General features: G+C 36.6%; 60 protein-coding genes, 8 tRNA genes and 2 rRNA genes (2 of these 70 cut by a window edge). 26 read left to right on the top strand and 44 right to left on the bottom strand.

What is annotated here, in order from left to right; genetic code table 11:
- The 4 genes from C6H17_RS00860 to C6H17_RS00845 form a co-directional block, all read right to left on the bottom strand.
- Window positions 1-72, bottom strand: a 23S ribosomal RNA gene (locus C6H17_RS00860); it reaches 2,811 nt to the left of the window's first position.
- Between the two features lie 364 nt (window positions 73-436).
- A tRNA-Ala gene (locus tag C6H17_RS00855) sits at window positions 437-512 on the bottom strand.
- Window positions 513-601: 89 nt separating this feature from the next.
- Window positions 602-678, bottom strand: a tRNA-Ile gene (locus C6H17_RS00850).
- A gap of 242 nt (window positions 679-920) precedes the next feature.
- Window positions 921-2,419: ribosomal RNA gene (locus C6H17_RS00845) — 16S ribosomal RNA — on the bottom strand.
- Together the 16S and 23S rRNA genes with 2 tRNA genes alongside form the textbook arrangement of a ribosomal RNA operon.
- Before the next feature lie 968 nt (window positions 2,420-3,387).
- On the opposite strand from C6H17_RS00845, the gene C6H17_RS00840 reads away from it, so the two are divergent.
- From C6H17_RS00840 to C6H17_RS00755, 19 genes are all read left to right on the top strand, one after another.
- On the top strand, window positions 3,388-5,523 hold the full coding sequence (locus C6H17_RS00840; protein WP_005216483.1) for an ATP-dependent helicase: 2,136 nt from the start codon (window positions 3,388-3,390) through the stop codon (window positions 5,521-5,523).
- A gap of 407 nt (window positions 5,524-5,930) precedes the next feature.
- Complete coding sequence (locus C6H17_RS00835; protein ID WP_005216486.1) at window positions 5,931-6,356, top strand: hypothetical protein; 426 nt, start codon at window positions 5,931-5,933, stop codon at window positions 6,354-6,356.
- Window positions 6,357-6,379: 23 nt separating this feature from the next.
- The gene (locus C6H17_RS00830; RefSeq protein WP_020995409.1) at window positions 6,380-6,910 is read left to right on the top strand and encodes a hypothetical protein; all 531 of its coding nucleotides are present in this window, start codon (window positions 6,380-6,382) and stop codon (window positions 6,908-6,910) included.
- Complete coding sequence (locus C6H17_RS00825) at window positions 6,911-7,450, top strand: F0F1 ATP synthase subunit delta (RefSeq protein ID WP_005216489.1); 540 nt, start codon at window positions 6,911-6,913, stop codon at window positions 7,448-7,450. It abuts the gene before it with no gap.
- Between the two features lie 13 nt (window positions 7,451-7,463).
- A complete protein-coding gene (gene atpA, locus C6H17_RS00820) occupies window positions 7,464-8,981 on the top strand; it encodes a F0F1 ATP synthase subunit alpha (protein ID WP_005216490.1) in 1,518 nt (505 codons plus the stop codon).
- 12 nt (window positions 8,982-8,993) lie between these two features.
- On the top strand, window positions 8,994-9,899 hold the full coding sequence (gene atpG, locus C6H17_RS00815) for an ATP synthase F1 subunit gamma (protein ID WP_005216491.1): 906 nt from the start codon (window positions 8,994-8,996) through the stop codon (window positions 9,897-9,899).
- A gap of 22 nt (window positions 9,900-9,921) precedes the next feature.
- On the top strand, window positions 9,922-11,331 hold the full coding sequence (gene atpD / locus C6H17_RS00810; protein ID WP_005216492.1) for a F0F1 ATP synthase subunit beta: 1,410 nt from the start codon (window positions 9,922-9,924) through the stop codon (window positions 11,329-11,331).
- Between the two features lie 12 nt (window positions 11,332-11,343).
- Complete coding sequence (gene atpC, locus C6H17_RS00805; RefSeq protein ID WP_005216493.1) at window positions 11,344-11,718, top strand: ATP synthase F1 subunit epsilon; 375 nt, start codon at window positions 11,344-11,346, stop codon at window positions 11,716-11,718.
- Window positions 11,719-12,011: 293 nt separating this feature from the next.
- Entirely contained in the window at window positions 12,012-12,311 is a 300-nt protein-coding gene (locus C6H17_RS00800) for a hypothetical protein (protein ID WP_104731308.1), read from the top strand.
- 85 nt (window positions 12,312-12,396) lie between these two features.
- On the top strand, window positions 12,397-14,109 hold the full coding sequence (locus tag C6H17_RS00795; RefSeq protein WP_040462593.1) for an LTA synthase family protein: 1,713 nt from the start codon (window positions 12,397-12,399) through the stop codon (window positions 14,107-14,109).
- A 317-nt stretch (window positions 14,110-14,426) separates the two neighbouring features.
- The gene (locus tag C6H17_RS12680) at window positions 14,427-15,194 is read left to right on the top strand and encodes a toxin-antitoxin system YwqK family antitoxin (protein WP_005216495.1); all 768 of its coding nucleotides are present in this window, start codon (window positions 14,427-14,429) and stop codon (window positions 15,192-15,194) included.
- A complete protein-coding gene (locus C6H17_RS12670) occupies window positions 15,187-15,342 on the top strand; it encodes a hypothetical protein (protein ID WP_223808310.1) in 156 nt (51 codons plus the stop codon). Before C6H17_RS12680 ends, C6H17_RS12670 begins: the two co-directional genes overlap by 8 nt.
- Before the next feature lie 119 nt (window positions 15,343-15,461).
- Window positions 15,462-16,334 (top strand): toxin-antitoxin system YwqK family antitoxin, encoded by an 873-nt coding sequence (locus tag C6H17_RS00785; RefSeq protein WP_020995410.1) that lies wholly within the window; start codon window positions 15,462-15,464, stop codon window positions 16,332-16,334.
- 116 nt (window positions 16,335-16,450) lie between these two features.
- Window positions 16,451-17,323 (top strand): toxin-antitoxin system YwqK family antitoxin, encoded by an 873-nt coding sequence (locus tag C6H17_RS00780; protein ID WP_005216498.1) that lies wholly within the window; start codon window positions 16,451-16,453, stop codon window positions 17,321-17,323.
- Window positions 17,324-17,441: 118 nt separating this feature from the next.
- Window positions 17,442-17,879 carry a toxin-antitoxin system YwqK family antitoxin gene (locus C6H17_RS00775; RefSeq protein WP_020995411.1) on the top strand — a complete coding sequence of 146 codons (438 nt, stop codon included), beginning with the start codon at window positions 17,442-17,444 and terminating at the stop codon, window positions 17,877-17,879.
- 117 nt (window positions 17,880-17,996) lie between these two features.
- Complete coding sequence (locus tag C6H17_RS00770; protein ID WP_020995412.1) at window positions 17,997-18,713, top strand: toxin-antitoxin system YwqK family antitoxin; 717 nt, start codon at window positions 17,997-17,999, stop codon at window positions 18,711-18,713.
- 56 nt (window positions 18,714-18,769) lie between these two features.
- Window positions 18,770-20,113: a bifunctional UDP-N-acetylglucosamine diphosphorylase/glucosamine-1-phosphate N-acetyltransferase GlmU gene (gene glmU / locus C6H17_RS00765; RefSeq protein WP_005216500.1), complete on the top strand. Its 1,344-nt coding sequence runs from the start codon at window positions 18,770-18,772 to the stop codon at window positions 20,111-20,113.
- A gap of 8 nt (window positions 20,114-20,121) precedes the next feature.
- Window positions 20,122-22,776: a motility associated factor glycosyltransferase family protein gene (locus C6H17_RS00760; RefSeq protein WP_020995413.1), complete on the top strand. Its 2,655-nt coding sequence runs from the start codon at window positions 20,122-20,124 to the stop codon at window positions 22,774-22,776.
- A 341-nt stretch (window positions 22,777-23,117) separates the two neighbouring features.
- A tRNA-Glu gene (locus C6H17_RS00755) sits at window positions 23,118-23,193 on the top strand.
- Between the two features lie 861 nt (window positions 23,194-24,054).
- On the opposite strand, the gene fusA is transcribed toward C6H17_RS00755, so the two are convergent.
- The 40 genes from fusA to rpsJ form a co-directional block, all read right to left on the bottom strand.
- The gene (gene fusA / locus C6H17_RS00750; RefSeq protein ID WP_004086491.1) at window positions 24,055-26,133 is read right to left on the bottom strand and encodes an elongation factor G; all 2,079 of its coding nucleotides are present in this window, start codon (window positions 26,131-26,133) and stop codon (window positions 24,055-24,057) included.
- 14 nt (window positions 26,134-26,147) lie between these two features.
- A complete protein-coding gene (rpsG, locus tag C6H17_RS00745) occupies window positions 26,148-26,615 on the bottom strand; it encodes a 30S ribosomal protein S7 (RefSeq protein ID WP_004086489.1) in 468 nt (155 codons plus the stop codon).
- Window positions 26,616-26,639: 24 nt separating this feature from the next.
- Window positions 26,640-27,023, bottom strand: coding sequence for a 30S ribosomal protein S12 (rpsL, locus tag C6H17_RS00740; RefSeq protein WP_004086488.1), 384 nt, complete (start codon window positions 27,021-27,023; stop codon window positions 26,640-26,642).
- 68 nt (window positions 27,024-27,091) lie between these two features.
- A complete protein-coding gene (locus C6H17_RS00735; protein ID WP_005216504.1) occupies window positions 27,092-35,743 on the bottom strand; it encodes a DNA-directed RNA polymerase subunit beta/beta' in 8,652 nt (2,883 codons plus the stop codon).
- 193 nt (window positions 35,744-35,936) lie between these two features.
- Window positions 35,937-36,314, bottom strand: coding sequence for a 50S ribosomal protein L7/L12 (gene rplL, locus C6H17_RS00730; protein ID WP_004086486.1), 378 nt, complete (start codon window positions 36,312-36,314; stop codon window positions 35,937-35,939).
- Between the two features lies 1 nt (window position 36,315).
- Window positions 36,316-36,804 (bottom strand): 50S ribosomal protein L10, encoded by a 489-nt coding sequence (gene rplJ / locus C6H17_RS00725; RefSeq protein ID WP_004086485.1) that lies wholly within the window; start codon window positions 36,802-36,804, stop codon window positions 36,316-36,318.
- Between the two features lie 116 nt (window positions 36,805-36,920).
- A complete protein-coding gene (gene rplA / locus C6H17_RS00720) occupies window positions 36,921-37,625 on the bottom strand; it encodes a 50S ribosomal protein L1 (RefSeq protein WP_005216506.1) in 705 nt (234 codons plus the stop codon).
- 16 nt (window positions 37,626-37,641) lie between these two features.
- Complete coding sequence (gene rplK / locus C6H17_RS00715) at window positions 37,642-38,067, bottom strand: 50S ribosomal protein L11 (protein WP_004086482.1); 426 nt, start codon at window positions 38,065-38,067, stop codon at window positions 37,642-37,644.
- A gap of 23 nt (window positions 38,068-38,090) precedes the next feature.
- A complete protein-coding gene (gene nusG / locus C6H17_RS00710) occupies window positions 38,091-38,621 on the bottom strand; it encodes a transcription termination/antitermination protein NusG (protein WP_005216508.1) in 531 nt (176 codons plus the stop codon).
- Between the two features lie 28 nt (window positions 38,622-38,649).
- Complete coding sequence (secE, locus tag C6H17_RS00705; RefSeq protein WP_027338298.1) at window positions 38,650-38,832, bottom strand: preprotein translocase subunit SecE; 183 nt, start codon at window positions 38,830-38,832, stop codon at window positions 38,650-38,652.
- A 25-nt stretch (window positions 38,833-38,857) separates the two neighbouring features.
- Window positions 38,858-38,934: transfer RNA gene (locus tag C6H17_RS00700), tRNA-Trp, on the bottom strand.
- Between the two features lie 81 nt (window positions 38,935-39,015).
- Window positions 39,016-39,189, bottom strand: coding sequence for a 50S ribosomal protein L33 (gene rpmG / locus C6H17_RS00695; RefSeq protein ID WP_004086479.1), 174 nt, complete (start codon window positions 39,187-39,189; stop codon window positions 39,016-39,018).
- Window positions 39,190-39,197: 8 nt separating this feature from the next.
- Window positions 39,198-40,397: an elongation factor Tu gene (gene tuf / locus C6H17_RS00690; protein ID WP_004086477.1), complete on the bottom strand. Its 1,200-nt coding sequence runs from the start codon at window positions 40,395-40,397 to the stop codon at window positions 39,198-39,200.
- A 63-nt stretch (window positions 40,398-40,460) separates the two neighbouring features.
- A tRNA-Thr gene (locus C6H17_RS00685) sits at window positions 40,461-40,535 on the bottom strand.
- A gap of 141 nt (window positions 40,536-40,676) precedes the next feature.
- Window positions 40,677-40,753: transfer RNA gene (locus C6H17_RS00680), tRNA-Gly, on the bottom strand.
- A gap of 13 nt (window positions 40,754-40,766) precedes the next feature.
- Window positions 40,767-40,851 (bottom strand) — tRNA-Tyr (locus tag C6H17_RS00675).
- An 87-nt stretch (window positions 40,852-40,938) separates the two neighbouring features.
- Window positions 40,939-41,014, bottom strand: a tRNA-Thr gene (locus tag C6H17_RS00670).
- Between the two features lie 243 nt (window positions 41,015-41,257).
- Complete coding sequence (gene infA / locus C6H17_RS00665; RefSeq protein WP_004086475.1) at window positions 41,258-41,482, bottom strand: translation initiation factor IF-1; 225 nt, start codon at window positions 41,480-41,482, stop codon at window positions 41,258-41,260.
- The gene (gene map / locus C6H17_RS00660; protein WP_005216512.1) at window positions 41,483-42,241 is read right to left on the bottom strand and encodes a type I methionyl aminopeptidase; all 759 of its coding nucleotides are present in this window, start codon (window positions 42,239-42,241) and stop codon (window positions 41,483-41,485) included.
- A gap of 7 nt (window positions 42,242-42,248) precedes the next feature.
- Complete coding sequence (secY, locus tag C6H17_RS00655) at window positions 42,249-43,538, bottom strand: preprotein translocase subunit SecY (RefSeq protein ID WP_005216514.1); 1,290 nt, start codon at window positions 43,536-43,538, stop codon at window positions 42,249-42,251.
- Window positions 43,538-43,936 carry a 50S ribosomal protein L15 gene (gene rplO / locus C6H17_RS00650; RefSeq protein ID WP_005216516.1) on the bottom strand — a complete coding sequence of 133 codons (399 nt, stop codon included), beginning with the start codon at window positions 43,934-43,936 and terminating at the stop codon, window positions 43,538-43,540. Before rplO ends, secY begins: the two co-directional genes overlap by 1 nt.
- Window positions 43,937-43,945: 9 nt before the next feature.
- Complete coding sequence (gene rpsE / locus C6H17_RS00645; protein WP_005216518.1) at window positions 43,946-44,386, bottom strand: 30S ribosomal protein S5; 441 nt, start codon at window positions 44,384-44,386, stop codon at window positions 43,946-43,948.
- Between the two features lie 10 nt (window positions 44,387-44,396).
- Window positions 44,397-44,753: a 50S ribosomal protein L18 gene (gene rplR / locus C6H17_RS00640; protein WP_005216520.1), complete on the bottom strand. Its 357-nt coding sequence runs from the start codon at window positions 44,751-44,753 to the stop codon at window positions 44,397-44,399.
- 12 nt (window positions 44,754-44,765) lie between these two features.
- Window positions 44,766-45,302, bottom strand: a complete 537-nt coding sequence (gene rplF, locus C6H17_RS00635; RefSeq protein ID WP_005216522.1) for a 50S ribosomal protein L6 — start codon at window positions 45,300-45,302, stop codon at window positions 44,766-44,768.
- Window positions 45,303-45,310: 8 nt separating this feature from the next.
- Window positions 45,311-45,706 carry a 30S ribosomal protein S8 gene (gene rpsH / locus C6H17_RS00630; protein ID WP_004086457.1) on the bottom strand — a complete coding sequence of 132 codons (396 nt, stop codon included), beginning with the start codon at window positions 45,704-45,706 and terminating at the stop codon, window positions 45,311-45,313.
- A gap of 10 nt (window positions 45,707-45,716) precedes the next feature.
- Entirely contained in the window at window positions 45,717-45,902 is a 186-nt protein-coding gene (locus C6H17_RS00625; RefSeq protein WP_004086455.1) for a type Z 30S ribosomal protein S14, read from the bottom strand.
- Between the two features lie 3 nt (window positions 45,903-45,905).
- Window positions 45,906-46,451, bottom strand: a complete 546-nt coding sequence (gene rplE / locus C6H17_RS00620; RefSeq protein WP_004086452.1) for a 50S ribosomal protein L5 — start codon at window positions 46,449-46,451, stop codon at window positions 45,906-45,908.
- A gap of 9 nt (window positions 46,452-46,460) precedes the next feature.
- Window positions 46,461-46,685, bottom strand: coding sequence for a 50S ribosomal protein L24 (gene rplX, locus C6H17_RS00615; RefSeq protein ID WP_005216527.1), 225 nt, complete (start codon window positions 46,683-46,685; stop codon window positions 46,461-46,463).
- Window positions 46,685-47,053, bottom strand: coding sequence for a 50S ribosomal protein L14 (rplN, locus tag C6H17_RS00610; protein ID WP_004086448.1), 369 nt, complete (start codon window positions 47,051-47,053; stop codon window positions 46,685-46,687). Before rplN ends, rplX begins: the two co-directional genes overlap by 1 nt.
- Window positions 47,050-47,316: a 30S ribosomal protein S17 gene (gene rpsQ / locus C6H17_RS00605; protein ID WP_005216529.1), complete on the bottom strand. Its 267-nt coding sequence runs from the start codon at window positions 47,314-47,316 to the stop codon at window positions 47,050-47,052. The genes rplN and rpsQ overlap by 4 nt, the downstream gene beginning before the upstream one ends.
- A gap of 10 nt (window positions 47,317-47,326) precedes the next feature.
- The gene (rpmC, locus tag C6H17_RS00600; protein WP_004086444.1) at window positions 47,327-47,530 is read right to left on the bottom strand and encodes a 50S ribosomal protein L29; all 204 of its coding nucleotides are present in this window, start codon (window positions 47,528-47,530) and stop codon (window positions 47,327-47,329) included.
- Entirely contained in the window at window positions 47,517-47,942 is a 426-nt protein-coding gene (rplP, locus tag C6H17_RS00595) for a 50S ribosomal protein L16 (RefSeq protein ID WP_004086442.1), read from the bottom strand. The genes rpmC and rplP overlap by 14 nt, the downstream gene beginning before the upstream one ends.
- A gap of 3 nt (window positions 47,943-47,945) precedes the next feature.
- Window positions 47,946-48,635, bottom strand: coding sequence for a 30S ribosomal protein S3 (gene rpsC / locus C6H17_RS00590; RefSeq protein ID WP_004086440.1), 690 nt, complete (start codon window positions 48,633-48,635; stop codon window positions 47,946-47,948).
- The gene (gene rplV / locus C6H17_RS00585) at window positions 48,636-49,034 is read right to left on the bottom strand and encodes a 50S ribosomal protein L22 (protein ID WP_004086438.1); all 399 of its coding nucleotides are present in this window, start codon (window positions 49,032-49,034) and stop codon (window positions 48,636-48,638) included. It abuts the gene before it with no gap.
- A 12-nt stretch (window positions 49,035-49,046) separates the two neighbouring features.
- Window positions 49,047-49,328 (bottom strand): 30S ribosomal protein S19, encoded by a 282-nt coding sequence (gene rpsS / locus C6H17_RS00580; protein WP_004086437.1) that lies wholly within the window; start codon window positions 49,326-49,328, stop codon window positions 49,047-49,049.
- A 9-nt stretch (window positions 49,329-49,337) separates the two neighbouring features.
- Window positions 49,338-50,165, bottom strand: coding sequence for a 50S ribosomal protein L2 (rplB, locus tag C6H17_RS00575; protein WP_004086435.1), 828 nt, complete (start codon window positions 50,163-50,165; stop codon window positions 49,338-49,340).
- A 13-nt stretch (window positions 50,166-50,178) separates the two neighbouring features.
- Window positions 50,179-50,460 carry a 50S ribosomal protein L23 gene (locus tag C6H17_RS00570; RefSeq protein ID WP_004086433.1) on the bottom strand — a complete coding sequence of 94 codons (282 nt, stop codon included), beginning with the start codon at window positions 50,458-50,460 and terminating at the stop codon, window positions 50,179-50,181.
- A gap of 1 nt (window position 50,461) precedes the next feature.
- The gene (rplD, locus tag C6H17_RS00565) at window positions 50,462-51,076 is read right to left on the bottom strand and encodes a 50S ribosomal protein L4 (protein ID WP_005216532.1); all 615 of its coding nucleotides are present in this window, start codon (window positions 51,074-51,076) and stop codon (window positions 50,462-50,464) included.
- Window positions 51,076-51,669, bottom strand: coding sequence for a 50S ribosomal protein L3 (rplC, locus tag C6H17_RS00560; protein WP_005216533.1), 594 nt, complete (start codon window positions 51,667-51,669; stop codon window positions 51,076-51,078). The genes rplD and rplC overlap by 1 nt, the downstream gene beginning before the upstream one ends.
- Before the next feature lie 29 nt (window positions 51,670-51,698).
- Window positions 51,699-52,010, bottom strand: a complete 312-nt coding sequence (gene rpsJ / locus C6H17_RS00555; protein ID WP_004086428.1) for a 30S ribosomal protein S10 — start codon at window positions 52,008-52,010, stop codon at window positions 51,699-51,701.
- 637 nt (window positions 52,011-52,647) lie between these two features.
- Here rpsJ and flgB point away from each other — a divergent pair.
- On the top strand, window positions 52,648-53,106 hold the full coding sequence (flgB, locus tag C6H17_RS00550; RefSeq protein ID WP_020995414.1) for a flagellar basal body rod protein FlgB: 459 nt from the start codon (window positions 52,648-52,650) through the stop codon (window positions 53,104-53,106).
- 37 nt (window positions 53,107-53,143) lie between these two features.
- Window positions 53,144-53,635: a flagellar basal body rod protein FlgC gene (gene flgC, locus C6H17_RS00545; protein WP_005216538.1), complete on the top strand. Its 492-nt coding sequence runs from the start codon at window positions 53,144-53,146 to the stop codon at window positions 53,633-53,635.
- Between the two features lie 21 nt (window positions 53,636-53,656).
- The gene (fliE, locus tag C6H17_RS00540) at window positions 53,657-53,959 is read left to right on the top strand and encodes a flagellar hook-basal body complex protein FliE (RefSeq protein ID WP_004086421.1); all 303 of its coding nucleotides are present in this window, start codon (window positions 53,657-53,659) and stop codon (window positions 53,957-53,959) included.
- Window positions 53,960-53,996: 37 nt separating this feature from the next.
- The gene (locus C6H17_RS00535; RefSeq protein WP_020995415.1) at window positions 53,997-56,570 is read left to right on the top strand and encodes a peptidoglycan D,D-transpeptidase FtsI family protein; all 2,574 of its coding nucleotides are present in this window, start codon (window positions 53,997-53,999) and stop codon (window positions 56,568-56,570) included.
- A gap of 310 nt (window positions 56,571-56,880) precedes the next feature.
- Window positions 56,881-57,114, top strand: coding sequence for a hypothetical protein (locus C6H17_RS00530; protein ID WP_005216548.1), 234 nt, complete (start codon window positions 56,881-56,883; stop codon window positions 57,112-57,114).
- Window positions 57,115-57,233: 119 nt separating this feature from the next.
- Window positions 57,234-57,671 (top strand): hypothetical protein, encoded by a 438-nt coding sequence (locus C6H17_RS00525; RefSeq protein WP_005216553.1) that lies wholly within the window; start codon window positions 57,234-57,236, stop codon window positions 57,669-57,671.
- Window position 57,671 carries a 1-nt sliver of a glycosyltransferase gene (locus tag C6H17_RS00520; protein WP_005216554.1) on the top strand. The gene runs 1,205 nt beyond the window's last position, so just 1 of its 1,206 coding nucleotides falls inside the window; its start codon straddles the right edge of the window (only 1 of its three bases is visible, at window position 57,671); its stop codon lies off the right edge, out of view. Before C6H17_RS00525 ends, C6H17_RS00520 begins: the two co-directional genes overlap by 1 nt.

Here is a 57,671-nt window from a genome sequence, read left to right as displayed (position 1 = left end):
ATCGCAGCTTAGTACGTCCTTCATCGCCTCTATCACCCAAGGCATCCACCATCTGCCCTTAAAAGCTTTTTACTTCTAAGGATACTGCCTTATTGAATGCAAGAGTTTTTTTATCAAACTCTGCCCCAATAAGACAAGTATGTCGCGTAATTGTAGTTAATTACTATTTAGGCTATTAACAATAAAATTTCAAATAACATTTAGACTAAAGTCTAATGCAAAGTTTTCTCCAGATAAAGAAAGACTAAAACCTTGCATTAGACTTCACATACCTCTTACACATATCTATAAGCTTCACGTAATTAAAACCTATGCTATGTGTATTCAACATATCAAATCATTTTTTATATTATTTATAATAAACTTATATACTCTCTTTTAAATCATATTATTGCATTACCCATCTACATAGCATACCTAGAGACTATTCTCAAAATGGTGGAGAATAGCGGGATCGAACCGCTGACCTCCTGCGTGCAAAGCAGGCGCTCTCCCAGCTGAGCTAATTCCCCCTAACGATGATAGTAAAACTAGATCTAGTTTCCATATTCAACTTTAGTTATTTTCTAACACTCTACAAAGCATTAAAAAGAATAATTTATGGTGGGCTTAGGAGGACTTGAACCTCCGACCTCACCCTTATCAGGGGTGCGCTCTAACCACCTGAGCTATAAGCCCTTTACTAAAGAGAAAGCTAGTTAAAAGCAATAGCAAAATACGACATAAATTCGATTTCAATATTTAATATTTATAAAATACGCAAATAATCTCTGAAAACTAAGCAAGATGCAATATCATAGCTAAACTATTACACATATACAACACTCGATTACAAAAACTTATAATTCATGTCATATAGCAACTATATCTAAACAACTTCATAATGATTAAGATAAACAAATATCTTAACATATCTCTAGAAAGGAGGTGATCCAACCGCAGGTTCACCTACGGTTACCTTGTTACGACTTCACCCCAGTCGCTGCATCCGCCGTGGGCGGTAACCAATTTAGTATCCCGACTTAAGGCGAATACAACTCCCATGGTGTGACGGGCGGTGAGTACAAGACCCGGGAACGTATTCACCGTGACATGGCTGATTCACGATTACTAGCGATTCCAGCTTCATGTAGTCGAGTTGCAGACTACAATCCGAACTGAGAGACATTTTAGAGATTTGCTCCACCTCGCGGTATTGCATCTTTTTGTATGTCCCATTGTAGCACGTGTGTAGCCCTAGGCGTAAGGGCCATGATGACTTGACGTCGTCCTCACCTTCCTCCTCCTTACGAAGGCAGTCTCCTTAGAGTGCTCAGCCGAGCTGCTAGCAACTAAGGACGAGGGTTGCGCTCGTTGCGGGACTTAACCCAACATCTCACGACACGAGCTGACGACAGCCGTGCAGCACCTGTTTTCAAGCTCTGGCAAGCCAGCACTCCACTATCTCTAGCGGATTCTATCAATGTCAAGCCTAGGTAAGGTTCTTCGCGTAGCTTCGAATTAAACCACATGCTCCACCGCTTGTGCGGGTCCCCGTCTATTCCTTTGAGTTTTAATCTTGCGACCGTACTCCCCAGGCGGAATGCTTAATGCGTTAGCTGCATTACTGCCCTGACAAGCAGGGCAACAACTAGCATTCATCGTTTAGGGCGTGGACTACCAGGGTATCTAATCCTGTTTGCTCCCCACGCTTTCGCGCATCAGCGTCAGTAATGTTCCAGCAGGTCGCCTTCGCAATGAGTATTCCTCTTGATCTCTACGGATTTTACCCCTACACCAAGAATTCCACCTACCTCTCCCATACTCTAGATGGTCAGTTTCAAATGCAGTTCTGTAGTTAAGCTACAGGATTTCACATCTGACTTGACCACCCGCCTACGCGCTCTTTACGCCCAGTGATTCCGAGTAACGCTTGCACCCTCCGTATTACCGCGGCTGCTGGCACGGAGTTAGCCGGTGCTTATTCGTTAGATACCGTCATAATCTTCTCTAACAAAAGGAGTTTACAATCCTAAAACCTTCATCCTCCACGCGGCGTTGCTGCTTCAGGGTTTCCCCCATTGAGCAATATTCCCTACTGCTGCCTCCCGTAGGAGTCTGGACCGTGTCTCAGTTCCAGTGTGTCCGATCACCCTCTCAGGCCGGATACCCGTCATAGCCTTGGTGAGCCATTACCTCACCAACAAGCTGATAGGACATAGGCTGATCCTTTAGCGAAAAACCTTTCCCCCGTAGGGAGTATCCAGTATTAATCACCGTTTCCAGTGGCTATCCCAGACTAAAGGGCACATAACCTATGCATTACTCACCCGTGCGCCACTAATCCACTTCTAGCAAGCTAGAAGCTTCATCGTTCGACTTGCATGTATTAGGCACGCCGCCAGCGTTCACTCTGAGCCAGGATCAAACTCTCCATAAATATTAAATATGGAAGTTTGAATCAAAAATAAATAATGATTGCAAACTCTCCATAATAATGAAAACCCAACAAAATACACAATAAACATATAGCTTAAAATATATCAGTTAGAATCTTCACAAATAATCTCAATATCAAACAACATTTCATATTTAACATAAGTTACATACAAAATGCCATAACATTAAAGATTATTATTTAAAGAATTTGTCCTAATCTCTAAAATGTTTCACAAAGACTAAAACTTACTATGCCCTGCACTACTCTCTTACAAAGACTAAAGCAAAACATAATAAATCAGTTATAGTCGAGTTGTATAGATTAACAATTTAAAGACTTGGTTGTTAAAATAAAATTGAAGCATTTAAAACATAGTAAAAAGCAATATTCAAATTTCACAATAATTTTACAAAACTAAGATATTAACTTTAAACAATCTAGCTACAATATCACAATCAAATCTTGCTTAGTTGTCAAAGATCATTGCTTTAAAAATATCAAAATTTCCAAAGTCAAATAACGCAAGTATTAACAAAAACACAAAAAAGTGAAACAAAATATAAAAACTCTAAAATCTAAAAGGACAAAAAGAGTTTGATAAAAATATTACTGATTTTAATGAAAAAATGCTATAATATTCGGTATATTTACATCTTGTAAATCTTTAATTTGCTTTCTGCAAACTTGAGAAACAGAATTATATGCTAATAAAGCTTAAATAAAGCTTAAATTTAAAAAAGTTTTTGATTTTTTTAGAGTTTGTTTTTTAGGGGGGATTTTTTAAGGCAATTCTAATGACTATCATGTAAATTAAAATTACATTGTATTAGATATAGGTGATAGCAACAACATGCTTTTACACAAACAAAAAGCAATACAGCAAAACAATATCCCTAACACTTATAATATAGTCTATAATTACATTCAGAATCATGCAAACACAAATCAAATAAAAATAAGGAATAATTATGGATATTTTAGAATCACTCAATGCCGCACAGAAAGAAGCCGCCATCCATGTAGATAATGCCTTGCTTATACTTGCTGGGGCTGGAAGCGGCAAAACCAAAACGCTAACAACAAGACTTGCCTATCTCTTAAGTATAGGTATCCCCGCACAAAACACATTAACATTAACATTCACAAATAAAGCCGCAAGAGAAATGCGAGAGAGAGCATTAAAGCTTATAGAATCAATGAGTATTCCTATGATAAATACCCCCTTGCTTTGCACCTTTCATAAATTTGGATTGCTTTTCTTACAACGCTACATTCATTTACTTTCACGTAATTCTATGTTTAATGTCATAGATGAAGATGATAAGCGAAAGATAATACGAAATATAAAGAAAAATAGCAAAAATATCGCAAAGGAATTAACCCCTGCAACACTCTCAAGTGCTATATCTGATTATAAAAATAATGCGATATTGCCAGATATTGCAAAGCAAAGTCCAAGCATGATAGATGCACAAGTCGCAATGATTTATCAAAAATATGAAGACTATCTTTACGCAAATAACCTTGTAGATTTTGATGACTTATTACTCTTACCTTATAGAATCTTATATGAAAATGAAACTTTACGCACACAAATAAGCAATAAATATCAATATATCATGGTAGATGAATATCAAGATACAAACAACCTGCAAGCAAGTCTTTTAAAACTTCTATGTGCCACACATGAGAATCTTTGTGTAGTAGGCGATGATGACCAAAGTATTTATAGTTGGCGTGGTGCAAATATCGAAAATATCCTAGACTTTGATGCCCAATTTGAAAATACGAAGATAGTAAAGCTAGAGCAAAACTATCGCAGCACAGAAGAGATTCTAACAATCGCAAATAATCTTATATCACACAACACAACACGATATGATAAGATTCTAAAAGCAACAAGGCATAATGGCAAAAAAGTCCAATATATAAAAAGCCATGATGACAAAGCCGAGATGAAACAGATTATAGAATCTATACAGACACTCATAGCACAAGGCGAGAGCTATAATGACATTGCGATATTATTCCGCTTAAACACATTTGCAAGACATGTAGAAGAATGCTTTAATCGCACTAAGATATCATTCAAAATGGTAGGCGTTATACGATTTTATGATAGACAAGAGATTAAAGATGTGCTTGCTTATTTGCGTTTAGCCCTAAACCTTGATGATAACTTTTCACTTGAGCGAATTATCAATCAACCAAAGAGAAGTATCGGCGAAAAGACATTTGGAGACATAGTAGCCGCAAGTATGCACTACACAAGCATATATGCCGCATGGAAACAAGGGGGATTATCTTCACTTAAATGCCATGCAAAGCTAAGCGAGTTTTTTACATTAATAGAATCTTTAAGAGAATGCTTACAACTTAATCCAAGCGAAATACCGCATTTTTTTAAAACCAAAATAAAACTCTATGCAGATGATATACCAACAAAAGATTCTGAAAGCAATGAAGATCGCAGGAAAAATATGGACGAGTTATTTGCGACTTTGCTAGATTTTATAGAATGTGAGAGGGGCGGGGATTACGCTAGTAATGAAGAGATAATACAAGCATTTCTCAATGATATAGCATTAAGCTCTAGTAGCGATATAGAAGATTCTAATCATGTGCTTTGCATGAGTGTGCATAATAGTAAAGGATTAGAATTTAAACATGTATTTGTTATCGGTATGGAGCAAGGCTTATTTCCATTAATGAACTTTTATGAAATGAGTATAGATTCTGTTGATAAAAACACACAGAATCTCGATGAAGAACGACGACTTGCCTATGTGGCTTTTACCCGCGCAAAAGATACGCTTACACTAAGCTATGCAAAAAAGAGAATGCATCATGGCAGATATAGAGAGTTTGAGCCATCACAATTTTTAGTAGAATCTGGTGTGGTATCAAAGCAAAATGCAAGATTAAGAGATGAAGAAAGTGATAAATGTGTAGCGGGGCTAAAACGCGGCGATTGTGTCCAGCATAAAATCTTTGGCTTTGGCAGGATAGAATCTGTAAGGGGGCTAGGCGATAACTCAACTGCTATGGTAAATTTTGGCGGCACAAAGAGAAATATCGTTATATCTTTTCTCACAAAAGCATAAAGCATGTTTGTTTGAAGCGATTGAGCGATTGCTAGTAATTTGGAGCCTAGATTTCAGTAATTATATAATGCTAGGCATAGTAGCATAGCAAAACTTTTAGCAGAGACTTAAAAAAGGTTTTTATTTAGCCCTCAACATAATAAGATTCTAATATTACAAGCATGGCTTAATACATGCGATTCCAGATTCCATAAGATATTATTCGCACTTCTTTATGGATTCCATATAAGTATAAATTTTGTTTATTTTATACCCTAAACTTACAATTTTTTGCAATTTTATTTTCAAATTATGCGTTTTTTAAGCTTTTAGTATTGTAACTTAGCTAGAAATTTGCTACAATAGCGACTTAGTTTTTTAAAATATAATCGCAAAGTTGCCAAGCAAACAAGTAAAAAGGGAAAAATATGGAGATTATGCCAAATCCACAGGTCATGCTTGTCGTGTTTATAGTGTTTATGGTTACAATGTTTATGCTCAATAAGTTTGTATTCCAGCCACTTTTTGCCTATATGGACCAAAGAGAACAGAAAGTTACAAGTGATTTAGAGATTGTAACGCGTGAAGATAATGAACTTCAACGCATAGAAAACGAGATTCATGAGATTTTATCTCATGCGAAGACACAGGCTTTTACAGCTAAGGAAGAGCAAGTTGAAGAGGCGAAAAAGAGTGCAGGTGCAAAAATAGAGCGTATGCAAAATGAAAACCGAGAGAAAATGGATGCTTTCATGGCAAAATTGCAGGAAAGCAAGGATTCTATGAAAAATGAATTGCGTGCAAATATAGGTGATATAGAATCTTTACTTGCTGCAAAGATTAAACATATTTAAAGTTAGTGTATAAAGGGATAAGTATGCGATACATATATATGGCTTTCATGTGCTTTGTGCTATGTAGCATATCCTATGCAAGTGGCGAAGCTCATGTGATGGATATTTCAAAAACTGACATTCTAGAAAGATTGATAAACTTTGTTATTTTTGTGGCATTAATGTGGTATTTACTTGCAGATAGGCTTAAGTCCATGTTGCAAGAACGCACAAAAGGCATCGCAAATAAGCTTTCACAGACACAAGAAAAAGTAAATGAGATAAGAGCAAAGAAAGAAAAAGCACAACAGCGATTGAAAGAAGCAAAAGAGCAAGCGGCAGAAATAATTGCTACTGCCAAAAAAGAAGCAAATGCGTCTGTATTGCGTATTGAAGAGAAAACGAAAGAACAAATTGCAAATCTATTAAAAGCAAATGAAGAAGCAATGGAATTTCAAGAAAAAATGCTACAAAAGCAGCTTGTTGCAGAGATCTTACAGGAAGCATTTGTAAGCCAAGCCTTAAAACTTGAATCCAAAGATTATGTTGGAATCCTAGAAAAGAAGGTGGTGTAAATGCAAGAACATGTTATAGCAAAAAAATACGCCAAAGCATTAGCTAGTGTTTGCAATGCCGAAAATATTACGCAGGTATATAACACATACGCAGAGATAAATAAAATGTTTGCTATAAGCAAATTTAGAGATATTGTCATGTCGCCTATTATTGACAACACGAGTAAGCTTGCATTTCTAAAATCTCTTGTTGATATTACAGCGAACCCTTATGCTGAAAAGCTTTTAACAATTCTTGTTAAAAACGACAGAATCTATTTGCTACCTTTTGTAGCACTTGAGCTTAAAAAAATTATTGATAGTCGCCTTAATGTGTATCAAGCTACACTTTATGTGAAACAAGAATTAGGTCAAGATTCTCTGCTCAACATTCAGGATAAGCTTGGCAGGAAACTAGGCACGACACTAAAAGTTACCCAAAGCATTGATCCCACTCTAGATGGCATTAAGCTTGAGGTTACAGAGTTGGGCATTGAAGTTGCGTTCTTAAAACATAAATTCACGCAAGAATTACAAGACTTTATTTTAAAAGCAATCTAATAGAAGGAGACACATGGTTACCGCAAAATTGAAACCCGAAGAAATAAGCTCTATTATCCGCGAAAAGATTGAGCAGTTTGACCTGCAGGTTGATATTAGTCAAGTTGGCAAGGTTACGAGTTACGCTGATGGTGTTGCTAAGGTATATGGCTTAAACGATGTTATGTCGTATGAGATGGTCGAGTTTGACACAGGTGAAAAGGGACTAGCGCTTAACCTTGAAGAAGGCAGTGTTGGTGTTGTTGTGCTTGGTAATGGAAAAGGTATTAAAGAAGGTACAACTGTTAAGCGACTAAATCGCCTTATGAAGATTCCGGTTGGAGAAAGCGTGATAGGTCGCGTTGTAAATACCGTTGGTGAGCCACTTGATGGCAAAGGTGCGATAGAATCAAATGAATATCGTTTTATCGAGCAAAAAGCTCCCGGCATTATGCAGCGAAAAAGTGTGCATGAGCCACTGCAAACAGGTATTAAAGCTATTGATGCACTTGTGCCTATCGGTAGGGGACAAAGAGAACTTATCATTGGTGATAGACAAACTGGGAAAACGACCGTTGCTATCGATGCGATTATCAATCAAAAAGGGCAAGGTGTTTATTGTATCTATGTTGCCATAGGACAAAAAGAATCTACGGTGGCACAAGTTGTGCGTAAGCTTGAAGAGCATGGTGCTATGGAATACACGGTTGTAGTGAATGCTTCTGCGAGTTCAAGTGCAGCTATGCAATATCTTGCACCTTACTCTGGTGTTACAATCGGGGAGTATTTTAGAGATAATGGCAAACATGCACTTATTATCTATGATGATCTTACAAAACATGCTGTTGCTTATCGTGAAATGAGCCTTATTCTAAGAAGACCTCCGGGAAGAGAAGCTTTTCCGGGTGATGTTTTCTATATCCACTCTCGTTTGCTTGAGCGTGCGGCTAAATTGAGTGATGAGCTTGGTGCTGGATCTTTGACTGCATTGCCTATCATTGAAACACAAGCAGGCGATGTTTCAGCCTACATTCCTACAAATGTTATTTCAATTACAGATGGACAGATATTCCTTGAGACAGATTTATTTAACTCTGGTATTCGCCCTGCGATCAATGTTGGTTTATCTGTATCGCGTGTTGGTGGTGCTGCGCAGATTAAGGCAACAAAACAAGTTGCCGGGACATTACGACTTGACCTTGCACAATTTAGGGAGCTACAAGCATTCGCACAATTTGCTTCAGACCTTGATGAGTCAAGCAGAAGACAGCTTGAGAGAGGGCAAAAAATGGTGGAAGTCTTAAAGCAGGGACCATATAGCCCACTGCCAATTGAGCGACAAGTAACTATCATTTATGCCGGTGCGAAAGGATTCTTAGATGATATTCCTGCAAATAAGGTTGTTGAGTTTGAAAGACAGCTTTATCCATTTATTGAAGCAAAATATCCAAGCATTTTTGAAGATATAAGCTCTAAAAAAGCGCTAGATAAAGAGATAGAATCTTTGCTTAACAAGGCATTAAGTGAGTTTAGAACAAGTTTTGCGATTTAATAAGGCATACTTATGGCAAATGGACTAAAAGAAATTAGGAAAAAAATATCAAGCGTAAATAACACTAAGAAAACTACGCGTGCTATGAAGCTAGTCTCGACCTCAAAGCTTAAAAAAGCTGAAGAGATGGCAAGAAGGGCTAGGGCATTTGCGGATAAGTTAAATGAAGTTTTTTACGACATGATGTTGCGTATTAAACGAAGTGGTTTAACAAATATTGATAGCAAATTCTTCAACAATACAGAATCTCATGATGTAAAAATCGTAGATATTGTATTTGTAACTGCGGATAAAGGCTTGTGTGGTGGCTTTAATAGTATCACCATGAAAGAAGTTTTACACTTAAGAGATGAGTATGAAAAGAAAAAGATACGAGTAAGATTTCGCTGTGTTGGCAAAAAGGGTAATGCGTTTTTTGCATTCAACAACATTCCTTTAGAAGCTAGTGTAGCGGATTTGAGTGCTTCACCGGATTACGAAAAATCAAGTAGCTTTATTGGTGCGGTTGTCGATGATTTCTTAGCAGGTAAAACAGACGAAGTTATTATCGTGCATAATGGATTTAAGAATCTGATCTCACAAGAATTGAAAAGTGTGAAGATTCTGCCACTTGTGCCGGATAAAGACGCCTTGCAACAAGATAGCGAGATGTCTAGCGTTTTAAACATTTCGCCCGAAGATGAAGAGAATATGATTCTAGATGAGTTAGCAAAAAAGTATGTAGAATATAATATGTATTATGCGCTTGTAGATTCTCTAGCGGCAGAGCATAGTGCAAGAATGCAAGCAATGGATGCGGCGACAAATAATGCTACTGAGTTAGTAAAAACGCTGACTATTTCTTACAATAAAGCACGACAAGAAGCGATTACAACAGAATTAGTTGAGATTAATGCTGGCGTAGAAGCCATGAAGTAAATATGTGAAAGGAGCTTTAAATATGAATAAAGTAGGTAAAATCACACAAGTCATGGGACCTGTTGTTGATGTTGAGTTTGAAAATTATTTGCCAGAAATTAATGAGGCACTTGATGTAAATTACAAGTTTGATTCTGAAGAAAAGCAGCTTGTATTAGAAGTAGCGGCACACTTGGGCGATAATGTCGTAAGAACAATCGCTATGGATATGACAGAAGGGCTTACAAGAGGACAAGAAGTTAAAGCGCGTGGTGCGATGATTGAAGTCCCAGTTGGCGAAGAAGTATTAGGTAGAATCTTTAATGTTATTGGCGAAGTTGTTGATGATGGTGAGCCGGTTAAGGCAGCGGTAAAATGGCCTATCCACAGAGAATCTCCAAGCTTTGATAATCAAAGCACAAAAACAGAAATGTTTGAAACAGGTATTAAGGTTGTTGATTTGCTTGCCCCATACTCAAAAGGTGGTAAAGTTGGACTATTTGGTGGTGCTGGTGTTGGTAAAACCGTTGTTATTATGGAGCTTATACATAATGTTGCATATAAGCATAGTGGTTACTCTGTATTTGCAGGTGTTGGCGAAAGAACAAGGGAAGGAAACGACCTTTACCACGAAATGAAAGAAAGTGGTGTTTTAGACAAAGTTGCCCTTTGCTACGGACAGATGAATGAACCACCGGGCGCAAGAAATAGAATCGCTTTCACAGGTTTAACAATGGCAGAATACTTTAGAGATGAAAAAGGGCTTGATGTGTTGATGTTTATCGACAATATCTTCCGTTACGCACAATCAGGTGCGGAAATGTCAGCCCTTTTAGGCAGGATTCCATCTGCGGTTGGTTATCAGCCTACACTTGCAAGTGAAATGGGTAAATTACAAGAGCGTATCACTTCAACAAAGAATGGCTCTATTACTTCAGTGCAGGCTGTTTATGTCCCAGCAGATGACCTTACTGACCCAGCACCTGCGTCTGTTTTCTCTCATCTTGATGCTAAAACCGTTCTTAATAGAAAGATCGCTGAAAAGGGTATTTATCCAGCTGTGGATCCACTTGATTCTAGCTCTAGAATCCTTGATCCACAAGTTGTTGGCGAAGAGCATTATAAGATTGCAACAGGTATTCAGCAGGTGTTGCAAAAGTATAAAGATTTGCAAGATATTATCGCATTGCTTGGTATGGATGAGCTATCAGAAGAAGATAAACGAACTGTGGAGAGAGCAAGAAAGATTGAGAAATTCCTATCTCAACCATTCTTTGTTGCTGAAGTATTTACAGGCAGTCCGGGCAAATATGTAAGCTTACAAGAAACGCTTGAGGGCTTTAAAGGCATTTTAGAGGGCAAATACGATCATATACCAGAAAATGCGTTTTATATGGTTGGCAATATCCAAGAAGTGCTTCAAAAAGCAGAGGATATGAAACAAGCAAAATAATAAGGAGCATTCATGCAAGATTTTCAACTCGATATTGTTACTCCTTATGGTGAGATTTTTAATGGCAAGGTAAATTCTGTCTATTTGCCGGGTAAAGAGGGCGAGTTTGGCGTTCTGCCCGGACATTGCGATATGTTAGCGCTTTTACAAACAGGCGTGATTGACATTCGTTCAGAATCAGGTCATGATCTTGTAGCAATAAACTGGGGGCATGTTTCCATTAGCAATAATAAAGTAAGCGTATTAGCCGATGGTGCAGTGTGCGTTCGTGGTGGTGATAGTAAGCTATCAAAGGCACTAGAACAAGCTAAAAAACTGCTTGAAGACGCTTCAAGTGATACTTCTATGATTGCTGGGGCATTGCGTAAGCTTGAAGAGACAAAGTAAGGTAGTAGTTGGCTATCCTTTTGGCTAACCACTCTAGCCATACATTTGTGTAATCAAAAGATTATGTCTCTTATCTTTCCCTATAAATTTCTCTTAGTCTAGAGTCTTTTAGATTTTAATAAATGTTATATTGAGTGCAACATGGATTCTAATTAGAGAGATTTTACCTAACATCTCTCATAATCTACAAAGATTTTGCAGGGTTAAATTTAGTGCTTTCCGCTAAATGCCTATATCTACAAACAATAAAAAGCCTTGCAAGTCTCACGCATATTTAATTTACAAGGATTTTCATGACAAACACAACTACAAAAACACTAAGCTACACTACACTTTTTCAAACATTATTGTTTATTATAATTTTGCTTATAATTTGTTCTTCTGCTAGGGCTATTATGGTGGCACATTTTATCCCCGAAGAACTCTTTACGCATAAAGATTTTTATGCAATGTGGATTATGGGCTTTAAGCTTGATATGCGTAGTATTGGCATTGCGATGCTTGTTTTTGTTGGACTAAAACTTATTGCTTTTATTATAGAATCTATTCTTAAAATATCTGTGAAATTAAGCGGGGGGGGGGGTAACCTCTAGAGTCTTTGTAGCTTTAAACTCTTTTTTCTCTTCTTTTAGTCGCTTTTTCTTTTCATTTTACGCATTTTTACTTGGCTTTATTTTTATGGTGGCAGCCTTTGTAAATTTCTATTACTTCCAAACCTATGGCAATAAGATTGATATTTTCATTTTTGGATTAAAAGATGATGATACTTTAGCCGTTCTCTCTATTATGTGGCATGACTATCCGCTTGTGTGGGGGATCTTAATGTCTTTGCTGTGCGGGATAATCACCCTTTTTGCCTACAAGATTCCATTAAGATACAATGCAATAAAAGAAAGACTAAACACCACATTTAATGCTATCAAGCTTTTTATTTATGGGACTATTCATTTTTGCTTAATTATTCTACTTATCATCGCAGCGCGTGGGACTTTAGGGACTTTCCCTATAAAAGCAGATAATTTTCATATTTCTACATTACCTATTTTTAATCATATCGCCACAAATCCACTTATGGCATTTGAATGGGCGTTAAAAGATTATAGAAATAATGCGACCTTTGAAGAGCCAAATATCGAAAGAGGCAAGGAATTGCAAGAGAGACTTTTCCCACTTTTTCATACCACAGCAGATTCTAACTTTCTAAAAGATAACCCACCGCATGTTGTCTTAAATGTTATGGAGAGCTTTGGTATAAATGCATTAGTGCATGATAGAAAGGATACAAATGATTTGCTTGGGAGTTTAAGAAAGCATTTTGGGAGTGATTTTGTATTTTATCGCTTTTTGAGTGCTGCAGATGGCACAGCCCCATCATTTGTAGCCCTTTTCTTTGAGAGTCCAAATGAGCAAATCACGCTTGGTTCATATAAGAATATAAAGCTTCCCTACAATCCATTCTCAATATATGCAGATTCTGGATACGAAGTCTTTTATATCACTTCGGGCTATGGGCAGTGGCAGGGACTAGAAGACTACACAAAGACACAAGGGGCGCATAAAGTCTATGATGCCCTTACGCTGATGGAGAAGTATCCAGAAAGTAAGCAAGATTCTAACTCATGGGGTGTGCCTGATGAGTATGTATATAGACTTGCGTTTGAGATTCTAAGTAGTGCTACAAAGCCAACCTTTATTGCTATCCTTACCACAAGCAATCATCCGCCTCATCTATTACCGCACACTTTTTCGCCTATGCCACTTTCATTTCCTAGCGAATTGGCAGATAAACTAACACAAAAAGAGCAAGACAATCTCATATTGCCGATAAAACTATATCAATATGCTAATAATGCCTTTGGGGATTTTATGGATAGAATCAAGCAATCAAATCTCGCAAAAAATACAATTATAAGTGCAACAGGCGATCATCGCTTAAGAAATCTTGGACCAAATCCAAACACGGATAAAGCCCTAAACTTCAGTGTGCCTTTTTATATCTATATCCCACAAGCCTATCAAATAAACCTGCATTATAATCCATCTCGTGTGGGTTCGCACAAAGACATACTGCCTACACTCTATGCTTTGAGCCTATCAAATGCGACATATATGAGTGTGGGCGGACGCAATATGCTAGGCAAGGTGGATAATAAGCAATATGAGTTTGGATTCAATAGATCAGTATGGATTGATGATAATGGGATTTATCCTACACAAGCAGGGGTTGGGTATCTATGGAAAGATAAAGAGATAAACACAGATTCTAAAAAAGCCTTTGGCTTACATGCATTAGATGAAAGCTTTCTGCTGCAAGATAATAAAGACTTTGAGAATCTGTATCGAGAACTCTTTAATTACTCCATATCATGGAGAATATATAATGCTAAATGATTGGATTTTTCTTCTAAGATTCTATAAAAGCAAAAAGCTGTGTTTGTGTTATAGAAGCCCTAATTCATGAGTTAATCTATATGATATTATTAGAATCTACATTAAGATTTGGTGGTTAGTTCTACACCTTTATGGCTTTGGAACACAATAGGATTAGAATCTAATGATTATCATAATTTGATCGTATGCAAAATATCTCTCTTAGAATTTATGCTGATTTAGAAAAAGCCAGATTCTAATCTTAGAATCTTTAAGGCTTTAATCTAAAAGAGTTTTTGTAAAATACAGAATCTTTATCTTAATTTTAAAGGACAAATATGTTACTAAAAAATGCGTTTATAGCTTTGTTTTCATTTTCTATTTTACATGCAGAGACACTAAAAGAGTGTAAAAGCGAAGCGGATAAAATAAGCGGTTGTGTAGTAAAAGAGTATTATGAAAATGGGAATCTAGAGATTGAAACACCATATAAAAATGACAAACAAGAAGGTATAGAAAAATGGTATTATGAGAATGGGAAGCTTTGGATAGAAACACCATATAAAAATAACAAAAGAGAAGGTATAGAAAAATGGTATCATTATGAAAATGGAAACTTGGCGTTAGAAGCATCAGTTTTAAATGATATATTGCATGGGGATATAAAACTCTACACAGAAGATAAAAAGCTACTAGCCTTAGTTAAAGCTGAGAATGGCAGGATTACAAGCGGTAAATGCTTTAATAATAAAGCCCTAACAAATAAAGATTTAGCAGAGATGAACAAGGCTAGCTATGAAAAAGCATATAAATATCTACAAGAAATATGCCTTAAAGAGAGTGATTCTAATTCTACTTTATATGCAGATACACTAAAAGAATGCAAAACCGAAGCGGATAAAATAAGCGGTTGTGTAGAGAGAGAATATTTTTCAAATAGGAATCTTTGGATAGAAACACCATATCAAAATGGCGAAAGAGAAGGCATGGCAAAGTGGTATCATGAGAGTGGGAGTCTAGCAAGTGAAATACCACATAAAAATGATGAAGCACATGGCAATTTAAAATACTACACAGAAGATGGAAGAGCTACTTGCTTTGCTTAAAGCCGAGAATGGCAAGATTACAAGCGGTAAATGCTCTAATAATAAAGCCCCAACAAATAAAGATTTAGAAGAGATTGGTAGATTTTATAGTGCTGGCAAAGCAATTAACTATTTACAAAAAATATGCCTTAAAAGTGATTCTAAATAATCTTTGATTTTAAAGCTATTGTAACACTTGCTAGATTCTAATCTTAGAATTTTTATGGCTTTAATCTAAAAGAGTTTTTGTAAAATACAGAATCTTTATCTTAATTTAAAAGGGCAGTTATGTTGCTAAAAAGTGTGTTTATAGGTTTTCTCTCATTTCATAGTGTAGATACAACCATGTTAAAAGAATGCGAAAATCACGCAGACAAAATAAGCGGTTGTGTAGTAAAAGAGTATGATTCAAATGTGGATCTTTGGATAGAAACACCATATAAAAATGGCAAAGTAGATGGCATAGCAAAAGAGTATTATGAGAAAGGGAAGCTAGCAAGTGAAACACCATATAAGAATGACAAAAGAGAAGGTATAGAAAAGTTGTATGATGAGAATGGGAAGCTTCGGGCTGAAATACCATATAAAAATGATAAATTCGAAGGCTTAACAAAGCAATATTATGAAAATGGGAATCTAGAGTTTGAAATACCATATAAAAATAACAAAAGAGAAGGCTTAACAAAGCAATATTATGAAAATGGGAATCTAGAGAGAGAAGCACCATTTAAAAATGGTAAATACGATGGTATAGTAAAAGAGTATTATGAAAATGGGAATCTTTGGAGAGAAACGCCATATAAAAATGGTAGATTCGATGGTATAGTAAAAAGGTATTATGAAAATGGGAATCTTGCGACAGAAACACCATATAAAAATAACAAAAGAGAAGGTATAGTAAAGTGGTATTATAAGAATGGGAATCTTATGGCAGAAATACCACATTTAAACAACTTGTTTCATGGAGATATGACATACTACACAGAAGATAAAAAGCTACTAGCCTTAGTTAAAGCTGAGAATGGCAAGATTACAAGCGGTAAATGCTTTAATGATAAAGTCTTGACAGACAAAGAAATAGACGAGATTGATATTAACGACATTGAAAAAGCAATTAACTATTTACAAAAAATATGCCTTAAAGAGAGTGATTCTAAATAACCCTTGATTTTAAAGTCTTAACACTTACTAGATTCTAATCTTAGAATCTTTATGGTTTTAATCTAAAATAGTTTTTGTAAAATACAGAATCTTTATCTTAATTTAAAAGGACAAATATGTTACTAAAAAGTGTGTTTATAGGATTTTTATCACTTTCTATTTTATATGCAGATACACTAAAAGAATGTAAAAATGAAGAAGACAAAATAAGCGGTTGTGTAGAGAGGGCATATTATTCAAATGGGAATTTTAGGCGTGAGACACCATACAAAAATAATGAAGCAAATGGTATAGCAAAAACATATTATGAAAGTGGCAAACTTATGGGTGAAACACCATATCAAAATGGTAAAGTAGAAGGCATAGCCAAAGTGTATTATAAGAATGGGAATCTTTGGAGAAAAGCACCATTTAAAAATGGTGAAATAGAAGGCATAGAAAAGCGGTATGATGAAAATGGGAATCTAAAGATTGAAATACCATATAAAAATGGTGAAAAAGAAGGTATAGAAAAAGAATATTATTCAAATGGGAATCTTTGGATAGAAACGCCATATAAAAATGGTGAAAAGGACGGCATGGTAAAGTCGTATTATGAGAATGGGAATCTAGGAGTAGAAACACCATATAAAAATGGCAAAAAAGAAGGCATGGCAAAGTGGTATTATGAGAATGGGAGTCTAGCGAGTGAAACACCATATAAAAATGGCAAAATAGAGGGCATAGAAAAATGGTATTATGGGAGTGGGAATCTAGCAAGTGAAATACCACATAAAAATGATGAAGCACATGGCAATTTAAAATACTACACAGAAGATGGAGAGCTACTTGCTTTGCTTAAAGCCGAGAATGGCAAGATTATAGATGGCAAATGCTCTAATAATAAATCCCCAACAAATAAAGATTTAGAAGAGATTGGTAGATTTTATAATGCTGGCAAAGCAATTAACTATTTAAAAGAAATATGCCTTAAAAGTGATTCTAAATAATTTATGATTTTAAAACTATCTTAACACTTACTAGATTCTAATCTTAGAATCTTTTAGACTTTAATCTAAAAGAATTTTTGTAAAATACAGAATCTTTATCTTAATTTAAAGGACAATTATGTTGCTAAAAAGTGTGTTTATAGGTTTTCTCTCATTTCATAGTGTAGATACAACCATGTTAAAAGAATGCGAAAATCACGCAGACAAAATAAGCGGTTGTGCAGAGAGACAATATTATCAAAATGGGAATATTTGGGTAGAAACACCATATAAAAATGGTAAGGTAGAAGGTATAGCAAAAGGGTATGATAAAATGGGGAATTTACACATAGAGATGTCATTTTTAAACGATATGCCTCAAGGGGACACAAGATTCTATACAACAGATAAAAAACTACTAGCTTTGCTTAAAGTTGAGAATGGCGAGTTTATAAGCGGTAAATGCTTTAATGATAAAGCCCTAACAAATAAAGATTTAGCAGAGATTAGCAATACTAGCGATGAAGAAGCATATAAATATCTACAAAAAATATGCCTTAAAAGTGATTCTAAATAATTTATGATTTTAAAGTCTTAACACTTGCTAGATTCTAATCTTAGAATTTTTATGGCTTTAATCTAAAAGAGTTTTTGTAAAATACAGAATCTTTATCTTAATTTAAAAGGGGCAGTTATGTTGCTAAAAAGTGTGTTTATAGGTTTTCTCTCATTTCATAGTGTAGATACAACCATGTTAAAAGAATGTAAAACCGAAGAAGACATAATAAGAGGTTGTGTAGAAAAAAAATATGATTTAAATGGGAAACTTATAAAAGAAACACCATATAAAAATGGTGAATTCGAGGGTATGGAAAAAGAGTATTATGAAAATGGGAATCTTCATATAGAAACACCATTTAAAAATGGTGGAAGAGAAGGCATAGAAAAATGGTATTATGAGAATGGGGAACTTAAAACTGAAATACCATATAAAAATGACAAAAGAGAAGGTATAGAAAAAGAATATCATTCAAATGGGAAAATTTATTGGGAAACACCATACAAAAATGGCAAAGCAGAAGGCATAGAAAAGTGGTATTATGAAAATGGGAATCTTTGGAGAGAAATACCATACAAAAATAACAAAGCAGAAGGCATAGAAAAGTGGTATTATGAGAATGGGAAGCTTATGGCAGAAATACCATTTTTAAACAACTTGTTTCATGGGGATACGAGATTCTACACAGAAGATGGAAAACTACTAGCCTTATTTAAAGGTGAGAATGGCGAGATTATAAGTGGCAAATGCTTTGATGATAAAGTCTTAACAGACAAAGAAATAGACGATCTTAGTAGACCCAAAAGCATTGAAGAATCAATTAACTATTTAAAAGAAATATGCTCTAAATAATGTATAATTTTAGCCTTGTATGTATCAAATAGAATCTAAGCTATAAAAGGAAAAATATGGTATCAGTGGTGATTTTAGCGGCTGGGTTTGGCACACGAATGAAGTCAAATACACCAAAGGTTTTGCATAAGCTATGCGGTAAAAGCATGATTGAATATGTGATTGATACCGCATTAGAGATAAGCTCTGATGTGCATGTCGTGCTATATAATCAAAAAGAGAGAATACAAGCGTTTTTACAGGAAAAATACGCATGGCATATCGCTGATAAGATTACTTTTCACACGCAGTTGCATGATAAGTATCCGGGCACTGGGGGGGCTTTGATGAAAGAAAATAAGCAATTAATCGATATAAAAGGTGAAAAGGTGCTAATCCTTAGCGGTGATACGCCTCTAATCTCAAGCAGTGATTTAGAAATGCTAGTAAATGGGGCTGGCTCTATAAATCTTTGTGCGTTTGAGACAAAAAATCCTTATGGTTATGGCAGGATTATCAAAAAAGACAAGGATTTAAAACAAGCATTTGCCATAAAGGGCATTATCGAAGAGAAAGATTGCAATACAGAACAAAAAGAGATTAATATCGTAAATGCAGGGATTTACTGCTTTACTAAAGAGATTTTACAAGAGTATGTATCAAAGCTAGATTCTAATAACGCACAAAATGAATACTATCTCACACAGGTTATAGAACTCGCAAATAAAGATTCTAAAGACATTTTTGCCTTTATATGTTGTGAAAAAAATATGCTTGGGATAAATACAAAACTTCACCTTTCACAAGCAGAGCAGATACTCTTAACAAGGCTAAGAGAAAGGGCAATGGAACAAGGCGTTATCATGCAGATACCAGAGAGCATTTATATAGAATCTAGCGTATGCTTTGAGGGGGAATGTGTGCTTGAAAATGGCGTGAGAATAACAGGTAAAAGCTATATCAAAGATAGCCATATAAAAGCCCATAGCGTAGTGGAAGAAAGTGAGATTATAGAAAGTGATATAGGACCGCACGCACACATACGACCAAACTCACATATAAAAGATTCTCATATTGGCAACTTTGTGGAATGTAAAAATGCGAATTTAGATGGAGTGAAAGCGGGGCATTTAAGCTATCTTGGCGATTGCGTGATAGGAGATGGGAGCAATATTGGGGCAGGTGTGATTACCTGCAATTATGATGGCAAGAAAAAGCATAAAACACATATTGGTAAAAATGTCTTTGTAGGCAGTGATTGTCAGCTTGTAGCCCCGATAAATATCGCCGATAATGTGCTGATTGGTGCAGGTAGCACGATAACTAAAGATATAGAAGAGGGCAGCCTCTCTCTATCTAGGGCTAAACAGGTAAATTATGCGAATGGATTCTATAGATTTTTCAAGCCAGAAGATGAGTAAGGATACTCGTGCAAACACAAGATAATCTCAATGAAAAGCAGCTACAAATAAACTACTATAAAAACATGGAGTTTTTTAAAACTCTCAATCCAAAACTTTTTCACGCCCTAAGCAAAGCCCCAACGCTTTATAACCTACATATTGACTCGTATGGATATAATGTAATCCATATCCCAACGCAAACTATGCAATATCCGCTTATAAAAAGCACAAATGATAAAAACGCCCCTACGCATAAAACAAGTATGCAAGACACACATAAAGAACTTGCTAAAAATCCTATGAAAAATCCACAATGGGAACTCTTTAGTAATCATGTATTAACTCCAAACGCACATTTTATAAATGAAGAGAAGCTAAATATCACAGGTAAGCTTTGCAATGATTTATTAAGAGAGAGTGTAAAAATGGGAGTGGAATCTATGGCTTGTCATGTTGAGTGTAGCAAAACATCTCAAAGTTTAGAATCTACGCCACTTGAATCTAATGCGAATTTTCAGTCATATTGTAATGAAAAGCAAGATTCTATATTAAAATCTAAAATTTGCCATATCGAGCGAAGCGAAATATCCAACAAAACATTAAAACAGAATCTAGATTCTATAAAAATGCACCCTAAACCCTGCACCCACCAAGATTTGGTGGAGAATCTAGAATCTAAAACAACCACTTGTCATACTAAGCCTTTAGGCGAAGTATCTAACATGAAATCCAATAAAGATATTTCATGCTTACACACTCGCACGAGTGAAGATTTTACCCATACTTGCAAAAATGACAATACACAGAATCTAAATCTCGCAAAAGATTCTAAAACCACACAACAAGATTCGATACAAACACAAAGCAATCTCACACTCTATGAAAATCTAATAGAATCTTTTTGTAATTCTAAATTCCTGCCACAAACAAATATCTATGGGCTTATGGGCGGCATGTTTTTACAAGAATTGCTAGAGAAAGACTATCACTTTTATTCCTTAATGATTTATGAAGAACATATTGATTTATTCCGCATTTCACTCTATTTTATCGATTATGATAGGCTATTTCAGCATGTTGGAAAGAACTCTTGCTTTATCATTATAAAGGATATATCATTTGAACTTGTGAGTGCGTTTTTACATGCAAAAAAGCTAACAAATAATTTTTTAAGTTTGAGTTTAACGCATTATACAACTGATAATGTAGCCCTGCTTAAAGACTTCATTTATAAAGAGAAAAAGGCTATTATGCGTGGTTGGGGTAGCTTTGAAGATGAGCTTATAGGCTTAAAAAATGCGTGTTTGAATCTAGCGGATTCTAGGCTTTTAAGCATGCGACCAAAGCGAGTAAATGCCCCAATTTGTGTTATAGGCAATGGGGCTAGTCTTGATTTATGTATTGATTTTTTGAAAGCTTATAAAGATTCTATGATTTTGCTTAGTTGTGGGACAGCTTTAAAGGTTTTGCGACATCATGGCATACGACCTGATTTTCAGCTAGAGATTGAGCGAGTGCCTTATCTAGCAGAAGTTTTACAGGAAGCAAATTTAGGAGATATTCCGCTAATATTCGCACAGACTACGGACACAAAAGCATGTAATTTAGCAAAAGAAAAATATGGATTTTTACGCGGTGGTAGCAGTAGTGCGTATTTAGATTCTACATATATTCCGCTAGAGTTTAGCGCACCTTTTGTTGGTAATGCAGGGGTTAGTATCGCAAGTTTGCTTGGGAGTGATGTGATATTGTGCGGTATAGATTGTGGTTATATAGATGGGTATAGCAAACACGCCAAACATAGCTTTTATGGCGATGAAAATACAGAGATTCCAAAAGATTGCTTTCAAGTGGAGAATAATAAAAATTTGCGTGTATTTAGCAATGATTTATTCTATTTGAGTGCGAAAAATATCGAAGAGGCAATAAAGCTATACAAGCCAAATAGCGTGATTAATCTAGGATATGGTATGCGTTTTCAGCATACAATAGCCCTAAATGAAGATGACTTCATGCTAAAGCCTATTGATAAAGAAAGAGAACTGAAGCATTTTAAAGAGAATTTTACCCCCTATAAACTCACATTAAATACAAACGAAATGCTAGATTCACTCACTGCGTTTAGTAATGCCTTACAAGAGATTCTCACACAGGATACACACACAATACAAGATATTTTTAATCTCACACAAGATATTTTTAACCTACTTCAAACAAGCATTGATAATAAGATTATGCGTAAAAGTATCATTTTGCTTGAGGGCAGTATCATGCACTTAAGCTATACGCATTTACTCGCACAACTTTTTGCAGGAACTACGAAGAATCTAGATTCTACAACAAATTGTCATTTTGAGCGTAGCGAAAAATCTAGCATAGAAACTAAAAAAGATATTTCGTGCTTACGCACTCAATATGACAAGAATCTAGAATCTATAAATTTTGCACCCCAAAGCCCTGCATACACTCAAGTGGCAGAACACCTAGATTCTAACAACTACACAGAAAACACGCATTTAATAAAGTTAAAAACACTTTATTCACAAGGACTTTTTTCGTTGATAAGTAGTAGCAAAAAAGCAATGGAATCTGAAATAACTTGTTGTATTGGGTGTAGTAAAACATTTCATGCAGAATCTAAAAGAGATGTTTCACCTTTTTTTAAAGAGCCAACGCGATAATCTTTCATATTGCAATCTAGTTCTCGCATAGTTATTCTATCCAACAACCCTGCTTTTTATTTATTCTGCTCTTACCTATGTTTTGAATGCTTGTTTAAGTGCTAAAATTTTGATAGATGATCTTTATGCCAAATTTCAACTCTATATTGTTTTTGGAATACTTTTTGTTTGCACAAGGGCAAGACTTTATGTCTTTTCTTGTTTTGTATCTGCAACTTTTGTTGCAGATTCTTAACTCCGAAACTTCGTTAATAAAATCTTTCACAATATTTATTTCATAAGACTTTATCTTTTTGTATTAATTAGATTTTGCTACAATATCGATTCTTTTTACTTTTTATGACCCTTTCATCTAGAGGCCAAGGATACCGCCCTTTCACGGCGGTAACGAAGGTTCAAATCCTTCAAGGGTCGCCATTCTTTAGAATCTACTTTATTTTATAATTAAGATTTATTTAACAATTATCAGCGTATATTCAATTCCTGAAGTAGATTTTCATAATAATATATGAAAAATCTTTAAATTTATCAGATATTAAGCTTTTTAAAAACTAAAAAATAAGATTAAAGTGATTGTCTGTATAATAAATCATGAAAGAAACCAACTGAATGATTTTGAAGTGTATCTAAAGATTTCATAGCACAACGATAGATATAGATGCCATTTGGAAAATATCAAAACTACCACTCATGCCTAAGTTTCCCAATTAACAAAAAAAATATAAATATTTTTCAAAAAACTAAAAAACTATAGGATAAGTAAAAAATTAATATAGTCCATGCCATTATATGAAATCTAAATATGCCAATTCGACACAATACTTCAATATGCATGGATTCCATTTTAGGACTAAGCATCTTTGTGTAATCCTATATTATACATAAGCAATTCTCTATTTAGCACGATTTGCTTGTATAATACATTATCATATTCCTATACTCTCAACGCCATAACAAATCCTTTCATAAAAAATTTAGCATATAATGCTATGTGCGTATAATACAAAAAAAAAAAAACGATTTGTCAAGGGTTTTTATGTGATTCTATTGATAAATTTTCAACTTGAAAACCTTTAATTGTAGATTATCGCTTATGCAATAAGGTTTAATTGTAGCTAAATTTTCACCATTAAATTGCACATTATACGCAACAAAAAAAACAATTATGGGAAAGTCAAAATAATATAGTAATTTTGAAGTTTTGAGATTGAATCTAAACTTATGAGTTTAGATTCTATAAGTGTAATTATGATAAGCTAAATGGATAGCAAAGCGGGATTAGCTGCTGCGTTTATCCATGATTTCTTTAGCGATATTGCTAGGCACTTCTCCATAGTGATCAAATTCCATCGTATAAGTGCCTCTACCTTGTGTAGCTGAACGCAAATCGGTAGAATAGCCAAACATTTCAGCAAGTGGCACGAACGCATTAACGATTTTTAACCCCATTCTATCGTCCATAGAGTTAATCTGTCCTCTTCTGCGGTTTAAATCGCCGATAACATCGCCCATATACTCTTCTGGCACTTCAACTTCCACTTTCATCATAGGCTCTAATAATACCGCATTTGCCTTGCGACAAGCATCTTTAAACGCCATAGATCCAGCAATCTTAAATGCCATTTCGCTTGAATCTACTTCGTGGTAGCTTCCATCATAAAGCGTTACTTTACAATCTACCACTGGATAGCCTGCTAACACACCATTTTGCATTGCTTCTTGGATACCCTTATCAACGGCTGGGATATATTCTTTTGGAATCACACCACCGCTAATCTCATTTACAAATTCATAACCACTGCCTGCTTCTTTTGGCTCTAGCTTAATATGCACATGTCCGTATTGCCCACGACCACCTGACTGCTTCGCATATTTACATTCTTGTGTAACACTGCTACGGATAGTCTCCCTAAAGGCAACTTGTGGCTGTCCAACTTCTGCTTCAACGCGGAATTCTCGCTTTAGTCTATCCACAATGATTTCAAGATGCAATTCGCCCATACCGCCTATAAGTGTTTGCCCTGTTTCTTCCTGTGTGCTTACCCTAAAGCTTGGGTCTTCTTCTGCAAGCTTACCAAGCGCTACTGCCATTTTCTCTTGATCTGCTTTTGTCTTTGGCTCAACTGCGATATGTATAACAGGTTCTGGGAACTCCATACGCTCTAGAATCACGGGCTTTTTATCATCACAAAGTGTATCTCCAGTTAGTGTCTCTTTTAAACCAACAAAAGCACAAATCTCACCGGCATAGACTTCTTTAATATCTTCTCTCTTATTAGAGTGCATTTTTAAAAGTCGCCCTACCCTTTCCTTTTTGCCTTTTGTAGAGTTATACACATAGCTACCAGATTCTAACTTACCGCGATATACACGCACGAATGTAAGCTGTCCAACAAAAGGGTCTGTCATAATCTTAAATGCAAGTCCTGCAAATTCGCCATCATCGCTAGATTCTACAAGCACCTCTTCTTCTGTTTTTGGCTCAATGCCCTTAATTTCTGCAACTTCTGTTGGTGCGGGGAGATAATCAACGACTGCATCAAGCAATGTTTGCACACCTTTGTTTTTAAAGCTTGAACCACAAAGCATAGGGATAAGGCTCATATTATGGCAACCCATTTTAATGCCTTTTTTAATCTCCGCTTCACTTAGCTCTTCGCCACCTAGATATTTTTCCATTAAAGCTTCATCTTGCTCGGCTGCAGATTCCACAAGCTTTTCTCTATATTCATTTGCTTTATCCATTAAATCTGCTGGAATCTCTTCTACATCGTATTTTGCACCCATAGATTCATCATTCCACACGATAGCTTTCATTAATACTAAATCAACTACACCTTTGAAAGAATCTTCCGCACCGATAGGAATGCAGATTGGCACAGGATTAGCCTTTAGTCGCTCTTTGATTTGTGATTCTACATTATAGAAATTCGCACCGATTCTATCCATTTTATTCACAAATACCATACGAGGCACACCATATTTATTTGCTTGTCGCCACACGGTTTCACTTTGGGGCTGCACACCACCGACAGAACAAAACACAGCCACAGCACCATCAAGCACACGCATAGACCTCTCTACTTCAATTGTAAAATCGACATGTCCGGGAGTGTCGATGAGATTAATTTGATGATCTTTCCAAAAGCAAGTAGTCGCCGCAGAAGTAATAGTGATACCTCTCTCTTTTTCTTGCTCCATCCAGTCCATTGTCGCAGCACCATCATGCACTTCGCCAATCTTATGGCTTACACCTGTGTAGAATAAGATTCTCTCTGAAGTTGTCGTTTTTCCAGCATCAATATGTGCGGCAATACCGATATTGCGTATTTTATTTAAAGGGGTTTTTCTAGCCATTTATTATCCTTAAACTACCAGCGATAATGTGCAAACGCTTTGTTTGCTTCTGCCATTTTATGCACATCTTCTTTTTTCTTAAATGCCGCACCTTTATCACTTGCTGCGTCCATAAGCTCATTTGCTAAACGCTCTATCATTGTGCGTTCATTGCGTTTTCTTGTAGCTTCTAAAAGCCAACGGATAGAAAGGCTTTGTTGTCTTTCTGGTCGCACTTCTACTGGCACTTGATAGGTTGCCCCACCCACTCTTCTGCTTCTTACTTCCACAAGCGGACGGATATTTGCTAATGCTTTTTCAAAGACTTCAATGCCTTTTTCACCGCTTTTTTCTTCGATTCTATTAAAAGCTGCGTAAATAATCTTTTCTGCTACGCTTCTTTTACCATCATACATCATTTTATTGATAAACTTTGTTACAACCTTATTGCCATATATTGGATCGCCCAAAACTTCTCTAACGGGGGCTTTTCTTCTTCTCATTGAATCACTGCTCCTTATTTCAAATTATTTTTTAGCATCTTTTGCTTTTTTAGCACCATACTTACTGCGTGAAACAGATCGCTTTGCAACACCTGCAGTATCAAGCGCACCACGGATAATATGATATTTAACACCCGGTAAGTCTCTTACCCTACCACCACGCACTAACACGATAGAGTGCTCTTGTAAGTTATGACCAATACCCGGTATATAACTAATGACTTCAAACTTACTTGTAAGTCGCACTTTAGCTACTTTTCTAATCGCTGAGTTTGGCTTCTTTGGTGTAGTGGTATAAACTCTTGTGCAAACACCTCTTCTTTGAGGACACTCTACTAACGCTGGCGACTTTGTCTTTTTGACAACCTTTTTTCTTTCCTTGCGAATCAACTGATTAATCGTTGGCACACATCCATCCTTATAATAAAATTTACAAAATTTTTGGCTATTATACTTAAAAAATGTTTAGATTAAACTTAGGAATTATCCTTATTGTGTCTAATCATCACTTTTTTATTCTTATATAAGCCTGTTCCTACTGGAATCATACGACCCAAAACAACATTTTCTTTCAAGTCTTCTAAGAAATCCTTTTTCGCAGAGATACTTGCCTCTGTAAGCACTTTCGTAGTTTCTTGGAAAGAAGCTGCTGAAATGATAGAATCGCTACTGATTGCAGCACGAGTAATACCAAGCAATACAGGCTCTGCAATAGCAGGATTACCGCCCATTTTTAGCATTCTTTCATTCTCTTCTTTGAAATGCCTACGGCTAACAAGATCTCCCTCAATGAATTTCGTATCTCCGCTATCAAGCACTTTGAAATAGCGAAGCATTTGAGATAAAATAACCTCGATATGCTTATCAGCAATGCTAACACCTTGTCGGCGATAAACTTGTTGCACTTCACCTACAACATATTTATGCAACTCTTTTTCACCATTGATTCTTAAGATATCATGGCTGCTTATCGTTCCATCACTAAGCATTTCACCTGCATGCACAAATTCACCCTCACGCACTAGAATCTGCTTTGACTTATCAATGAGATATTCAGTCTGTCTGCCATCATCAGCAGTAATGACAACTCTTTCTTTACCGCGTATTGCCCTACCAAAGCTTACATGTCCATCAATCTCTGCTAATACTGCAATATCTTTTGGCTTTCTTGCTTCAAACAATTCAGAAACACGAGGCAAACCACCTGTAATATCTTTTGATTTTGCAGTTGCTTTTGGCACTTTAGCTAACACATCGGCAACTTCAACTTTTTCTCCATCATTTACAAGCAATACGCTTTTTGGCTCAAGATTATAGGTAGTCTCTTTGCCTTTAGAATCTAGCACTACAATCGCAGGTTTATAGCCTTGCGGGATATACTCTTGGACTGTGAGTGATTTAATGTGCGTTTTTTCATCTTCTTTTTCAATCACGGTTGTGCCTGCTACTACATCATTAAAGCGTATTGTTCCAGCTTGTTCTGCAATCACAAGTGTATTGTAAGCATCCCATGACGCAACAACCGCATCTTTATCATTATTTTTATTTGCAATGCGTGTCTTTTTTGTTACTTCCGCATTATCTTTAGTCTCAATCTTTGAGCCTCTTGCGATATAGTGTCTGCATGCTTCTCTATCATTAGAATCTGCAATCACTGCAAAAATGCCTTTTTCTTTCACAACCATGCCAACACTTACATCATGGTATCGCTCTAACTCATCAGATACAAGGCGATAATACTTCACAACACCATCGGCATTTGCATATATATCTTGTGAAACCGGCTCATTATCTTGTATATGCAATTCACTCGCATAAGGGATACGATTGCCTACATTCCAACCATCTTTAATAACATCTGCGATACTATCTCCAGCTTTTACTTTATAGCCTGTATCATGCGGGATATAGATTTTACCCTCAATCTCGCCAATAACACCTGCTAATTCCCTTTGGGCTGCAATATCAGCCTTACCTAACTCATAAGTCTTCTGCTCTTTTGCACCTTTTAGGACTAAGATGATTCTATCATGTGCGGTTTCAACTTGCAATTCACCATCAAAAGGTGCTTTAATCTTTGGCTCAACAAGCAATACAGAAGCATTTCTTCTATTTGCGATGATATTTTTACCCTCTCTATTTTTATGAGTTTTAATATTATAGTAGCGGATAAAGCCTTCTTTATTTGCAACAATTTGATTTTCCTCTTGACTTCTACTTGCTGTCCCACCGACATGGAATGTTCGTAGTGTAAGCTGCGTTCCGGGCTCACCAATAGATTGTGCAGCAATAACACCAACAGAATCTCCAGTGATACTCATTTTACCTTCACCAAGATTTAGTCCATAACATTTCGCACATATACCACGCGGGGCTTTACATGTGATAGGGGTGCGGATATTTACTGCACGCACACCTGCGTTTTTAATCTGTTCTGCAATCTCTTCTGTGATGAGTTTGCCCTCTTGCACTAGCACTTCTTTTGAGATTCCATCATGCACTTCAGCAGCGGTTACTCTACCTACAATACGCTCTTGCAATGTCTCAATCATCTCATTACCAACGGCAATATCAGTAAGCTCTACTCCCTCATGTGTGCCACAATCTTCCATTGTGATTTTCACATTTTGACTGACATCAATAAGCTTTCTTGTAAGGTAACCAGCATTTGCGGTTTTAAGCGCTGTATCTGCTAGACCTTTTCTTGCTCCGTGTGTTGAAGTAAAGTATTCAAGCACATTCAAGCCCTCTTTAAAGTTTGAGATAATAGGCGTTTCAATAATGCTACCATCAGGCTTTGCCATAAGACCACGCATCGCAGATAGCTGTCTAATCTGTGTCGCACTACCTCTAGCACCAGAATCTGCCATCATATAAATAGGGTTAAATCCGCCCCTATCTTTCTCTACAATCTCCATCATCTCTTTTGCCATTTTGTCATTTGTTTCCGTCCAAACATCGATGATTTTATTGTATCTCTCTTGTATCGTTAAAGCACCTTGTTCTGCTTGAGACTGAATCTCACGCACACGCTCTTTAGATTCTGTAATCATTTTAGTTTTAGAATCTGGGATAATAATATCTGCTGCGGCAATAGAAATACCTGCTTTTGTCGCATATTTAAATCCTAAATCCTTTAGATTGTCAAGGAATACTGCTGTGCCACCGATACCGCTTTCTTTATATACGCAGTCAATAAGATTTGATATATCTTTCTTTTTCAAAACGCGATTCCATAAATGTGGCGATACAAAGCTTGGTAAAATAGAACGCAATACCATTCTACCCGCAGTAGTCGTAATTACATGTCGCTCATGCACTACGCGTATAGTGCTGTGTATATCAAGCTCATCAAATTCCATTGCCATTGCAATTTCATTAAAATTTGAGAAAAGCTTATGCTCACCTTTAGAATCTGGCTTCTCAAGGCTTAGATAATAAAGCCCTAAAACCATATCTTGACTTGGCACAGCGACTGGCTTACCACTTGCTGGTAGCAAAATATTTGCTGAACTTAGCATGAGAATCTTACATTCTGCAATGGCTTCTTTTGATAATGGAACATGCACCGCCATTTGGTCGCCATCAAAGTCTGCGTTAAATGCAGAACACACAAGCGGGTGCAACTGGATTGCTTTACCATCAATAAGTTTTGGGTGGAATGCTTGAATTGATTGCTTATGCAATGTCGGCGCACGATTTAGCATAACCGGATAGCCCTCAATAATCTCTTGCAAACACTCCCAAACCTCATTTGTTTTTTGGTCAATCATTTGTTTTGCGGTTTTAATAGTCTTTGCATGTCCTTTTTCTTCAAGCTTTGCAAGTAAATGCGGCTTAAATAGCTCAATAGCCATATTCTTAGGCAATCCGCATTGATCCATGCGTAAATTTGGTCCAACAACAATAACGCTTCTGCCTGAGAAATCCACTCTTTTTCCAAGTAGATTCTGACGGAATCTTCCTTGCTTTCCTTTAATAATCTCTGATAGAGATTTTAGCGGTCGCTTATTTGCACCTTTTACTGCATTTGAGTTTCTGCCATTATCAAATAAGGCATCTACTGCTTCTTGCAACATTCTTTTTTCATTACGCACGATAATTTCTGGTGCATCAAGCTCCATTAATCTCTTTAATCGCAAGTTACGATTAATAACGCGGCGATACAAGTCATTCACATCACTAACCGCAAACTTACCACCATCAAGGGCTACTAAAGGTCGTAAATCTGGTGGCAATACCGGCAATACGCTAAGCATCATCCACTCTGGTCTATTGCCTGATTGTAAAAAGCTTTCCACAACCTTTAGACGCTTAATATAGGTTTTCTTTTTTGCTTCAGAATTAGTAGCAGCAATATCTGCTTTTAAAGATTCTAAAAGATTCACTAAATCTAGCTCTTCTAATAATTCCTTAACCGCTTCACCGCCCATTTGTGCTTCAAATCCTGCAAGCTCAAATCGTCCATTCAGATTCTTAAACTGCTCTTCATTCAGCACATCATATTTCATAACCTTTTTTGTAAGCTCATTGTCATAATACGCATCACCTGCATTTTTAACAATATAGGCTTCATAGTAAAGCACTCTTTCTAAATCTTTCATTTTCACACCAAGCAATGTGCCGATACGACTAGGAAGTGAGCTTACATACCAAATATGTGCTACTGGCGTTACAAGCTCGATATGCCCCATTCTTGAGCGGCGAACTTTTGCGGTTGTAACCTCTACGCCACATTTCTCACATATCACATCTTTATAACGCCCTTTTCTATACTTACCACAATGGCATTCATAATCTCTTACTGGTCCAAAGATTTTCGTGCAGAAAAGCCCATCTCTCTCTGGTTTTAGCGTGCGATAATTAATTGTCTCTGGTTTTTTTACTTCACCTCTACTCCATGAGCGTATTTTCTCTGGACTTGCTAAGACTATTTGGAAAGAGCTAAAATCTTTTGGTCTATCTTTCTCTTTCTCGCTAATTACTAAAGGCTCATCTTGATTCTCACCATATACATTAACATCAAGGGCTAAAGACTGCAACTCTTTTGTTAAAACATAAAAAGTTTCTGGGATTGCAGAATCTCCAATAGGATAGCCTTTTGTAATCGCTTCATACGCCTCTCTTCTACCATTTACATCATCAGATTTGATAGTAAGCATTTCTTTTAAGGTATGTGCCGCACCATAAGCCTCTAGCGCCCATACTTCCATTTCACCAAATCGCTGCCCGCCAAAAAGCGCTTTACCGCCAACTGGCTGCTGTGTTACAAGTGAGTAAGGTCCTGTGCTTCTTGCATGCACTTTTTCATCGACAAGGTGATGAAGTTTCAACATATACATATAGCCAACATTAACTCTCTCTTTGATTTTCTCACCGGTTTTACCATCATAAAGCTCGGTTTTTCCGTCCATATCTATTCTAGCCATTTCAAATAGCTTGTTGAACTTTTCTTGCGATATACCCTCAAATACTGGAATAGCAAACTTGACGCCATTGCTCCAATCTCTCGCATAAGCAAGTAAATCATCTTTACTCGCAGATTCTAGAATCTTAATAACAGAATCATCTTCATTCACAGCTTTTGCTATCTCAATCATTTTAGCTTTAAGCTCTGTGCTAAACTCATATTGAGATTTTTTCAACTCATCTTCTATTTGCTCCCCAAAACGCTTACCGATTAATCCTAAATGCACTTCTAGAATCTGCCCGATATTCATACGGCTTGGCACACCCAAAGGATTAAGGATAATATCAATTGGCTCTCCATCTTTTGTATAAGGCATATCAACTGCTGGGACAATATTACTTACAATACCTTTATTCCCATGTCGCCCCGCCATTTTATCGCCGACTTTTAGCTTTCTTTTTGTTGCAATATAGATTTTTACAAGCTTTACAACGCCATTTGGTAAAATATCATCTTTTTCTAAAATCGCAAGTTTTTCTTCATGCTCGACACCTAAAACTCGCTTTTGCTCTAAAAAGTTATTTTTAATCTGTTCATATTGATTCTGAATCTCTTTAGAATAGCTTTTAATAAGTGTATTTAATGCAAAGCGATTAATATCATCAAATTCTTTTTTAGGGATACACTCACCTTTTTTAAAGACTTTATCATTAATCTTTGCTTCAGCACTTAGTGGCTCTTTTGATAATACATAAGAGATTCTAAGCATCTCTTCTTTATTAAGCATTGTTAAACGCTCATGATGCTCAATATCTAAATCAGACTTTTCATCTTCATAGGCTTGTCTTGCTCTTGCATCTTTTTCATAGCCTTTTTTTGTAAAGATTTTTACATCTACAACATAGCCTTCCATACTTTGTGGGCAATAAAGAGATTTATTTACAACATGTCCGGCTTTTTCCCCAAAAATCGCACGCAATAATCGCTCTTCTGGTGTTGGCTTTACATCGCCTTTTGGTGTTACCTTACCAACTAGAATCATACCGCCTGTTACATAAGTCCCAATCTTTACAATACCGCTTTCATCAAGGTGGGCGATACTATCTTCTCGCACATTTGGAATATCCGCAGTAATCTCTTCAATACCATGTTTAAGCTCTCTTGCCTCTATCTCTTTTTCATATATATGCACTGAAGTAAAGGCATCATCTTTAATGATATTCTCACTTACAACAATCGCATCTTCAAAGTTATAACCATACCAAGGCATGAAAGCAACGCGGATATTTTTACCCAATGCAAGTTCGCCGCTATCCATACTCGCACCATCTGCGATAATCTGTCCAGCTTTAATCTTATCGCCTACTTTTACAATCGGTCGTTGTGTGAAGCTTGTGTTTTGATTGGTTCTCATATTTTTTTGCATTGAATAGCTATCAATATAAGCACCATTTTCATTTTCGCCAAGTATATAGATATTTTTACCATCTACTTTTTCTACGACACCACCTTGTTTTGCCTTAATAGCCGCCCAAGAATCTCTAGCAATAACGCTTTCAATACCTGTCCCAACAATAGGTGCATCTGGCTTTAATAGCGGCACAGCTTGTCGCTGCATGTTAGATCCCATAAGAGCGCGGTTAGCATCATCATGCTCTAAGAATGGAATGAGTGAAGCCGCAACACCAACAAGCATTCTAGCACTCAAATCTATCAGCTCAACATCTTCTGTTTTACGCAATGAAATCTCACCACCGCAACGAGTTTCAATCAAGCCCTCTACAATCTTATTTGTAGAATCTAGCTTTGTGCTTGCAGGGGCTATAACCTTGCCATCTTCTTGTGTTGCAGTAAGATAGACTACTTCATTTGTCGTTTTTCCATCGACCACTTTTTTATAAGGGGCTTCAATAAAGCCTAAATCATTTACTTTTGTAAAAGTTGATAGGGTATTAATAAGCCCGATATTTTGCCCTTCAGGCGTTTCAATAGGACAGATTCTACCATAATGCGTTGGATGCACATCTCTTGCTTCAAAGCCTACACGCTCTTTTACCAGACCGCCCTCGCCTAATGCGGAAAGTCGCCTTTTATGCGTAATCTCTGATAGCGGATTTGTCTGATCCATGAATTGCGATAATTGCCCACTTGCAAAAAACTCCATAATCGTGCTTGTAATCATTTTAGAGCTAATCAAATCATGTGGCATTACATTTTCAAAAGAAGTTTGTTGTGTAAGCTTATCTTTGATTGATTTTTGCATTTTAACAAGCCCTGAATGAAGCTCATTTGCAAGCAACTCGCCAATAGCCCTAATCCTTCTATTCCCTAAGTGATCCCTATCATCAATCCTGCCCTTACCATTGCGAACTTGCATAAGATATTTAACCGTTTCAATAATATCTTCATAGGTTAGCACGCTTACATAATCTGGCACTTTAAGATTTAGCTTATGATTCATTTTCATACGACCAACGCCTGTTAAATCATAACGCGAAGGATCAAAGAATAACTGCTCGATAAATTTATGTGCTACTTCCCTTGTTACAGGCTCTGCTGGACGCATAACCTTATAGATTCTAATAGCCGCTAAATCACACTCATCATCAATTTTTTCCGTTTGGCGAATGTTTTTCAAGCTTTCCATATCTGCAAGGAATGAGTTAATGATAGAGTTATCATAACCCGGTGCTGTATCATGGATAATCTTAAATTTTGTTATCTTATTATCATTTAATTTCTTTATATTCGCTTCATTTAAAGGTGAGAGTGTATCAAGTATTACTTCTCCGCTTTTGCTATCAATGACTGGTTCTGCAAGATAGGTATTCAAAAGATTTGTTGTAGAAAACTCTACTTTATCATAGCTGATATTTTGCTCGTTTAAATCTCTTATACGCTTTTTATTGAATCTTTTTCCCGCAGGTAAAACAACCTGCCCTTTTTCATTTATCAAATCATACTCAAGGCTTCCCTCAATATCATTTGGATTAAATGGAATATAGAATTTATCCTTTTTCACAGACACATCAAGCACAGGATAAAGCATTTGAATAATCTGCTGCTTACTATAGCCTAATGCTCTAAAAAGGATAGTAACAGGCATTTTTCTTCGCTTATTGATTCTTACATACATAATGTCTTTTGCATCATATTCAAAATATAGCCAAGCACCCATATTTGGAATAATTTGTCCGGTATAGATAAGCTTATTTGCTGAAGTGTTTGACTCATCTTCCTTAAAGATAACGCCCGGACTTCTATGAAGCTGATTTACCACAACTCGCTCAACCCCATTAATAATGAAAGACACCCTATCAGTCATTAATGGAATCTCACGCACATAAATAGTTTGCTCTTTAATATCCTTAACGCCTACTTGCTCACCCTTGTCATCTTTATCCCACAATACAAGGCGAATCTTAATTTTCAATGGAATAGAATATGTTAAGCCTCTTACCATTGTTTCAGCAATAGTGTATTTCTGCTTACCAAACTCACAGCCAGCATATTCCAAAGTAACACGACCAGCACTATCCTGAATAGGAAAAATAGACTTTAATACACGCTCAATCCCACTTTCTCTACTATCGTTTGAATACAAAAAAGAATCATAGCTATCCTTTTGCAGCATTAATAAGTTAGGAACATCAAGCTCTTCTTGGCTTTTTGAAAAATCAACTCTTAATCTCGTGTTTGTTAGTCGTCGTTTGCCCATATTAACCCTCTTTATCTCAAAGTTTTTTAAGAGCCAAATACTCTCTCTAGCCTACCATACCCCATAACAGAAATATGATACAATAGAGAGAATATTTATAAAATTATAAAAATGCAAAAAAGCCTATCCAAAGGCGGATAGAATCTCCGCCACAAAGATAGGCTTAAAAAGCTTACAATAGTTAGGTAAAAAGTTATTTTACTTCTACTTTTGCACCCGCTTCTTCAAGTTTTTTCTTAAAGTTTTCAGCGTCTTCTTTGCTTACGCCTTCTTTAAGTGTATTTGGTGTTTTCTCTGTTGCTTCTTTAGCTTCTTTTAAGCCAAGACCAGTGATTTCTCTAACAGCCTTAATAACATTGATTTTATTTGCACCCGCATCAACAAGCACAACATCAAATTCTGTTTTTTCTTCAGCTGCAGCCCCAGCACCGCCACCAGCAACTGCACCAGCTACAACCGTTGGAGCAGCACTTACACCAAATTTTTCTTCAAACGCTTTCACTAACTCTGATAACTCTAAAACCGATAAATTACCGATGTATTCTAATACATCTTCTTTTGAAATTGCCATATTAAGCTCCTTGCTCTTCTTTTTGTTTTCTTAAATTGTCTAATCCTGTCGCAAAATACCTTGCAGGTGCTGTCCATACAGACAACAACATACCAATCAATTCATCTTTGCTTGGTAGTTTAGATACTGCAGTGATATGCTTAGAATCTACAATCTCGCCATCAAAATAGCCAAATTTAACGCTAAATTTTTCGCTATTTGCTTCTTGAAATTTACATACAACTTTTGATAAAGAAATCTGATCGTTAGACCAAATATAAATATTTGTATCTTTGAGTTCAGCTTCTTTATAACCTGCTTGTTTCAATGCAATATTTGCAAGCTTATTTTTAATAACCTGCACGCAAATATCAGAATCTTTAGAGCTTCTGCGTAAAGACTCTAATTGCTTTACTTGCAATCCTTTATAATCACAAATAATCATTGCACTAGCATTTTTAAAGCTTTCGCTTAAATTTGCCACAAGCTGCGCTTTCTCTTCTCTTGTCATGCTTCCTCCTTTCAGCCTTCAAACTTATACGGGGTAATTTTTAAGCTTCACGCCCCAGTAGTCTCTAGCCCAAGATAAAGATAAAAAGATTCTAGAATCTTTATTTTACTTCCCTGCTATTTTACATCCATAAGTTCTTGTGAATCCACTTTAACTGATGGACTCATCGTCAGAGAAAGGTTACTTGACTTAATATATTTGCCTTTCGCAGTGCTTGGCTTTAACCTATTGATAGTTTTTACAAACTCAACTAAATTATCAAGCAACTTATTATTATCAAAACTTGCCTTACCAATGGGGCTATGAATGTTTCCTTTTTTATCAACACGGAAATTTACTTGTCCGCTTTTTGCATTTGCAACAGCTTTTGCTACATCAGCAGTAACCGTGCCTGTCTTTGGATTTGGCATGATACCTTTTGGTCCCAATATTCTACCAACTTTACCAACAAGTGGCATCATATCAGGTGTGGCAATCACCATATCAAAATCTATATTTCCGCCCTTAATCTGTTCTGCCAAATCTTCATCGCCAACCACATCAGCACCAGCTTTTCGTGCCTCATCAGCTTTTAAATCCTTTGCAAACACTGCAACTCTTACCTTTTTGCCCGTGCCATGTGGCAATACAACTGCACCGCGGATCATTTGATCGGCATGACGCGGATCAACACCAAGTCGCAATGCAACCTCCACAGTTTCATCGAATTTTGCAGAAGCAAGGGATTTTACCGCATTTATCGCAGATTCCATATCGTAAGTTTTATCACAATCAATTTTTTGAGATAAAGCTTGTAATCTTTTTGACATTTTTTTCTTCATTATGATTCTCCAAAAATTAATCTACTATTTCAACGCCCATGCTTCTAGCACTACCCGCAACTATCTTTTTTGCCTCTTCAATGTCAGTCGTATTTAAATCTTCCATTTTTGTTTTTGCAATCTCTTCAAGTTGAGATTGTGTAAGCTTACCAATTTTATTTTTCAAAGGATTATCAGAACCCTTTGTCAATTTAGCAACATTCTTAATCAAATCTGTTACAGGTGGCTTTTTAGTAACAAATGTAAAGCTTTTATCTTGATACACCGTGATGATAACGGGGATATTAAAATTACCCATATCCTTTGTTTTCTCATTAAAAGCTTTACAAAATTCCATAATATTAACGCCCCTTTGTCCAAGAGCTGGACCCACTGGAGGAGATGGATTTGCTTTGCCAGCTGGAATCTGCAATTTTAATTCGCCAACAATCTTTTTTGCCATTGTCTATCCTTATTTAAAAAATGTTAAAGAATTTTTTCAACTTGCACATCATTAATCTCTGTGAGAGTATTACGACCAAAAATAGAAACATTAAGCTTTAATTTCTTAGTTTTTATATCATAACTCTCAACGACACCAGTGAAGTTAGCAAAAGGTCCATCTGTGATTAAGACAGACTCGCCGGTAGCAAATGAAACTTTAGGGCGAGGTGCAGGTCTATTCTCAATCTTATCTAAAATATTTTGAATATCTGCTTCACTTAAAGGCGTGGGCTTTTTGCTCTCTCCAATGAATCTACCAACTCTTGGTAATGACTGAATCATATGCCAAAGCTCCGTATCCAAGCTAATATATACAAACACATATCCCGGATAGATACTTCTTTGCACCGTCTTTTTCTTCTTATCTTTGATTTCAAAAACATCTTCAGTAGGAACAACTATGTTTTTCAAACGATGGGAAGCATTATTCTGCTCAATAAGATTCTCTATAGCTTTCTTTACAGATTGCTCACTTCCCGAATATGTTTGTATTGCATACCATTGAAATTCCATTAGCTATTCCTTAATTTACCAACAATTCCTAAGATACTATACGCGAAATCGTATAATGGAAAAAGACATCGATAACTGCCAAAAACAAGGCAATTACAGAAACAACAATAATCACAGAAACAAATGCAGTCCGCACTTGCTCTTTTGTTGGAAAGATAACTTTTCCCAACTCATCTTTAGATTCTTTATAATATTTCTTTATCTTCACTATAAAAACCTTGGTACTCATTCATAAATGGCAGGCCAGGAAGGACTCGAACCCTCAACACTCGGTTTTGGAGACCGATGCTCTAACCATTGGAGCTACTGACCTTCCCAAACAAACACTAGAAATTCAAACGATCCCTATGCCTCACAGAATGTGAGACACAACATACAATTTTGTAGAATAAAATCAGCTTGTTTTAAGCTTTACTTCTTTATGTATTGTATGTTTATTTAATCTTGGGCAGAACTTTTTAAGCTCCAGTTTTTCTGTATTTGTTTTTGCATTCTTTGTAGTGCTATAATTAATATCACCACACTCAGAACACTTCAATCCAACTTTAACCAAATTACCCTTTGCCATAACTTTTCCTATTCAATGATTTTTGTTACAGCACCAGCACCAACTGTTCTACCACCCTCGCGGATAGCAAATCTTGTCCCAAGCTCTAATGCAATAGGATTCAATAATTCAACAGTGATTTTAACATTATCACCCGGCATTACAAGTTCAGTGCCTTCTGGTAAAATAATCGCACCTGTAACATCTGTTGTTCGCACATAGAATTGCGGACGATAGTTGTTATGGAATGGTGTATGTCTTCCGCCTTCATCTTTTGTAAGAACATAGATCTCAGCTTCAAACTTTTTATGTGGAGTGATTGAGCCGGGCTTACAAAGCACCATACCTCTTTCTACCTCCTCTTTCTTAGTTCCACGCAAAAGCACACCGACATTATCGCCAGCCTCACCTTGATCCATTTCTTTACGGAACATTTCAACACCTGTAACAGTAGTTTTCTGTGTATCACGGATTCCCACGATTTCAACTTCATCACCTACTTTTACAACGCCTCTTTCAATTCTACCTGTAACAACCGTTCCACGACCAGCGATAGAGAACACATCTTCAACAGGCATAAGGAAAGTTTTATCAACATCTCTTTTTGGTGTAGGAATGTAGCTATCAACAGCAGCCATAAGATCTAGAATCTTTTGTCCCCATTCACCAACCGTTCCAGCTTTTGCCTCTTCAAGTGCTTTTAGTGCAGACCCACCAACGATAGGTGTATCATCACCCGGGAATTCATACTCATTTAATAAATCCCTTACTTCCATTTCTACTAACTCAAGTAATTCAGGGTCATCAAGCATATCTTGCTTATTCAAAAATACAACAATATATGGAACACCTACTTGTCTTGAAAGTAGAATATGCTCTCTTGTCTGTGGCATAGGACCATCAGATGCAGATACAACCAAAATCGCACCATCCATTTGTGCAGCACCTGTAATCATGTTTTTTACATAGTCCGCGTGTCCGGGGCAATCCACATGCGCATAGTGTCTGTTTTCTGTCTCATACTCAATATGAGAAGTAGCGATTGTAATACCTCTTTCCTTCTCTTCTGGTGCGTTGTCAATATTGTCATAATCTTTAAGCTCTGCAAGACCTTTAGTTGCCAATACAGCAGAGATTGCAGCACTCAAAGTTGTTTTACCATGATCGACATGCCCAATAGTTCCCACATTCACATGCGGCTTACTTCTGTTAAATTTCTCTTTAGCCATAGCTATCTCCTAAAATAAAATTAAACACGACTATTGAATAAAAATTCAAAACCAACGAAAAACTGGAGCCCATAAGCGGGATTGAACCGCCGACCTCTTCCTTACCAAGGAAGTGCTCTGCCACTGAGCTATATGGGCAAAAATAAAAAACTATAAATAATTACATAATAGATTTAAAACGAGAACTAGCAGGAAACAAAAGCGTTTAGAAAAAATCCTAAAATAACTAAGTTTTCAGCTCCCAGTCGTTAATAAATCGAAATAATCTATTCACATAAATGGAGCGGGAAACGGGGCTCGAACCCGCGACCCTCAGCTTGGAAGGCTGATGCTCTAGCCAACTGAGCTATTCCCGCAAACAAAAAACAATGGTGGTGAGTCGTGGATTCGAACCACGGAAGACATAGTCAGCAGATTTACAGTCTGCCCTCGTTGGCCACTTGAGTAACTCACCACAAATGCTAAAAAACTGGTCAAACACTGATGTTTTATTTAAAGTCAAAATAACTAAACTTAAAAATATTAGAGTTTGATTAAAAAATGGAGCTGGTTAAGGGACTCGAACCCCCGGCCTGCTGCTTACAAGGCAGCTGCTCTACCAACTGAGCTAAACCAGCAAAACATAACAGAAACATCGATCGTTCAGTTGAACGCTAATAGAAATGAAAAATAAAGATTGAACTATACCTTAATTTTTTAATCTTGTCAATACTTAAAAGAATATTTTTCCAATTTTATTAAAAACAAAGTGATTACACATGTCAAATAACTCGCACATTCATGTGTCAAAATCAAACTCTACTGAATTTGAATATATAACAATATGTTTCATCATAGCTTATGACACAATGATTCTGCAACTAATCACGCGGATAACGCAAAACAATGCGACCTTTATCAAGGCTATATGGTGTTAATTCTATTTGCACATTATCGCCGGGTAGAATCTTAATATTGTGCATACGCATTTTGCCAGAAATATGACAAAGCACTATGTGTTTATTTTCTAACTCTACTCTAAATGTCGTGCTAGGCAATGCCTCGATTACTTTACCATCTACTTTAATTACATCATCTTTTGCCATTTATAACTCCGTTAAAATTCTTGCCTTTCCATCAATGATTGCGATTGTGTGCTCATGATGAGAAGTGTTTAAGCCATCTTTGCTTACAACAGACCATTTATCATCTAAAATGACGGGTTCGCCATTTTTTTGACATACCATAGGCTCAAGGCAGAATACCATGCCATTTTTTACCTTAGGACCGCCCATTTTGACACCATCTTCTAAATAGTTTGGGATACTTGGCTCTTCATGTGGCTTTGTGCCTATGCCATGTCCGCAGAATCCAAGTAAAGGCACAAAGCCCATACCCTCGATATTTTCCTGTAAAATGGCACTAATCTCTTTAAATCGCATACCAGCTTTTATGGAATCTATTGTATTATAAAGTGTGTGTAAGGAACACTCCATAAGCTTTGTATCCTTATCGCTTACCTTGCCTACACCAATAGTAATTGCTCCATCGCCATAATAATTTTTATATTTCGTGCCAATATCAATGCCAACTATATCGCCCTGTCTTAAACGATAATCGGTTGGAATGCCATGTATAATCACTTGATTCACAGATATACATGCTGCATTAGGAAAGCCATATAATCCTTTAAAGCTTGGCAATGATTCTAATGACAGAATCTTATCTTCAATAGCCTTGTCAAGCTCTAAAAGACTAATCCCCTCACTTACTATCGTTTTAGCATAATCAAGCGTTAGGGCAACCACTTTGTTTGCTTGTGCTAGTAATGCTAACTCATTTTTATTTCTTGTCGCAATACTCATAGTAAGCTTAGATTCCCACCGCACTTAATGTTTGATACTTGCTTGTATAGAGCTGTGCCTCAATCTTTCTCATTGTATCAATAGCAACTTGAACTACAATCAATACAGAAGTCCCACCAAACACAAAATGCACCCCTATACCTTTTAATAGAATCCACGGAATAGTAGAAATAATCGCAAGATATAAAGCACCCCAGAATGTTAAATGCCCTGCTACCTTATTGAGATAACTTGCGGTATTCTCTCCGGGTCTTAGGCCGGGTATATAGCCATTTTGTCGCTTGAGATTATCTGCTATATCTTTTGCGTTAAATACGATTGAAGAGTAAAAATACGCAAAAAAGATAATAAAGATAAACATAAGGATATTATAAAAATACGATGATGGGCTTATGTAATCTGCAATTATAACAAGCCACGAGTCACTATTTGCTTGATTTTCTGCAACCTGTTTTCCTGCAAATTGTTGCAATATAGTCGATGGAAAGACAAGCAAGGCTGAAGCAAAAATTGGTGGAATAACACCGCTTAAATTTATCTTAATAGGAATGTAGTTCATAATCCGCTTATGCTGATTTTGCATGATGACCTTACGCGCATAAGATATAGGCACTCTTCTTTCACCAAGCTCAACATAAATAATAACAAACACGGTAATAAGGATAACCGCCAATACAAGTAATAGTTGGAATATGCTTTTTTCATTCTCACTTACCGCACTAAACTCCGCACCAATCGCACCCGGAATCCCAGATACAATCCCAGCAAAAATAATAAGGCTTATACCATTACCCACGCCTCTTTGTGTAATCTGCTCTCCTATCCACATGAGAAGCATTGTCCCAGCAAGCATAGAAACGACCGCAATAGACACAAATAAAGTCATATTATGCAACATAATAGCACTACCACCATCAATACTTTGCAGACCATAGGATACACTGATTGCCTGCACGATTGTAATAAATATCGTAAGATAGCGGATAATCTGCATATACTGCTGCATACCATCTCTCTCTTTTTTCATCTTGCCGATATTTGCAAAAGTCGCTGATAAAAGCTCCATGATAATTGATGCGGTGATATAAGGCATGATACCAAGAGAGATAATACTAACGCGTTCCAACGCATTACCGCTAAACATATTAAAAAGTCCAAGCGCATTGCTTGCATTGCTATCAAAAATGCGTTTTAACACTTCAGCATCAACGCCGGGAACAGGAACATAAGATAGCATTCTATAAGCAAATAAGAATGCTAGAGTAATAAGAATTTTATTGAGAATACTTTTATTCATTAAGCTTGTCCAGTTACTACAACACTTTCATCGCTGATTTTAGATTTTAGATTCTTTGCACTTGCCCCAATAAGCTTTACTTTTGTAACATATTTTGGGATTGTGTAGATCGAGCGTAAAGTCTCAAGGCTAATAGAATCTAGTGTTGCAACTTTTTTTTGTTTTTCAACATTAATAACAAAAGGCTTTTCCACATGTGAGTTAAAACCAACTTTTGGCAATCTTCTTTGTAATGGTTGCTGTCCGCCCTCAAAGCCTCTTTTTGCTTTATAACCTGTTCTTGCAGTTTGCCCTTTACCACCACGAGTAGAAGTTTTACCCATGCCAGAACCCTGCCCTCGCCCTACTCTTTTAATGTCTTTTGTGCTATTTTCAGCGGGTTTAATTTTTTCTAACATACTTTCTCCTTACGCCTTGATTCTAACAAGCGCATCAATAGTCGCACGCACTACATTGTATGGGTTATTAGAGCCAAGCGATTTTGTCAAAATATCTTTGATACCAGCAAGCTCTATAACAGGACGAGCACTTCCACCAGCGATAACACCAGTTCCCTCGCCTGCAGGCTTTAATAGAATCTTGCTTGCATTGTATTTATGCTCAATATCATGTGCGATTGTTGTGCCTTTAATATTGACTTGCACGATATTTTTAAACGCATCATCAATTGCTTTTTTAATCGCATCGGGGACTTCTTTGGCTTTACCTAAACCAAAGCCTACTAAGCCATTACGATTACCAACAACAACAAGAGCATTAAAGCGGAATCTTCTACCACCTTTTACAACTTTTGTTACGCGTCCTATATTTACCACAACTTCACTAAATTCTTCTCTATTGATTTCCACTTGTCTCTCCTTATAGAGCTATGCCATTATTTCTTAAGCCATCAGCAAATGCAGCAACTACACCATGATATAAATATCCATTTCTATCAAACACAACTGCACTAATATTTTTTGCTTTTAAAAGCTTTGCAAATTCAGCACCCATTTTACTTGTGTCTTCTTTTGTATTGCCAACTTTTAATACTCTGCTATCAATAGCTGCGATTGTATGCCCTTTGCTATCATCAATAGCTTGTGCGTAAAAATGTTTATTTGAACGGAACACGCTTACTCGTGGCTTTGTCACACTTCCATTGCATTGAGAACGGATACGCTTTTTACATTTTTCTCTTAGAATCTTTTTTTTCTCTAAAACTTTAGCTGTCATATTCTCACCTTATTATTTTTTAGAAGTTTTTCCTGCTTTACGCAATATCACTTCATCGCTGTATTTCACACCCTTACCTTTGTATGGTTCTGGTGGTCTAAACTCTCTAATCTCTGCGGCAATCTGTCCAATTTGCTGTTTATCGCTTCCTTTAATGGTAATGGTATTTTTTTCAACACCAATTTCAACATTTTCAGGGATAGGATACTTAATTGGGTGAGAGAAGCCAAGCGCTAACTCTAGAGTCTTACCGTTTACATTTGCCTTATAACCTACACCATTAATCTCAAGTGTTTTTGTAAAGCCTTCATGCAAACCTACAACAATATTGTTTGCTAACGCACGATAAGTTCCCCAAAATGCACGAGATTGCGGCATATCATCTAGCAATGTAAAAGATAATTGCTTATCTTCGAATTTAATGCCAACTCTACCATGTGTCTCAAGCTCTTTGCTCTCTTTCTTGCCTTTGAAAATGATTTTACTATTATCAACCTTGACTTCAATACCATCTGGGATACTGATAGGCTTCTTACCAATTCTTGACATTTCTACTCCTACCAAATACTGCAGAGGGCTTCGCCTCCAACATTTGTTTTATAAGCTTCATCATTTGCGATTACACCTTTGCTTGTGCTAACAACGATGATTCCATAACCATTTTTAAATCTTTTTAATTCCTTAGAGGTTTTATATACTCTTCTTCCGGGCTTACTGATGCGAGTGATTTCATTAATCACAGAAACACCAGAATCATCATAAGCAAGTTGCACGAAAATGCTTTGTTTGCCATCTTTATCATTGATTTTATAATCTTTAATAAAACCTCTTTGCTTAAAAACTTCCATAATACTTGCAACAATTTTTGCATAATATAATTCAGTGCTATCAAGCTTTCTCATTGCTGCATTTCTAATCCGCGTAAGAGAATCTGCAATAATATCATTGACCATCTTTATCTCCTTACCAGCTTGCTTTTCTTAAACCGGGGATTAATCCCTCATTACCCATTTTTCTTAAACATACACGACACAAAGAAAAATCACGATACACAGAATGTGGTCTGCCACATACTTGACAACGCGTATATTTGCGAACACTAAATTTTGCTTTTCTCTTTGCTTTTGCTATCATAGATTTCTTTGCCATAAATTATCTCCCTTTTGCAAACGGCATACCAAGTAATTCTAAAAGCTTAAAGGCTTCTTTATCATCATCTGTGCTTGTTACAATCGTAATATTCATACCATGCGTAACCATAATATCATCATAAACAACTTCAGGAAACATAAGCTGCTCGTTTAAACCAAAACTATAATTACCACGACCATCAAAGCCATTGCGAGGTATCCCTCTAAAGTCTTTCACTCTTGGCAATGCAATAACAATGAGTTTTTCTAAAAAGTTATACATCATATTGCCACGCAAAGTAACTTTTACACCCATTGGCATACCTTCACGCATTTTAAAACCTGCGACAGATTTTTTTGCCTTTGTGATAATTGCCTTTTGCCCTGCAATCAAAGAGATAGTATCAGCAATGTTTTGCATGATTTTTGCCTCTTTAGCATACTCACCAGCACCTACGCTAATCACAATCTTCTCTAACTTTGGTAAAAGCATAGGATTCTTAATATCTAACGCTTTTTTAAGCTCTTCTCTAATCTCATTTTTATATCGTTCTTTTAAAGCATACATATTTCACTCCTATGATTTTTTTACATTAGAAATATGTATAGGCATTTCTTTTGCAACAAAACCACCTTTTTTATTATCATCTGTTGGCTTTACTGCCTTTTTTGCCACTTTACAATCTTTAACAATCAAAGTATTTTGCTTTGGGAATACAGCAAGAACTTCACCGCTTTTACCCTTATCATCACCAGCGATAATTGTTACCATATCGCCTTTTTTAATCTTTACCTTATTCACTATAATACCTCCGGAGCTAACGATACTATCTTCATAAAATTTGCATATCGCACTTCTCTACTAACTGGACCAAAAATACGAGTGCCGATTGGCTCTCTTTTTGCATCAAGCAATACTGCCGCATTATCATCAAAACGCACAAGAGAACCATTGTCTCTGTGAATCTCTTTTTTTGTGCGGACAACAACAGCTTTTAACACTTGCCCTTTTTTTACCTTGCCATTTGGGATAGCCTTTTTAACAGACACCACAATAACATCACCTACGCTTGCATACCGCTTATGGCTACCGCCTAAAACTTTGATACACATAACTTCTTTTGCACCGCTATTGTCAGCAACGCTTAGTCTTGTAAAACTCTGTATCATTCTGACACTCCTACTACTACAATATCTTTCAATGCAAAGGCTTTATGCTTAGAGATAGGTTTGCACTCAATCGCACTTACCACATCGCCAACCTTTGCTTTATGCTCTTCATCATGAATGATATATTTTTTGAATCTTTTTACGATTTTGCGGTATTTTGGATGCACAACTTTTCGTTCTACTAAAATAACCGCACTTTTATTACCCGCAATACTTACGACCTTGCCTTGTATTACTCTTTTGTGTGCTTGCTTTTCACTCATAAACAATCCCTTAATTATTTTCTTCTAAATTGAGTTTAGCTGATATTGCTGTCGCAATACGCGCAATATCTTTACGCACAACGCTAATTTCGCTAGGCTTAGTTAGCTGTGCTGTTTTTAGCTTTATTCTCAAGGTAAATAACTCTGTTTTCTTGTCTTTCAATAATTGCCTTAATTCTGGCAAATCCTTATCTTTCAAATCAGTATATTTCATTTTCACTCTCGCTCGTTACAATTTTTGTTTTAAATGGTAATTTACTTTGTGCTAATGCAAGCGCATCGCGTGCTGTTGCCTCATCAATACCAATCATCTCATAGATAATACGACCGGGCTTAATATTCATAACCCATTTTTCAACACTACCCTTACCTTTACCCATTCTCACTTCAAGTGGCTTTGCAGTTAAAGGCTTATCTGGGAAAACTCGTATCCATACCTTACCTGCCCTTTTTACATGGCGAGTCATAGCAATCCTTGCAGATTCTATCTGTCTTGAATCTATTCTGCCATGCTCTAGGGCTTTGATACCAATATCGCCAAATGCAAGGGCATTACCGCGATGAGATTTACCGCGATTTCTGCCTTTCATCTGCTTTCTATATTTTGTCCTTTTTGGCATTAACATAATCTATCTCCTTTTAGCTTTCGTGCGAGAATCTTTTGATTCTTCTCTTTCAGTCTGGATACCCTTTTGTAAAACTTCGCCTTTAAAGATCCAAACTTTTACACCAATGATTCCATAAGTCGTTGCCGCTTCAGCAAAACCATAATCAATTTTTGCACGCAGTGTATGCAAAGGCACTCTACCTTCCATATACCATTCTGTTCTTGCCATTTCAGCACCTGCCAAACGACCAGACACTTTTACCTTAATGCCTTTTGCACCAGACTTCATTGCTTGCTGCATAACTTTTTTCATCGCTCTTCTAAAAGCAACTCTACGCTCAAGCTGCATTGCAACACTTTCTGCTGCAAGCTGTGCGTTAGCCTGCGCTCTTTTAACTTCTTTAATGTTTATAGCAACATCTTTATTGACAAGCTTTCTTAAAGTTTCTTTTACTTTTTCAATATCAGCACCTTTTTTACCGATGATTAATCCCGGCTTTGCTGCTACTACGGTTACACGAAGCTTTGTTGCCATGCGTTCAATGATAATTTCACTTACACTCGCATAATAAAGTTCTTTTTTCAAGAATTTACGAATAATGTGATCCTCGCCAATTCTCTCCGGTGTGTTTTGAGCGTTTGGAAACCATCTTGAAGTCCAATTTCTATTAATGCCTAATCTTAGTCCGATTGGATTGACTTTTTGACCCATTTACTTAACCTCACCTTTACTTTTTTTGCTTGTTTGTTTAGCTGCCTTTTTCACTGCATTTACTTCCACATATATATGTGCCATAGGCTTTCGTATAGGAGTTGCCCTGCCTCTCGCCCTTGGCATGAAACGACGCAATACCGGACCTGCATCAACCCTACACGAAGTAACTTCGGCTCCAGTAGATTCAAACCCACCATTTGCAAGTGCTGATGCCAATGTTTTATAAATAGCTTTTGCTGCCTTGTTTGGAGTAAATTCTAAACTTGCTAATGCAACTTCAGCATTCATGCCTTGCACTTGTCTTGCGATTAAACGCGCTTTCGTGGGAGATAGACGCGCATAACGCAAAATAGCTACACCGCCATTTGTTTGTTTTGTATTCTGTTTTTTAGCCATTGTCATCCCTCATTACTTACCAATTTTCTTTTGGACACTGCCTTTATGCCCTTTAAAAGTTCGCGTTGGGGCAAACTCACCAAGCTTATAGCCCACATGATTCTCTGTAACATACACAGGCACAAAAGTGCGACCATTATGCACACTGAAAGTTAATCCTATCATTTCTGGTAGGATAGTGCTTCTTCTTGACCATGTTTTAATGGGCTTATTGTCTTTTGCGGCTTTTGCCTTTACTACTTTCTTTTCAAGATGAGTATCTATAAAAGGACCTTTTTTAATTGATCTTGCCATATTATTTCCTTACTTCTTTCGTCTTGATATAATAAGTCTATCACTCGCTTTTTTGCGTCTTGTCTTATAGCCTTTAGCTGGTGTTCCCCAAGGCGATACAGGATGACCGCTTGAGCCAGTTTTACCCTCACCACCACCGTGTGGGTGATCTACTGGGTTCATAGCACTACCACGAGTTTGTGGGCGGATACCTCTATGACGATTCCTACCTGCCTTACCGATAGATATATTTGCAAAATCTTCATTCCCTACATTACCGATTGTCGCCATACACTCTTCTAAAATGTATCGCATTTCACCACTTGGCATACGCAAGATTGTATATTTACCTTCACGCCCCATAATCTGTGCTGATGCACCAGCACTTCTTGCGATCGCACCACCTGCTTGTGGGTGTAACTCAATATTATGAACGATTGTTCCTATAGGGATATTTTTAAGTTTCATTGCAAAGCCTACTTTTACATCAAGCCCACCTTCAGCCGCGATAACCAAATCGCCAACTTTTAAACCACTAGGCTGAATGATATAGCGTTTATCACCATCTTTATAGTTAATGAGAGCAATGCGACAATTTCTATATGGATCATACTCAATCGCTGCTACACGACCCTCAACATTAAATTTATTACGCTTGAAGTCAATGATTCTATAAAGCTTCTTTGCACCACCTTCTTTATGTCGGCTTGTGATTCTACCATTATTATTTCTACCTGCTGTTACAGGAAGTTTAACAAGAAGTTTTCTCACGCTAGGCTTTGCTGTAATATCAGCAGAGCTTAAACCTGACATAAATCTCCTACTAGGTGTATAGGGTTTATATGTTTTTACTGCCATGTTTGCTCCTTAACTATACGGCAAGCGAATCGATATTCGCACCTTCTGGAATCTTTACATAAAACTTTTTAAAATCAGCTCTTTGACCTTCTTTACCACGAAAACGCTTTGTTTTACCATCTTGTCTCAAAGAGTTTATTTTTAAAGGTGTAAAACCAAAATATTCTTTAAAGATTTGCTTTAATCTGTTTTTTGTCATGCGTGTAGAAGTTTGGACAACCATAACACCGCTTTCTTGCAATCCTAAAGATTTTTCTGTATATAAAATCGTTTTAATATCTGTTATATCTGCCATCTTAACCTCTTTTTACAAGTTCATCAAACACCGCTTTTTCAATCACAACGCTTCTAAATGCTGCTACAAGATATGCGTTTAACTCACTCGCATCAGCTAAATAACACGATTGTAAATTGCGGAATGCAAGAAATGTTTTTTCATTACTCACTTGTGTTACAAATAATGTGCTTCTTTGCCCTAGTGCTTTAAATTGTGCGAACGCATCTTTTGTTTTGCCACTTTCTACATTGATAGATTCTATAATAAAGAGCTTACCCTCATTTGCTTTTTGTTGTAAAGCATATTCAAGAGCTAATCTTTTTTGCTTTTTATTAATCTTTAAATCATAGTTTCTGTTATTGCTTGGACCATGACTTACACCACCTCCAACAAACACAGGAGAAGTAATGCTACCAGCACGCGCTCTACCGCCACCTTTTTGAGCCCATGGCTTCTTACCGCCACCGCTTACTTTGCCTCTTGTTTTTGCTTGTGCGTTGTTTGCACGAAGACTAGCGAGATACGACTTTACATAAAGATACAAGTTGTGTTCTTTAATCTCTGCATAACGCTCTGGCAATGCTACTTCAGCACCTTTGGCAAACCTGCCATCTAACATAATTGCCTTACTCATTATTTACTACCTTTTTTATCTAAAATAGTGATTTTACCATAAGCACCATTATACCCTGCCACAGAACCCTTTAACACAAGGATACCGCTTTGTGTATCAAAAGAAATAATCTCACTTCTCACACTCACAATCTCATCACCATAATGTCCTGCCATTTTTTTACCCGGCTGAACTCGACCTGGCCACTCTCTATTCCCAATAGAACCAAGTCTTCTATGGAATCTACTACCATGTGCTGCTGGACCACCTTGAAAATTCCAACGCTTCATTGCACCACTAAAACCACGACCTTTTGTCTTAAAACCTGCTTTTACAACCTTGCCATCGCTAAGGCTAGACATATCTAAATCGCCAACTTCAGTATTTGCAACCTTTAATGTAGCAAAGCGGTTAAATTCCTTGCTTAGATTATACTTCTTTTGATTGCCCTCAATGCTTTTATTACATGTTTTTCCTTTAGAGTAGGCAACCAAAGCCTTACCATTTTCTTCTAGCTTACATACTTTAGCATTTAATACTTTTAGTAGCGTTACAGCTTGGCTAGGTGTAGCGATAATACGACTCATACCTACCTTTTGCACTATAAATTCCATTCTTATTTCCTTATACAATAAATATAAACTTATTTATCCATTGACATTACTTCAACATCAACCTCTGGGGCTAAGTCAAGCTTCATAAGACTATCAACGGTCTCTCCTGTCGCAGACATGATGTCGATGATTCTGCTGTGTATGCGTATCTCAAATTGCTCTCTAGAATCTTTATTGATATGCGGGGAACGCAAAACCGTATATCGTCTTTTTCTAGTTGGCAAGGGCACTGGTCCAATGATTTCAGAACCCGTCCTCTTTACCGCACTGACAATGGCTGCTATCGAGCGATCAAGCACTCTGTGATCATAAGCCTTCAACTTTAGCCTAATCTTTTGCATATTTTTCCTTTATAGTTAAGAACTCGCACTGCCAATACATACCCTAGTTTTGCATTGCCATGCTAAAATCTATAAAGTAAAATATCGCAGTGTCGTAAAAACAAAGACAAAATTTTAATAAAAAAAGCGTGTTAAGTCAATACATACCGCATAAAATGCCGTATTTTTATATTTTTTATTCCTTAGTATAAGGAAATTTTCTATTAAATATAATGCTTGGAGCAATAAATGAATCATTTTTCGGTTGATATATGTCATAATTGTCGGACAATACAAAGCTTAATAATTTGGATAATTTGACACTTCGCTATGCCCACGATAAAGTCATATTCCATTGTATAATCTTATATTTTTTAGCAGGTCTGTAGTTTGATATAGTTTTTGGAACATCATTTGCTAGACAGCTACTTAGACATTAAGACGCTAAAAACACATACCAAAAAAAAGACATAAATTACACTGAAACAACAACTCATGCCAACTTTAACCGCAAGTTCATTAATTTAATTGTTTTAATTGTTTTATTTACAAAAAAAGGGTATAATGTTGGAGTTTTTCGGTTAAGTGTATTTTTGGAATTGGATTTGCTTGGCATGTCTTAATTTTGAATTTTTACATGGATATTAGGGAGAATACTATGGAAAGTCTATCAAAAGCATTAGGGACTTCTTTTGAAACATCAAAGGCGTATAATCTAGTGTATAGTGCGCTGGATTATCGTTCTTTGCGACAAGACCTTATTGCAAGCAATATGGCAAATGTAGATACGCCTTTTTATCGTCCTAGAGATGTTCATTTCGAGGATATGCTTGCCGAAAAAGCGAGTCAGATTTTTGACAACAAGTCTCGAGCTGAAACCTTAAAACTAACTCAGGCGTTGCCACAGCATTTACCTAGCGGACTTGCAGATCCCTTGACTGGCTCTTTATTCTTTCGGGACGGACACCTTGCAAGGAATGATGGAAATAGCGTGGATTTGGATGTAGAAACAAGCGAAATGGGTAAAAACTCTGTTATGTATCAAGCGCTTACTTCAGCGTTGAAAAAACATAAAGGGATTTTTGCTTACGCTTTAGAATCTAGTAAGAATTTGTAGTGGTAGTATTGTGTTAGGTTAGAATAAAGGATTAGTCATGTTTATGAGTACTTTTGATATTAGTGGTTATGGTTTGTCGGCACAGAGAGTGCGCGTGAATGTCATTTCTGCAAACATTGCAAATGCAAACACTACGCGAACTGATGAGGGCGGACCATATAGGCGACAAGAGGTTGTATTTCGTGCCTTTGATTTTAATAAGCAATTAAATAAAAGGTTGGCAAAGGACAATAATCTTGTGGAATATAAAGATCCACTTGAAGAAGGTGCGTATGGCAAAAAGCCTGTGCCACCGATTACAAGTGTATATATTGATAAGATTGTAAGGGACGATAATAAGCCGTTGATGAAATATGATCCAACACACCCTGATGCAAATGCGCAAGGCTATGTTGCATACCCTAATGTTAATCCTGTTGTCGAAATGGCCGATTTAGTAGAAGCCACTAGAGCATATCAAGCGAATGTGGCGGCATTTCAAAGTGCGAAAAACATGGCAAGTAATGCTATCACCATGTTTCAAGCGTAAATTTAATATTAAGGAGAAATAATGGCACAAGTTACACATATTGCAGCACCCGGTCTTGCTGATATTTCTCTAACAGATGTAAGCAATGAGGTTAGAGGAAGACAAGGCGATTTTTCATCGTTATTGAAGCAGTCTCTTGATGAACTCAATGCTTCTCAAGAAGTATCAGACAGAGCGTTGGCAGACATGGCAAGCGGACAGGTTAAGGATTTACACCAAGCAGCCATCACTATTGGTAAAGCAGAAACCAGCATGAAGCTTATGCTTGAAGTGCGAAATAAGGCTATCAGTGCGTATAAAGAGATTTTACGCACTCAAATTTAATTTTGCTTAAAAGAATTTAGTGGATTGTTGCTTTTAGATGCGTGGGAGCTTTGGTGGAGATTCTAAAAGTAATGAGAAAATTACTTTAAAGGATAGCTTAGAGGACAACCATTCACTAAACAAAAATCAAATAAGCAAATCCAACCGCCCTACCCCACAGCAATCACAAAATAGCAATGCAAATGTCTATCTTTTCCCATCTAATAATAATATTGATGAGAATCTTCGCTCAAGCAATGACAGAGATTATGCTGCAGCAGATTCTGTTCGTGTTAAAATACCGCAAAACCCCACAAACTCACACTCCAGCAACAGCCAAACACAACTAGATAAAAATCAAGAAAATATTGATTCCATAATGCTTGATAGCATTGCGGAAAATCGTTTCCGCCTATATGATACACCAAATGAAAATTCTTTTAAAATCACAACTCTTTCAAACAATGAGCGTGAAAAACGCAAAATTCAACAAGATGAAGTCATACGGCAAAAAGCCCAAAAGATACAACAAGTCGATGAAAATGAAGAAAATATAAGCGAAGAGGCAAAAACGCAAAAAGCATGGCGACTTTTCCTAGTGCTTGGGACATTCGCCCTTTGTTTTGTTGTATTTATACTCGCGGTATATGCAAAAATCATTGCAAAACCACCAAATATGGATCCCTACAATAAAAAGTCAAGAGACTATCCTTGGTCTGTGAAGGCAGATGTGGATATTGCTATGCGAGGACAAATATCAAGCCTAGATAATTATATCCTTGCGACAAGCAAAAAGCTATACAGGGTAAGCATTTATGTCCCCTCTATATACGAAGAAAAAAGGGAATTACTATTTCAGCTATTGCATCTTTATGCGGATTTTGACATAAAATCTTTACGGGATTCAATAGAAAAAGGTGGTAATGCCCTAATTGCTACAAATGTAAATTCCATTGATGCGGCAAATTTACGCATTTTAAATCAAAAGTTGGCGCGTTTGGGCGTGTATAAGAAATGCACTTTTACCTATATCAATAAAACAAGTTTGCAAGATGGAGAGATCAAAACACTTTATGCACGCGCTCAAGTTACACATGAAAAAGGCAGTCAAACCCCACTTGATATAGAAGTCTTACAAACCATGCAATCCTTTGAAAATGGCGATATAACAGAAGAAAATACCCTTGAAAAATTAAATGTGCTATTGGTAGAATACAAAAATAAAGATATAGACCTATCAAAAGAATGTTATACGCCTATTTTTACCCACAATTCTGATGTGAAAAATAATGCAAGCACAAGGATTGATAGGGGGCTTGATATTGCTGTTGAAAAGATAGAAAGGACATATCCTTTTAAGAATCTTATGCAGCCATTACTGGGCTTTACAAACTATGGCAAAAAGATAATAAACGACAAAATGTATGATGATAAAATGAAGCTTGTAGCCCAATCTGGCGTTGAAAAATATCGAGATGGAATCTTATCGCCAAAACGCGATGGCAAGATTTTGGGTATGGCAGATAAAGGCGGAAATATCATATTAAATCGTCATGCAAAGACGCATGAAAGGACAGATGGATTCCAAGTGCAGCTTACCATACCACTAACTTTGCAGTCAAAAATACAAGATATACTCAATGACGCACATAAAAAATACAAAGCAGAACAAATTGTAGCAGGTATCATGGACCCAACTACAGGCGAGATTCTAGCACTTGCCTCTTCATCATCTTTTAACCCAAATATAGGCAAACGCGACAAAGACATAGCAAGCAAAATGCGTGTAGCAGCAGCCGAACGCTCATTTGAACCCGGTAGCACCATTAAGCCGCTTGTATTTGCCTATCTAGCAAATAAAAAGTGGATTAACTTTCAAGAGAACTTTGACCTGCATGATGGAATCTATCAATTACGCACCTATACCATACGAGATTCTACCCCGCTAAAAAGTGCAACAGCGGAGCAGATTCTCATCAAATCAAGCAATATCGGTATGACAAAACTCACACGCAATCTAAGTGGGAAGCAAATGCAAGATATGTTTCAAGCCTTTGGTATCGGTGAAAGCACAGGCATTGATATAGCAAACGAAGCCACAGGGCTATTGCCTAAGCCAAGCATTCTAAATAGAGAGGTAGAAAAAGGAACGGCAAGTTATGGCTATGGATTGCGTATGACTTTTATCCAGCTATTGCGTAGTTATGCACCTTTTAATAATGGCGGCTTTCTTGTAACACCGCATGTAACAAAGCATTTCATAGCCCCAGATTCAAAGATTTTCTATCCAAGTATAGAATCTCCTAGGCAAATCATTAGTGCTGAGAGTGCTGCATACATGCAAAAGATTTTACATCGCGTAGTTAAAGAAGGCACAGGCAAAAGGGCTGATGTCGCAGGGCTTATTGTAGGCGGTAAAACAGGGACAGCAAGAGAGAGAAAAGATGGTGAGACCATCTATAATGGCTCGTTTTTTGGCTATGCAAGCGATGGCAAAAAAACATATACCATCGGCGTAGTTACTTATGGCTCACAAGCAAATGAAGACTACTATGCAGGACAAACCGCCGCCCCAGTTTTTGCAAAAATCGCCGACCTATTAGCACAAGAGGGATATTTGGAACGCAAATAACGCAATATATCCCCTTACTCTTACCTATAATAACACATTAATGTGGCTACGATTTTGATACATTCCCTATGCTAAAAACACTCTAGATCTTTCTTATCGCGACAATATAGGCAAATATAACCAGATTTCAATCTCTTACATCTTAGAGCATGCTGTTGATCGAGTCTATTCAATTCCACAATTCTCTTAAACATAACAAAAGTTACAAATCAGTTTCTAAAATTCTTTATTCATCGTGTAAAATCTTTCTTCTTAATAAAAATATGCTAGAATACTTTCTTTGCTGTTATCACAGAACGAGTGGGGTTGTATGAGATTCTTAAAATTCAAGTTGCGACCAAAAAGCTTTATAGTGTTTGTCTTAGCAATAGCTTTTATTTTTGCAAGTCAGTATTTTACTATACGAAATGTTGCTAAAAGCCATGATGAAGATTCTGCAAAAAAGCTTGATATGTTAGCCAAACAATGTAGAGAAGGGGATCAAAAATCATGCGATGATTACCAAACATTGCTAGATAGAGAATTGCCTATTAAAACAAAATAGATCGTTATTTTATTTTAGGATTTTATATAGGCGTATTAAAGCCGATAATTTTATGTTAAGCTACTTTTTAGGATATTTGCAGTTGCAAATATTTAGCCAAAACTTGTAAAGGAGAAAGTATGACAGAAGAAAAAGAAGTGCATACCACTTTAAGCAATCATTTAGAAGACAGAAGTATCGCACAGGATATTAACTTTAGATTGTCTGGCGAGCTTATGGGATTGGGACATAATATCTCACAAGTTCGCTTTGCACCGACTGAAGATATGTGTGTAGATTCTAGACTCATTCATAGTGGCTTTATTTTCAGTGCAGCTTCACATTGTGCTTTAACTGCTTTAAATAAGAAAAATAGCCTTGTTATCGGTGCGGATATTAAATTTCTAGCACCAATAGAACTGGGACATGAAATTATCTTTAAAGCAGAAGCCCTGCAAGATGATACAAAAAAATGTGAAGTAAAGGTTGAGGGCTTTTTGCTTGATATTAAAATCTTTTATGGCATGTTCTATATCGCCGTGTTTGATAAAAAAATCTTTAAGCTAAAGTTTGATTGA

This window comes from Helicobacter rappini (genome assembly GCF_900198625.1).
GTDB classification, from domain to species: Bacteria; Campylobacterota; Campylobacteria; order Campylobacterales; family Helicobacteraceae; genus Helicobacter_A; species Helicobacter_A rappini.
The sequence above is the reverse complement of the archived record's forward strand: the minus strand, read 5'-3'. Positions and strand labels throughout refer to the sequence as shown.

Bases quoted from the DNA above. Each gene is read 5' to 3' on its own strand.
- C6H17_RS00775 (WP_020995411.1), top strand. From the start codon at position 17,442: ATGTTGCTAAAAAGTGTGTTTATAGGTTTTCTCTCATTTCATAGTGTA.
- C6H17_RS00825 (WP_005216489.1), top strand. From the start codon at position 6,911: ATGCAAGAACATGTTATAGCAAAAAAATACGCCAAAGCATTAGCTAGT.
- rplP (WP_004086442.1), bottom strand. From the start codon at position 47,942: ATGTTAATGCCAAAAAGGACAAAATATAGAAAGCAGATGAAAGGCAGA.
- rpsC (WP_004086440.1), bottom strand. From the start codon at position 48,635: ATGGGTCAAAAAGTCAATCCAATCGGACTAAGATTAGGCATTAATAGA.
- fliE (WP_004086421.1), top strand. From the start codon at position 53,657: ATGGCACAAGTTACACATATTGCAGCACCCGGTCTTGCTGATATTTCT.
- C6H17_RS00735 (WP_005216504.1), bottom strand. From the start codon at position 35,743: ATGGGCAAACGACGACTAACAAACACGAGATTAAGAGTTGATTTTTCA.
- rplJ (WP_004086485.1), bottom strand. From the start codon at position 36,804: ATGACAAGAGAAGAGAAAGCGCAGCTTGTGGCAAATTTAAGCGAAAGC.
- secY (WP_005216514.1), bottom strand. From the start codon at position 43,538: ATGAATAAAAGTATTCTCAATAAAATTCTTATTACTCTAGCATTCTTA.
- rplE (WP_004086452.1), bottom strand. From the start codon at position 46,451: ATGTATGCTTTAAAAGAACGATATAAAAATGAGATTAGAGAAGAGCTT.
- rplL (WP_004086486.1), bottom strand. From the start codon at position 36,314: ATGGCAATTTCAAAAGAAGATGTATTAGAATACATCGGTAATTTATCG.
- C6H17_RS00625 (WP_004086455.1), bottom strand. From the start codon at position 45,902: ATGGCAAAGAAATCTATGATAGCAAAAGCAAAGAGAAAAGCAAAATTT.
- rpsS (WP_004086437.1), bottom strand. From the start codon at position 49,328: ATGGCAAGATCAATTAAAAAAGGTCCTTTTATAGATACTCATCTTGAA.
- C6H17_RS00830 (WP_020995409.1), top strand. From the start codon at position 6,380: ATGCGATACATATATATGGCTTTCATGTGCTTTGTGCTATGTAGCATA.
- map (WP_005216512.1), bottom strand. From the start codon at position 42,241: ATGAGTATTGCGACAAGAAATAAAAATGAGTTAGCATTACTAGCACAA.
- rplK (WP_004086482.1), bottom strand. From the start codon at position 38,067: ATGGCAAAAAAGATTGTTGGCGAATTAAAATTGCAGATTCCAGCTGGC.
- rplO (WP_005216516.1), bottom strand. From the start codon at position 43,936: ATGTTAGAAAAAATTAAACCCGCTGAAAATAGCACAAAAGACATTAAA.
- rplB (WP_004086435.1), bottom strand. From the start codon at position 50,165: ATGGCAGTAAAAACATATAAACCCTATACACCTAGTAGGAGATTTATG.
- C6H17_RS12680 (WP_005216495.1), top strand. From the start codon at position 14,427: ATGTTACTAAAAAATGCGTTTATAGCTTTGTTTTCATTTTCTATTTTA.
- fusA (WP_004086491.1), bottom strand. From the start codon at position 26,133: ATGGCTAGAAAAACCCCTTTAAATAAAATACGCAATATCGGTATTGCC.
- infA (WP_004086475.1), bottom strand. From the start codon at position 41,482: ATGGCAAAAGATGATGTAATTAAAGTAGATGGTAAAGTAATCGAGGCA.
- C6H17_RS00525 (WP_005216553.1), top strand. From the start codon at position 57,234: ATGACAGAAGAAAAAGAAGTGCATACCACTTTAAGCAATCATTTAGAA.
- flgC (WP_005216538.1), top strand. From the start codon at position 53,144: ATGTTTATGAGTACTTTTGATATTAGTGGTTATGGTTTGTCGGCACAG.
- rplV (WP_004086438.1), bottom strand. From the start codon at position 49,034: ATGGCTAAAAAACAGAATACAAAACAAACAAATGGCGGTGTAGCTATT.
- C6H17_RS00835 (WP_005216486.1), top strand. From the start codon at position 5,931: ATGGAGATTATGCCAAATCCACAGGTCATGCTTGTCGTGTTTATAGTG.
- flgB (WP_020995414.1), top strand. From the start codon at position 52,648: ATGGAAAGTCTATCAAAAGCATTAGGGACTTCTTTTGAAACATCAAAG.
- rpmC (WP_004086444.1), bottom strand. From the start codon at position 47,530: ATGAAATATACTGATTTGAAAGATAAGGATTTGCCAGAATTAAGGCAA.
- rplN (WP_004086448.1), bottom strand. From the start codon at position 47,053: ATGATACAGAGTTTTACAAGACTAAGCGTTGCTGACAATAGCGGTGCA.
- C6H17_RS00570 (WP_004086433.1), bottom strand. From the start codon at position 50,460: ATGGCAGATATAACAGATATTAAAACGATTTTATATACAGAAAAATCT.
- atpG (WP_005216491.1), top strand. From the start codon at position 8,994: ATGGCAAATGGACTAAAAGAAATTAGGAAAAAAATATCAAGCGTAAAT.
- C6H17_RS00780 (WP_005216498.1), top strand. From the start codon at position 16,451: ATGTTACTAAAAAGTGTGTTTATAGGATTTTTATCACTTTCTATTTTA.
- C6H17_RS00795 (WP_040462593.1), top strand. From the start codon at position 12,397: ATGGTGGCAGCCTTTGTAAATTTCTATTACTTCCAAACCTATGGCAAT.
- rplF (WP_005216522.1), bottom strand. From the start codon at position 45,302: ATGTCAAGAATTGGTAAGAAGCCTATCAGTATCCCAGATGGTATTGAA.
- rpsQ (WP_005216529.1), bottom strand. From the start codon at position 47,316: ATGAGTGAAAAGCAAGCACACAAAAGAGTAATACAAGGCAAGGTCGTA.
- atpC (WP_005216493.1), top strand. From the start codon at position 11,344: ATGCAAGATTTTCAACTCGATATTGTTACTCCTTATGGTGAGATTTTT.
- rplC (WP_005216533.1), bottom strand. From the start codon at position 51,669: ATGGAATTTATAGTGCAAAAGGTAGGTATGAGTCGTATTATCGCTACA.
- rpsG (WP_004086489.1), bottom strand. From the start codon at position 26,615: ATGAGAAGAAGAAAAGCCCCCGTTAGAGAAGTTTTGGGCGATCCAATA.
- C6H17_RS00800 (WP_104731308.1), top strand. From the start codon at position 12,012: ATGACAAACACAACTACAAAAACACTAAGCTACACTACACTTTTTCAA.
- rpsH (WP_004086457.1), bottom strand. From the start codon at position 45,706: ATGGTCAATGATATTATTGCAGATTCTCTTACGCGGATTAGAAATGCA.
- C6H17_RS00535 (WP_020995415.1), top strand. From the start codon at position 53,997: ATGCGTGGGAGCTTTGGTGGAGATTCTAAAAGTAATGAGAAAATTACT.
- rplR (WP_005216520.1), bottom strand. From the start codon at position 44,753: ATGACAGCTAAAGTTTTAGAGAAAAAAAAGATTCTAAGAGAAAAATGT.
- C6H17_RS00785 (WP_020995410.1), top strand. From the start codon at position 15,462: ATGTTGCTAAAAAGTGTGTTTATAGGTTTTCTCTCATTTCATAGTGTA.
- rpmG (WP_004086479.1), bottom strand. From the start codon at position 39,189: ATGGCAAAGGGTAATTTGGTTAAAGTTGGATTGAAGTGTTCTGAGTGT.
- rpsJ (WP_004086428.1), bottom strand. From the start codon at position 52,010: ATGCAAAAGATTAGGCTAAAGTTGAAGGCTTATGATCACAGAGTGCTT.
- glmU (WP_005216500.1), top strand. From the start codon at position 18,770: ATGGTATCAGTGGTGATTTTAGCGGCTGGGTTTGGCACACGAATGAAG.
- rplD (WP_005216532.1), bottom strand. From the start codon at position 51,076: ATGAGTAAGGCAATTATGTTAGATGGCAGGTTTGCCAAAGGTGCTGAA.
- rplA (WP_005216506.1), bottom strand. From the start codon at position 37,625: ATGAAGAAAAAAATGTCAAAAAGATTACAAGCTTTATCTCAAAAAATT.
- tuf (WP_004086477.1), bottom strand. From the start codon at position 40,397: ATGGCTAAAGAGAAATTTAACAGAAGTAAGCCGCATGTGAATGTGGGA.
- atpA (WP_005216490.1), top strand. From the start codon at position 7,464: ATGGTTACCGCAAAATTGAAACCCGAAGAAATAAGCTCTATTATCCGC.
- nusG (WP_005216508.1), bottom strand. From the start codon at position 38,621: ATGGAATTTCAATGGTATGCAATACAAACATATTCGGGAAGTGAGCAA.
- atpD (WP_005216492.1), top strand. From the start codon at position 9,922: ATGAATAAAGTAGGTAAAATCACACAAGTCATGGGACCTGTTGTTGAT.
- C6H17_RS00770 (WP_020995412.1), top strand. From the start codon at position 17,997: ATGTTGCTAAAAAGTGTGTTTATAGGTTTTCTCTCATTTCATAGTGTA.
- C6H17_RS00530 (WP_005216548.1), top strand. From the start codon at position 56,881: ATGAGATTCTTAAAATTCAAGTTGCGACCAAAAAGCTTTATAGTGTTT.
- C6H17_RS00840 (WP_005216483.1), top strand. From the start codon at position 3,388: ATGGATATTTTAGAATCACTCAATGCCGCACAGAAAGAAGCCGCCATC.